Source organism: Gloeocapsopsis sp. IPPAS B-1203 (assembly GCF_002749975.1).
In the GTDB taxonomy this organism is placed as follows: domain Bacteria; phylum Cyanobacteriota; class Cyanobacteriia; order Cyanobacteriales; family Chroococcidiopsidaceae; genus Gloeocapsopsis.
In genome coordinates, this window is record NZ_PEIG01000004.1 from 288,358 (window position 1) to 346,028 (window position 57,671).

Annotated in this window: 48 protein-coding genes and 1 riboswitch (1 of these 49 running past the window's edge); of the genes, 23 read left to right on the plus strand and 25 right to left on the minus strand. The window is 42.3% G+C overall.

The genetic code is table 11. The features are described 5' to 3' along the window. The 3 genes from CSQ79_RS09410 to CSQ79_RS09420 all read right to left on the minus strand — a co-directional run. On the minus strand, window positions 1-383 hold the 5' portion of the coding sequence (locus tag CSQ79_RS09410; protein ID WP_099700929.1) for a hypothetical protein. Its footprint begins 220 nt before the window's first position; the window shows 383 of its 603 coding nt (coding positions 1-383); its start codon is at window positions 381-383; its stop codon lies off the left edge, out of view. 51 nt (window positions 384-434) lie between these two features. Continuing rightward, window positions 435-704 (minus strand): hypothetical protein, encoded by a 270-nt coding sequence (locus CSQ79_RS09415; RefSeq protein ID WP_099700930.1) that lies wholly within the window; start codon window positions 702-704, stop codon window positions 435-437. A gap of 246 nt (window positions 705-950) precedes the next feature. Next, entirely contained in the window at window positions 951-1,406 is a 456-nt protein-coding gene (locus CSQ79_RS09420; protein ID WP_099700931.1) for a hypothetical protein, read from the minus strand. A gap of 40 nt (window positions 1,407-1,446) precedes the next feature. Here CSQ79_RS09420 and CSQ79_RS09425 point away from each other — a divergent pair, with 40 nt between their 5' ends. Next, window positions 1,447-2,145 carry a hypothetical protein gene (locus CSQ79_RS09425; RefSeq protein WP_289500972.1) on the plus strand — a complete coding sequence of 233 codons (699 nt, stop codon included), beginning with the start codon at window positions 1,447-1,449 and terminating at the stop codon, window positions 2,143-2,145. Window positions 2,146-2,214: 69 nt separating this feature from the next. Here the strand turns inward: CSQ79_RS09425 and CSQ79_RS09430 are convergent, their stop codons facing one another. From CSQ79_RS09430 to CSQ79_RS09445, 4 genes are all read right to left on the minus strand, one after another. Then, complete coding sequence (locus CSQ79_RS09430) at window positions 2,215-2,733, minus strand: GNAT family N-acetyltransferase (protein WP_099700932.1); 519 nt, start codon at window positions 2,731-2,733, stop codon at window positions 2,215-2,217. A gap of 55 nt (window positions 2,734-2,788) precedes the next feature. Beyond that, window positions 2,789-2,992 (minus strand): type II toxin-antitoxin system TacA family antitoxin, encoded by a 204-nt coding sequence (locus tag CSQ79_RS09435; protein ID WP_289500973.1) that lies wholly within the window; start codon window positions 2,990-2,992, stop codon window positions 2,789-2,791. A gap of 221 nt (window positions 2,993-3,213) precedes the next feature. Next, on the minus strand, window positions 3,214-4,311 hold the full coding sequence (locus CSQ79_RS09440) for a glycoside hydrolase family 26 protein (RefSeq protein WP_099700933.1): 1,098 nt from the start codon (window positions 4,309-4,311) through the stop codon (window positions 3,214-3,216). 26 nt (window positions 4,312-4,337) lie between these two features. Continuing rightward, window positions 4,338-5,354 (minus strand): DUF3466 family protein, encoded by a 1,017-nt coding sequence (locus tag CSQ79_RS09445; RefSeq protein ID WP_099700934.1) that lies wholly within the window; start codon window positions 5,352-5,354, stop codon window positions 4,338-4,340. 492 nt (window positions 5,355-5,846) lie between these two features. Here CSQ79_RS09445 and CSQ79_RS09450 point away from each other — a divergent pair, with 492 nt between their 5' ends. From CSQ79_RS09450 to CSQ79_RS09470, 5 genes are all read left to right on the plus strand, one after another. Beyond that, entirely contained in the window at window positions 5,847-6,953 is a 1,107-nt protein-coding gene (locus CSQ79_RS09450; protein WP_289500974.1) for a glycoside hydrolase family 26 protein, read from the plus strand. Next, window positions 6,953-8,476, plus strand: a complete 1,524-nt coding sequence (locus tag CSQ79_RS09455; RefSeq protein WP_099700936.1) for a DUF3131 domain-containing protein — start codon at window positions 6,953-6,955, stop codon at window positions 8,474-8,476. Before CSQ79_RS09450 ends, CSQ79_RS09455 begins: the two co-directional genes overlap by 1 nt. A 20-nt stretch (window positions 8,477-8,496) precedes the next feature. Then, a complete protein-coding gene (locus tag CSQ79_RS09460) occupies window positions 8,497-10,479 on the plus strand; it encodes a glycosyltransferase (RefSeq protein ID WP_099700937.1) in 1,983 nt (660 codons plus the stop codon). Between the two features lie 232 nt (window positions 10,480-10,711). Beyond that, the gene (locus CSQ79_RS09465) at window positions 10,712-11,050 is read left to right on the plus strand and encodes an STAS domain-containing protein (RefSeq protein ID WP_289501001.1); all 339 of its coding nucleotides are present in this window, start codon (window positions 10,712-10,714) and stop codon (window positions 11,048-11,050) included. Window positions 11,051-11,105: 55 nt separating this feature from the next. Further along, on the plus strand, window positions 11,106-11,438 hold the full coding sequence (locus CSQ79_RS09470; protein ID WP_099700939.1) for an STAS domain-containing protein: 333 nt from the start codon (window positions 11,106-11,108) through the stop codon (window positions 11,436-11,438). On the opposite strand, the gene CSQ79_RS09475 is transcribed toward CSQ79_RS09470, so the two are convergent. Then, the gene (locus tag CSQ79_RS09475) at window positions 11,435-12,628 is read right to left on the minus strand and encodes a PP2C family protein-serine/threonine phosphatase (RefSeq protein ID WP_099700940.1); all 1,194 of its coding nucleotides are present in this window, start codon (window positions 12,626-12,628) and stop codon (window positions 11,435-11,437) included. The genes CSQ79_RS09470 and CSQ79_RS09475 overlap by 4 nt on opposite strands. Window positions 12,629-12,894: 266 nt before the next feature. Here CSQ79_RS09475 and CSQ79_RS09480 point away from each other — a divergent pair, with 266 nt between their 5' ends. After that, window positions 12,895-13,314, plus strand: coding sequence for an ATP-binding protein (locus CSQ79_RS09480; protein ID WP_099700941.1), 420 nt, complete (start codon window positions 12,895-12,897; stop codon window positions 13,312-13,314). Here CSQ79_RS09480 and CSQ79_RS09485 read toward each other — a convergent pair. Beyond that, a complete protein-coding gene (locus CSQ79_RS09485) occupies window positions 13,311-18,932 on the minus strand; it encodes a PAS domain S-box protein (protein WP_099700942.1) in 5,622 nt (1,873 codons plus the stop codon). The two genes, CSQ79_RS09480 and CSQ79_RS09485, sit on opposite strands and share 4 nt — an antisense overlap. Window positions 18,933-19,417: 485 nt before the next feature. Between CSQ79_RS09485 and fmdA the strand changes: the two genes are divergently transcribed. Together fmdA and CSQ79_RS09495 are read left to right on the plus strand one after the other, a co-directional pair. Further along, window positions 19,418-20,593, plus strand: coding sequence for a formamidase (gene fmdA, locus CSQ79_RS09490; protein ID WP_099701028.1), 1,176 nt, complete (start codon window positions 19,418-19,420; stop codon window positions 20,591-20,593). 51 nt (window positions 20,594-20,644) lie between these two features. Then, on the plus strand, window positions 20,645-20,911 hold the full coding sequence (locus tag CSQ79_RS09495) for an FmdB family zinc ribbon protein (RefSeq protein WP_099700943.1): 267 nt from the start codon (window positions 20,645-20,647) through the stop codon (window positions 20,909-20,911). Window position 20,912: 1 nt separating this feature from the next. On the opposite strand, the gene CSQ79_RS09500 is transcribed toward CSQ79_RS09495, so the two are convergent. From CSQ79_RS09500 to CSQ79_RS09525, 5 genes are all read right to left on the minus strand, one after another. Beyond that, on the minus strand, window positions 20,913-22,472 hold the full coding sequence (locus tag CSQ79_RS09500; protein ID WP_099700944.1) for a photosystem II assembly protein: 1,560 nt from the start codon (window positions 22,470-22,472) through the stop codon (window positions 20,913-20,915). Next, window positions 22,456-23,370: an SPL family radical SAM protein gene (locus CSQ79_RS09505; RefSeq protein ID WP_099700945.1), complete on the minus strand. Its 915-nt coding sequence runs from the start codon at window positions 23,368-23,370 to the stop codon at window positions 22,456-22,458. Before CSQ79_RS09505 ends, CSQ79_RS09500 begins: the two co-directional genes overlap by 17 nt. A 244-nt stretch (window positions 23,371-23,614) precedes the next feature. Next, window positions 23,615-24,472 (minus strand): class I SAM-dependent methyltransferase, encoded by an 858-nt coding sequence (locus CSQ79_RS09515; RefSeq protein ID WP_099700946.1) that lies wholly within the window; start codon window positions 24,470-24,472, stop codon window positions 23,615-23,617. Window positions 24,473-24,490: 18 nt separating this feature from the next. After that, window positions 24,491-24,928, minus strand: a complete 438-nt coding sequence (locus CSQ79_RS09520; protein WP_099700947.1) for a hypothetical protein — start codon at window positions 24,926-24,928, stop codon at window positions 24,491-24,493. A gap of 32 nt (window positions 24,929-24,960) precedes the next feature. Continuing rightward, on the minus strand, window positions 24,961-25,359 hold the full coding sequence (locus tag CSQ79_RS09525; RefSeq protein WP_289500978.1) for a DUF1636 family protein: 399 nt from the start codon (window positions 25,357-25,359) through the stop codon (window positions 24,961-24,963). Between the two features lie 453 nt (window positions 25,360-25,812). Next, window positions 25,813-25,953, minus strand: a riboswitch (cobalamin riboswitch). 149 nt (window positions 25,954-26,102) lie between these two features. On the opposite strand from CSQ79_RS09525, the gene crtD reads away from it, so the two are divergent. Continuing rightward, complete coding sequence (crtD, locus tag CSQ79_RS09530; protein WP_099700949.1) at window positions 26,103-27,608, plus strand: C-3',4' desaturase CrtD; 1,506 nt, start codon at window positions 26,103-26,105, stop codon at window positions 27,606-27,608. A gap of 81 nt (window positions 27,609-27,689) precedes the next feature. Here the strand turns inward: crtD and CSQ79_RS09535 are convergent, their stop codons facing one another. After that, window positions 27,690-29,432: an ABC transporter ATP-binding protein gene (locus CSQ79_RS09535; RefSeq protein ID WP_099700950.1), complete on the minus strand. Its 1,743-nt coding sequence runs from the start codon at window positions 29,430-29,432 to the stop codon at window positions 27,690-27,692. Window positions 29,433-29,661: 229 nt separating this feature from the next. On the opposite strand from CSQ79_RS09535, the gene CSQ79_RS09540 reads away from it, so the two are divergent. From CSQ79_RS09540 to CSQ79_RS09560, 5 genes are all read left to right on the plus strand, one after another. Beyond that, the gene (locus CSQ79_RS09540) at window positions 29,662-30,303 is read left to right on the plus strand and encodes a pentapeptide repeat-containing protein (RefSeq protein ID WP_099700951.1); all 642 of its coding nucleotides are present in this window, start codon (window positions 29,662-29,664) and stop codon (window positions 30,301-30,303) included. 28 nt (window positions 30,304-30,331) lie between these two features. Beyond that, a complete protein-coding gene (locus tag CSQ79_RS09545) occupies window positions 30,332-31,675 on the plus strand; it encodes a glutamine synthetase family protein (RefSeq protein ID WP_099700952.1) in 1,344 nt (447 codons plus the stop codon). A gap of 104 nt (window positions 31,676-31,779) precedes the next feature. Then, window positions 31,780-32,508: a RadC family protein gene (gene radC, locus CSQ79_RS09550; RefSeq protein WP_099700953.1), complete on the plus strand. Its 729-nt coding sequence runs from the start codon at window positions 31,780-31,782 to the stop codon at window positions 32,506-32,508. A 99-nt stretch (window positions 32,509-32,607) separates the two neighbouring features. Beyond that, entirely contained in the window at window positions 32,608-32,733 is a 126-nt protein-coding gene (locus tag CSQ79_RS09555; RefSeq protein ID WP_289500982.1) for a hypothetical protein, read from the plus strand. Next, window positions 32,717-32,923 (plus strand): type II toxin-antitoxin system HicB family antitoxin, encoded by a 207-nt coding sequence (locus CSQ79_RS09560; RefSeq protein WP_099700954.1) that lies wholly within the window; start codon window positions 32,717-32,719, stop codon window positions 32,921-32,923. Before CSQ79_RS09555 ends, CSQ79_RS09560 begins: the two co-directional genes overlap by 17 nt. Window positions 32,924-33,155: 232 nt before the next feature. Here the strand turns inward: CSQ79_RS09560 and CSQ79_RS09565 are convergent, their stop codons facing one another. Continuing rightward, window positions 33,156-33,887: a 2-phosphosulfolactate phosphatase family protein gene (locus CSQ79_RS09565; protein ID WP_099700955.1), complete on the minus strand. Its 732-nt coding sequence runs from the start codon at window positions 33,885-33,887 to the stop codon at window positions 33,156-33,158. Between the two features lie 231 nt (window positions 33,888-34,118). Here CSQ79_RS09565 and CSQ79_RS09570 point away from each other — a divergent pair, with 231 nt between their 5' ends. Beyond that, the gene (locus CSQ79_RS09570; protein ID WP_099700956.1) at window positions 34,119-34,466 is read left to right on the plus strand and encodes a BON domain-containing protein; all 348 of its coding nucleotides are present in this window, start codon (window positions 34,119-34,121) and stop codon (window positions 34,464-34,466) included. A 146-nt stretch (window positions 34,467-34,612) separates the two neighbouring features. On the opposite strand, the gene CSQ79_RS09575 is transcribed toward CSQ79_RS09570, so the two are convergent. After that, window positions 34,613-35,560: an alpha/beta fold hydrolase gene (locus CSQ79_RS09575; protein WP_099700957.1), complete on the minus strand. Its 948-nt coding sequence runs from the start codon at window positions 35,558-35,560 to the stop codon at window positions 34,613-34,615. Window positions 35,561-35,893: 333 nt separating this feature from the next. On the opposite strand from CSQ79_RS09575, the gene infC reads away from it, so the two are divergent. After that, window positions 35,894-36,421, plus strand: coding sequence for a translation initiation factor IF-3 (infC, locus tag CSQ79_RS09580; RefSeq protein ID WP_099700958.1), 528 nt, complete (start codon window positions 35,894-35,896; stop codon window positions 36,419-36,421). 118 nt (window positions 36,422-36,539) lie between these two features. Here infC and CSQ79_RS09585 read toward each other — a convergent pair whose 3' ends face one another. After that, on the minus strand, window positions 36,540-36,749 hold the full coding sequence (locus CSQ79_RS09585; protein WP_099701029.1) for a heavy-metal-associated domain-containing protein: 210 nt from the start codon (window positions 36,747-36,749) through the stop codon (window positions 36,540-36,542). Window positions 36,750-37,075: 326 nt separating this feature from the next. Between CSQ79_RS09585 and alaS the strand changes: the two genes are divergently transcribed. The 6 genes from alaS to CSQ79_RS09615 all read left to right on the plus strand — a co-directional run bounded on the left by alaS (window position 37,076) and on the right by CSQ79_RS09615 (window position 43,607). Next, a complete protein-coding gene (gene alaS, locus CSQ79_RS09590) occupies window positions 37,076-39,718 on the plus strand; it encodes an alanine--tRNA ligase (RefSeq protein WP_099700959.1) in 2,643 nt (880 codons plus the stop codon). A 176-nt stretch (window positions 39,719-39,894) separates the two neighbouring features. Next, entirely contained in the window at window positions 39,895-40,569 is a 675-nt protein-coding gene (locus tag CSQ79_RS09595; RefSeq protein WP_099700960.1) for a Uma2 family endonuclease, read from the plus strand. A 54-nt stretch (window positions 40,570-40,623) separates the two neighbouring features. Then, a complete protein-coding gene (locus CSQ79_RS09600) occupies window positions 40,624-40,884 on the plus strand; it encodes a hypothetical protein (protein WP_099700961.1) in 261 nt (86 codons plus the stop codon). Between the two features lie 58 nt (window positions 40,885-40,942). Then, a complete protein-coding gene (locus tag CSQ79_RS09605; protein ID WP_099700962.1) occupies window positions 40,943-41,326 on the plus strand; it encodes a PepSY domain-containing protein in 384 nt (127 codons plus the stop codon). 118 nt (window positions 41,327-41,444) lie between these two features. Continuing rightward, complete coding sequence (locus CSQ79_RS09610; protein WP_099700963.1) at window positions 41,445-43,061, plus strand: cyclic peptide export ABC transporter; 1,617 nt, start codon at window positions 41,445-41,447, stop codon at window positions 43,059-43,061. An 87-nt stretch (window positions 43,062-43,148) separates the two neighbouring features. Next, a complete protein-coding gene (locus CSQ79_RS09615; RefSeq protein ID WP_099700964.1) occupies window positions 43,149-43,607 on the plus strand; it encodes a protein tyrosine phosphatase family protein in 459 nt (152 codons plus the stop codon). A 52-nt stretch (window positions 43,608-43,659) separates the two neighbouring features. On the opposite strand, the gene CSQ79_RS09620 is transcribed toward CSQ79_RS09615, so the two are convergent. The 7 genes from CSQ79_RS09620 to CSQ79_RS09650 all read right to left on the minus strand — a co-directional run bounded on the left by CSQ79_RS09620 (window position 43,660) and on the right by CSQ79_RS09650 (window position 57,508). Next, window positions 43,660-44,394 (minus strand): glutathione peroxidase, encoded by a 735-nt coding sequence (locus CSQ79_RS09620; RefSeq protein WP_099701030.1) that lies wholly within the window; start codon window positions 44,392-44,394, stop codon window positions 43,660-43,662. A gap of 97 nt (window positions 44,395-44,491) precedes the next feature. After that, entirely contained in the window at window positions 44,492-51,040 is a 6,549-nt protein-coding gene (locus CSQ79_RS09625; protein WP_099700965.1) for an ATP-binding protein, read from the minus strand. A gap of 93 nt (window positions 51,041-51,133) precedes the next feature. After that, entirely contained in the window at window positions 51,134-51,460 is a 327-nt protein-coding gene (locus CSQ79_RS09630; protein WP_099700966.1) for a XisI protein, read from the minus strand. Beyond that, complete coding sequence (locus CSQ79_RS09635; RefSeq protein WP_099700967.1) at window positions 51,448-51,864, minus strand: element excision factor XisH family protein; 417 nt, start codon at window positions 51,862-51,864, stop codon at window positions 51,448-51,450. The genes CSQ79_RS09630 and CSQ79_RS09635 overlap by 13 nt, the downstream gene beginning before the upstream one ends. A 9-nt stretch (window positions 51,865-51,873) precedes the next feature. After that, window positions 51,874-54,960: a hybrid sensor histidine kinase/response regulator gene (locus CSQ79_RS09640; RefSeq protein ID WP_099700968.1), complete on the minus strand. Its 3,087-nt coding sequence runs from the start codon at window positions 54,958-54,960 to the stop codon at window positions 51,874-51,876. A 109-nt stretch (window positions 54,961-55,069) separates the two neighbouring features. Further along, window positions 55,070-56,107, minus strand: coding sequence for a response regulator (locus tag CSQ79_RS09645; RefSeq protein ID WP_099700969.1), 1,038 nt, complete (start codon window positions 56,105-56,107; stop codon window positions 55,070-55,072). 96 nt (window positions 56,108-56,203) lie between these two features. Continuing rightward, on the minus strand, window positions 56,204-57,508 hold the full coding sequence (locus tag CSQ79_RS09650; protein WP_099700970.1) for an RNA-guided endonuclease InsQ/TnpB family protein: 1,305 nt from the start codon (window positions 57,506-57,508) through the stop codon (window positions 56,204-56,206). Window positions 57,509-57,671: the final 163 nt, after the last annotated feature.

The window sequence follows — 57,671 nt, forward strand, 5'->3', positions numbered from 1 at the left end:
AGATTTTCAAAAGTCCACATCAATCCCCACTGACCACTAGGAGAGTAAACTACATTTTCAAGCTGGTAGGCAAAATTAAAAACATCAGTATTGCAAGATAGAAAAATCGAAACCTCATCAAAAGGTATCCACCAATGGTTTGCATTTACTGGGTCACTAGTTCGCATTAAATTAGAGAAGAAAAACCCATCATCTCCTAGTTCTGAGGCAACCTGAACAACAACAGGAGTGATTTGAGCATCAGGGACTCGGTATTCGTATAAAACTTTTCTTCTTTCTACAGCTTCCCCAAAAACTGGAAGTAGTGGATTGTCGTTCAAAAAAACTCTTCTTAATGCAGGTTCTGCATCAATAAGATATTCAGACTCAGTTAAAGCTTTCATTTGAAGCTACAGATTTGAGATTTTGGTTATGCTAATAAATCTAATGAAAAATTAGCAAGATGTAGTAGAAACAGGACAAGCACGAGGAGCGCGATATGGAAACTTGACCTCGTTAACTTGAGAAAAAGATTGACCATTCGAGGCAGGTGTATTGTGATTAAAAAGATCTATTGTCGGCATAATTGGTGTTGATCTGCCATACTCTCTAACATTGGATGTTCCACCACCAATCAGGTTTGCAGTGTAAATCCAACCGGCTGTAGTACTCCAGCGAGGTGCTGGCAACGAATTAGGAGGATAATATAGTTGAACTCCTGCCATGCAACATAGTACGCCGCATCGTAGCTTGGTGACTCAACAGTAAGTAACGCTCAATGCTGGTCACTCTATATGTCTTGTTGTACAGCAATTTATTAAGCTGAGTGCTTGCTGCCATTGCAGTATTTATAAACTCAGCTCCACTAAACAGCCCTACGGTTAGAGCAGTACCAAAAGGGAATGCAGCGCGAACAAAGAACTTAATATCCATCGTGTAAGGAAGATAGCGAGTTTTATGTAAAGAGGAAATTACTGAACAACAAATTCAATTTGATTAACCTTTTCATATCCAGGAATATTGTGATCGCGAATACGCAGCTCTCCAACAGATTTCGTGCTGTTATTTTCATTGACTCGCCTGATCTTCAACCTTATTGTTCCTCCGTTAGGTAGCGACGCTCTTACTCCTTGTTCACTCTCCAAGTCTGGTATCACGCCCATCGTGCTATCGGGAGCAACTGAGTTTCTGTCAGCTATCAAAAAGAATTCTCGAATTGCTGTTGTACCTGCTTGTCTAAGACGAATGGAGGCTGGCAAATTCTGAGGAACAGAAATAGCTACTCTTCTAATAGGAGGAGGAGGAGCGTTAGTAGGCTCAGAAGCTTCTAATACTGCTTTAAGTTCCTCTAATCCTCTTTTAGTTCCAATAGGAACTCTGGTAGTCGGTGCTCCTTGGGCATCTGTAATTTCTTCTGAGTTTTGCATTTGTGCTTGCGCTGCTTGATGAGAAATCCTTGGCAGTCATATGCCAATTAAAAAGCCTGAAATTCATACTGAACTTGACGATCGCAAACGCTTTCCGAATGAATCGCCTAGAGAAGCGCTAAAAGTTGCCTCTAGAGTACGCTTATTTTTGGCTAACCAAGCCTTGCAAGCAAGTCCAGAGTTAAATGCTGAATTAATGCTTAATGCAGATATTTCTATCCAAGGATGGGCTGTTGCTACAGCAACCGAAGCAAATCTGCTTTTAGAAATAGGTCAAAATCAAGCAGCTAAAGAATTACTTACCGAAGAAGTTCCTAAATTTAAACAAGTAGCAGAAAAATGGAGCGCTGAATTAATTAGCGATCGCAATCCTTACTTATCTACAGTTTATCGCTTGACTAGTTCTCGGTTTGATAACTATATCACTTCAGAACGCATAGAACGTATTGCTCAAATTTCTCCAAGCGATCGCACGTTATCTCCTGAGCAAATTCGGCGTCAGAAGACTAATATTGACGTAGAGTTTTCCATGTCTCATAGCGCACAACTCGATCAATCATGGACGCATCGTCAGATTGTTGTTGCTGAATACCTAGATACTTTGAGCGAACTTTCAGCAAGATTAGATAGTTTACAATCTTTTGCAACATTATGCGATCAAAATGCAAAGAGTAGTAGAGATCTGCTACCCGATGCTGAGGCTGAACCTGGTTTGTATCTTTTATCACCAGTTGAGTAGAAATATTCTCTTGTGGTTGCTATAAAAATCTAAAACGTCATTGAATTACACAGTAAAGTTGATCCCATTTTATGGTTGTCCACCAAGTGAAGCAATTGCATCCTTAACTTTGATCATGAGTGTCATTGAATCAAATGGAGAAGCAGTGAAACCACACTTTTCATAGAACTGCTTCGCATCCTGAGAGAGAGCGTGGACAAGAATTGCTCGTATTCCTGCAATTTCCGCAGCTTGTAGAGTACGAATAATTGCATCTCTCAACAGCGATCGCCCAATACCTTTACCTTGCCAGTGACAGTCAACAGCAAGTCGCCCAATTATCATAACTGGAATCGGATCAGGCATATTACGCCGAACTCGACCTGTCGCGCTAGTTTGTGCTACTGCTCCATTAGCAAGACAGTAATATCCAACGACAACTTCACCAGCGCACAAAACATAAGTACGTGAAGCCCCTTCTAACTCGTTTTTCAGTGCGCGGCGCTTGAACCACTCATCTAACTGAGTGTTACCCGAATCAAAATTTTCAATTTGATGTGACGAATTTAGCTTCTCAGGCGGGCGGAGCCTATCTTGATTTAATCCCACGGAGCTTTGGTTGTTAGCAGCTTATATAGCTTTTCATTTGACGTAGGTGGTGCATCTACAATTCTACAAATTGCTTGTACTTAAGTTCGTCTAAACCAAAAAAGCTCTGGTTAAGAAGAACATCTTGGGCTTGCTGATAAGCTGACTCCAACATAAACTCTGAGCGGCTCTTACCCTGCACTTCAGCTGCACGATCAATGAGATCGCGTTGATTCTGTTTAGCCCGAATATTTATTGTGACATCGCGGGTTTGGTTCACAGAACCCTCGGATGCTGCAGGGTACATAACAATTATTTTTACTAATTAAGAGACTCTTCTATTTTAAGAAATGTGTGTACACAATGTCAATACATTTTGTTAAACTTTGAATATTAGAAAATTTACAGGATATATGTTTTGCAGCACAATTTTACTAGAATTGGTTAAGTCCATGGAGGTGGACTTTATTTACGTAGCTGCAAATTCATTCGCTAAAATTTCTATTGACCAGTGAATTGGGCATCTGTTAGCAAACGGGGATTGTTGTGATTCGATGGCATAAATTGACTATCTGCAACTGATGAACTGTAGGCGGAGTTGGTGATATAAGTTTGAGAACCATACATAAATGTGCCATCACCTCGACTTCCACCAAATACTGCCCAGTCAGTTTCTTTGTCTTCATTAAACCAAAGCAACATCTTGATGTTTTGTGCAGTGGCATAGTTGAACACATCAGTAATCCACTGTTCTTTTGCTGTGACGCTGTTACCGGAACTTGTTGATGTAGTAGTAGCAAACTCGGTAATTGTCAGCGGTCGATTTGAAATAGCGCGTAAACGATTAATCATCGGTCCGAAAACTTGCTGTGGTGTTTGCCAATTTGACCATGATTGACTTGTACCCCAGTTGTAGCCATCGATCGCTATCCAATCAACATAAGCATCACCAGGGTAATATGACTCGGCACTATAACCACCAACATCATCGTTGTTGACTGTCCAAACCCACTGTACATGGTTCGCACCCAGTCCTTTGCTATCCAAAATTCCCTTAACGCGCTTCCACATATTCACGTAGTCACTGGGTGAATTATTGCCCATTGCTGCACCCCAAGGATACCAAGAACCATTCATCTCATGACCTAAGCGGATATAGACGCGGCGATCGTCACTGGTATTGTAAACGCCATCAGGACCACTGAGAAAGGTTTTCAATCTGTTGGTCCAGTTGTTGATGTACTTGTCGTATTTACCTTGTGCTATTTGGACTTCAATATTGTTGGGAGTTGATGAAGCTGAACACAAATAAGGTTCCCAAGTAATCATTGGTACATTTTGATTGTTCCAAATGTAGGGAAGTTGGTGGTTAAACAAGTTATCTTGGGTTGAGGTTTGGTTACACCAATTTGTGAAGAGGTTAGTTATCGCATTTTTCTTGACTTGCCAGGTTTCTAATGCCTGGACGTTACCCATTTCCCAACCTTGATTGCCGTAGTAAGCACCAAGCAATGTATCAGCAGATGCAGGTTGAGTAAAAGAGGTAAAAGGAAGTGTACAAGCAAACAAACTACTAATAATTTTGCACAAGCGTTTCATATTATTACTCCAAGGCAGTTGTCAATTTAAGGACGTGTAGTAGGATTCATTAAAAAGGCACGATTTTGACCGTTGATGATGCCAATACCTGTAATCTGCCCGCGATTATTGATGTCACGCGCCTCAGTCAGCAACCAGCCAGAGTTTTTTGGTAGCAAGCTATTTAAGTCGATCATTTTACCGTTGCTGTAGAGAAAGGCAACACTTGGTCCGCGACTATTTCCTGAACTACCAACAATTTGACCTGAATCATTAATTCCATAAGCAACACTATTGATGTTGTTATCAAGAGTGCCAAGATCGATCGTCCGACCTTCTTTATAAAGAAAGGCACGATTTCCCTCTGCTGTACTGGAATAACCGACAATGTAACCAGAGTTGTTGATGCCGTTTGCTTCGCTGCGATCGCCACCTGCAAGCGTCCCTATGTCAACCATTTGACCATCGCGATAAACAAAAGCATGATAGTTACCACTTGCTGTTTCGGCATAGCCTACAATGTCTCCAGAGTCATTAATTGCTTGTGCATAACTATCTGCACCACCTGGAAACGTACCTAAATTGCTCATCTGACCGTTACTGTAGACAAACGCACGATGACCATCAGTGGTTGTCATGTAGCCTGCGATCGCACCTAAGTTATTGATACTTTGAGCATAAGTGTCTTTACCTAAATTGGTAATTTTCTGATTGCTGTAAATGAAACCGCGCGAGTTTTCGCTAGGAGTCGTCCAATAACCGACAATGTCACCCGAATCGTTAATACTTTGCGCATAGCTATAGATACTTTTTCCAGGGATACCAAGAGCGGTAATTTGTCCGTCATTGTAAACAAAGGCACGGTTATTGTAATAACGTTGCGCAGAAGTTGCAGTACCTACGATTTGACCTGTGTTATTGATATCAGTGGCTCGACCATAGCCGCTTTGAGTTAAACTGCCAACATCAGCTATCGAGTAGCTTTGGCTATCAGCACGTGTAGACTGAGCAGCAACCAAGATGGCAAGGCTTGCTAAAGCAAGGCTAACCTTGAAAAGTTTCATAATAACTATTGAATAGAGAATTGTATTAAAAAGCAACTTAGCTAATATTTATGTTTTGCTTAATTGCTATTCATAAATAAATATTGGCACTATTAACTAATAATTGAGTAGGTATTTTTAGAGATTTTCTAAAAAAAAAAGAACCAGATCAATTATCCAAGAATCTACTGAAAATGAATTTATCTCAGTTATTATACGGAGTTTAATTGAGCATAATTTTAATAAAAAAGTTAAGCAAGTATGCAAGTAATTTTTGGAGTTTTACAAACAAAAGAACTAAGCTTATAAAACTTGATGATTTTTTTAGCTATAAATTTCTACAGACGCGCGTAGATTTGTCTGCCTCGAATACTTACTTTTATCACCAGATAAATAACAACGAAAGATACACAGATTGTTAGTTCTGCATTTGATGTGGGCATTCTTAAAGAATGACAAGGCTGATAACAATGCCAGATGATGTTGCGACTAATCAACTTAAGAGTAAGGAATATGAGTTACCCTACTACCGATCGCATTTGGCGCTGCGCTACGCGCAATCGCATCTTTAGTCAGTGGCAATGGCGACTGGTAATCCTACTGATCTTGCTAGGAATTTTTGGTATTAAACATTTACCATCTGTAGCCAAATCTTACCAAAGTCCAAGCTCTCCTCAAGCAACACAAAAGAATTCCCACCCAGTATTATTAGGGCTTTACACTCCAAACTATCTAGGTTCGCAGCGTACTATCGATCGAGAGTTGCGCCAGTTGGACGATTGGGCAGGTAAGCGTCATTCACTGGCTGGATTTTTTATGGATATCGAAGACTCGAATCCTGCATACAATATCACAAACCGCTTAGAACTCCTACGTAGTAATGGTTACACTGCTTTTATTAATCTAGATTCGACGCGCTCAGCAGCACAAATTGCTAGAGGAGATGTTGATAAATTATTACGAAAACTAGCCCAAGCCTACGCTGTCTGGACAAAGCAAGGATCGGGACGGATGGCATTTATTGCGCCATTCCAAGAAATGAACATTCCTGGAGAAACTTATAGTAAAGATCCTCAAAATTTTAAGCTGGCGTACCAACGTCTCCAAAAAATCTTTGCCGAAGCTGGTGTTGCTCCTCACACAGTGCGATGGGTGTTTGCACCGAATGGTTGGAGTGAAAATGCACAGCATCGATTTGAAAATTATTATCCAGGCTCAGAGCGAGTCGATATTGTGGCGTTTAGTGCCTACAACTGGGGACATTGCCACAATGCAAGTTGGAAAAAGTGGAGTGAACCACAGGAAGTTTTTGAATCTTATATTCAGCGAATGCGAGTGATGGCTCCTGGTAAGCCAATTTTTATTGCACAAACTGGTAGTACGAGTCATACACAAAGTGGTGCCAAAAGTAGTGCAAAAGATCAATGGTTGCGTAACTCATACACGCAGTTAGTTGCTATGGGAGTGCGAGGTATTATCTATTTCAATATTGATAAAGAATGTGATTGGGCATTCTACAACGATCGCAATCGTAATTCAGTTGGTTATCGCGATGCGATCGCAAACTCCGCATTTAGTTACGTAGCACCTGCGGATCTAGCACGAATGGAGTCGCGGTAATGGCTGGGATGTGGGTGGCAATAACTGGGGTAAGTATCATTGTGCCGTCGCTTGTCACAACACAGCATTTGGTTTGTTCTCGTACAGATGCAGAATGCTGGCGTAGTATTTCTCATTCTTGGCGATCGCCATCATTTTTGCTTGCTGCTCCTGATAATTTTAATCCTGATTTGCAACCGCAACCTTCCGCACCAGCACCAACAGAAACTCCTGTTGAAAAGCCACAAGTTCCTAGCGTTCCTTCACCAACACCTAGCTCTCAACCAACTATTTCAGTACCAAAACCAATTCCTGTTGAAAAGCCACAAGTTCCTAGCGTTCCTTCACCAACACCTAGCTCTCAACCAACTCCTATAACAAATGCTGCACCTCGATTAACACAGGAAGCAGATCAGATTGCTGCCAAACGTGCTTGGAAGTATTTTGAGCGCAACTGGAATCCAAAAACAGGTTTAGTGAATGCTGTCGATAATTTTCCGTGGACAACATTATGGGATCAAGGTAGTGCAATACTCGGAATTCATGCAGCACGACAGTTGGGGTTACTACCTGCAGGTGTCTTTCACAAGCGGATCGATACACTATTACAAACATTAGAAAGATTACCGCTACCAGCAACAGGCTTACCTAATAAAGCCTATAGTACGCACACTGCTCAGATGCGGCAACTTGATAATACTCCCGATCCTCAAGGTAAAAGTGGTTGGTCAGCATTAGATATGGCGCGTTTTTTGGTAGGGCTACACGTATTACGCGAACATTATCCCGAATATAGCGATCGCATTCATCGCATTACCAAACGTTGGGAGTTAGCGAATCTTGTCAAACATGGTTGGTTAAATGGTGGTATTTCAACTGCTAACGGAAAAATTCTGCAAGTCCAAGAAGGACGCTTAGGTTATGAGCAATACGCCGCACACAGCTTGAAACTTTGGAATCTTGAAGCAGATAAGGCTTTATCTCAACCACCTATTAAAACAGTCTCAGTCGATGGAATTATGTTGGAAGTCGATCAACGTAACTTCAAAAACTCTGGGGCTACTAACTATCTCACCAACGATCCTTATCTGCTGTGGGGCTTGGAATTGGGATGGTCAGATGCTGTTAAACCACAAGTTAACAAACTTTTGCAACTGCAAGCTCAACGTTTTCAACGTACTGGTATTTTAACTGCGGTGAATGAAGATTCACTTGATCGCCCGCCTTATTTTCTTTATTACAGTGTTTACGCGGACGATCAACCTTGGCACGTTACGGATACTAGAGGACGTGCTTATCCTCAATTACGGTTTCTCAGTACTAAAGCAGCTTTTGTTTGGTTTGCACTGATGCCGGACAATCCTTATACCAAGAAGTTACGTAACTTTGTCCAAAACCTTGCCGATCCTCATCGCGGTTATCTTTCGGGGCGGTATGAACAACGTCATCTTGGTGTCAATCGCTCGATTGATATTAATACTAATGCAATTGTTTTAGAAAGTCTGCTTTATCAAGCTAGAGGTCAACGTCCACTTGTTTTTTAATACTTGTTATCGGTATCTTTATGAACTCAGTTGCTCAAACAAAAAATTTATCAAGCCTTGTCGGTAGTCATACTCGTTCTCGGTTAAAAGAACGCACTTTACTGTTTCGCTACCTAGCAGAAATTAATCTCATTTTTGGTGCTTGGTACTTGTCTTGGCGTGTGACACATTCAATTAACTATGATGCGCTGTGGATTGCAATTCCTCTACTGCTAGCAGAGATTTATAGCTATTTTGGCGGCGTGATGTTTGTTGTGGGGTTATGGCGTCCAATAGTGCGACAAGTTAAGTCATTGGACAAATTGTCACCACCCATGTCGCGTGCTGATTTACCTACAGTTGATGTTTTTATTACATGTTACAACGAGCCACCGGAAATGGTCGAACAAACAGCCAAGGCTGCTTTGGCAATTGACTATCCACCAACAAAATTGCGGGTTTATGTGCTTGATGATGGTAACTCGCCAGCAATGCGCGCTATGGCGGAGAAATTAAGTATTGAAGATTTACAGAAACCTTTACTTCAACAGGAAGTTACGCAAATTGATGCTGAACGTTCTTTGTTGATAGAACGCCTTCAAGAACTCGAAGAATTAACACCGGATACACAAGCGGCTGAGAAATGGCTACAAACGATCGCTCCGACTCGCGATCAAATTGAAACTAAGTTTTTGCAGCGCTTACAGCAATTAATTTTATTGTTGCATCCAACACATCACAGTATCAGCGATCGCCTTTCAACTGAACGCCAATTTTTAGAAGATGCAATTTATCAAAAAGAAATTGAACTGATAGAACTCAACCGATTGCGTTATGTTGCGCGTCCTAAACCTCCTGGTGTTCCCCATCATGCCAAAGCTGGAAATATTAATTACGCACTGTTTTATGGAGATACTGCGGGCGATTTTATTTTGACGCTTGATGCAGATCATATTCCTAAACCACAATTTCTCAAGCGCGTTCTACCATATTTCTTTACATACAATGTTTTCATAGGAAAATACGAACGTAATCGAGTTGCGTTTGTGCAGACTCCTCAAGATTTCTATAACTTACCTGCTGACGATCCCTTTGGACATCAAGCCCATTTATTTTATGGACCACTCCAGCAAGGTAAAGATGGCATGAATGCTGCTTTTTATACTGGAACAAATGCAGTGATTCGACGCGATGCTTTAATTGGTGTTGGACTTCAATATTTTTCGGATGAGTTTGCCAAAAATGAAAAACGACTTGATGAGTTTGAGTTAGTTGGTGGTGTTTCGAGTAATAGCATTACTGAGGATATGAATACCGCAATGCGGTTGCACGCTGCAGGCTGGAAATCAGTTTATCACAACGAACTTTTGGCAGAAGGTTTAGCACCTGACGATCTCAGTTCTACACTTAAGCAACGACTGCGTTGGGCACAAGGTACTATTCAAGTTTTCCTGCGCGAAAATCCTTTAACAAAACCAGGGTTGACGTTTTGGCAACGGCTGCATTATTTCAAGACAATGTATAGCTATTTTTCGGGTTTTGCCACAGTTGTTTTTATTGCGTGTCCTATTATCTATTTCTTTACTGGGGTGATTCCTGTAAAAACTTATGGTTCTGATTTCGCTTTACACTTTTTTCCAGCATTTATCCTTAACCGTCTCACTCTCATGGCAGCAACGTGGGGTATTCCTGCAAGAGAAGTTTGGCGTTCTGAACAATATGCGATCGCGTTATTTCCTTTATTAATTCAAGCTGTATGGAGTGTATTTACAGGACAACCCATCAAATTTCAAGTGACACCCAAACAAAGACAATCAGGAATTTATCTACGTTTAATTATGCCACAACTAGTTGTTTTTACACTTACTGTTCTTGGTATTTTTTGGAGTCTTTATCGTTTTACTGTAGGGACTCTTGATTATCCTTTGGTTTACTTACTCAATGGTGCATGGGCAGTTTATAACTTATTACTACTCTGGGCAGTTATCCGTGCAGCTACCTGGCAACCAGGTTTAAATAAATAATCATACTCCTAATGGCTACCGCTGATAACTTGATTTTTACTCTCTTCATATTTGAAAACTCTAAGCATGAGATAGCAATTAGTCTTTTACCTATCAATATTTCAGTCATCTTTAAGTAATAATCTCATTTTCTTAATGTCTCATTTTTAACTTTAAAATTAAGTAATAACATTGACTTTTATGACTTGTCAATGATTAAAATAAATGCCAAAATAACAGAGTAGAAACAGTAATTAAGATAAGAAATATGAGTTCTGTTAAAATTGTCCAACCTTCAGGAATGTTAGACGGTATTAAAGGTAATCAATTTCGACGCGAAGTTAGTGATATTGTTGCTACTGGTGCTGATATTGTATTAATTGATCTTCAGAATGTAAGCTTTATTGATAGTTCTGGTTTAGGAGCTTTAGTTTCAGCAATGAAAACAGTACGTAGTGCTGGCGGAAAGCTATTTATTTGCTCAGTTAACGATCAAGTCAGGATGCTATTTGAACTCACTAAGATGGATCGCGTTTTTGAAATTTTTGCTAATCAAGATGAATTTAGCCAAAAAGTTTTAGCTGCAAAATAGCCATCGTAATATCATCGCTTTTAGCGTAACTAAAGTAAAAACGAAATAACTTAGAATGAGTTCTTTTATCAAAATTATTCAACCATCAGACTTTCTTAATGGAGTTCAAGTTAAACAACTCCGGCATCAAATTAGTGACCTTGTAGCATCTGGAGTTGATATAATACTTATTAACTTTGAAAATGTTAAGCAAATAGACAGTTCAGGGCTAGGTGGATTAATTGCAATTCAGAGAGTTGTACGTACAGCTAATAGTAAAGTTTTTCTTTGCTCAATTCACGGTCAGGTTAAAATGTTATTCGATTTGACAAAGATGAATGAAATGTTTCAAGTTTTTGCTAATCAACAAGAATTTCAAGAAGAAGTTCTCAACCAACAAAAAAATTAGATTTCCGATTTTGACGTTGTTAAGTTAAAACAAATTTTTAGTAAGGACAAGTCATCTTCAAAGCTACTAGTTTGACCTAAATTTTGAAGATAATTTAATAGTTGTTCCAAACGTTTATTTTGTTTGTGTGAGTCAACTAGCAACTGCACAAAAGATTCTTTTCCCCAAATACTACCATTGGGTTGAGATATCTCGTATGCGCCATCACTAAAAATATACAAAGTACTGGTTTCTTGTATATATATAGATTCATTTTCAAAATCAGCATCAGGTAAAAAGCCGATTGGCAAACCTGGAGAACCTAAGTGTTGCACTTGAAGTGTAGTTTCATCAGTCAATAATGTAGCTGGTGGATGACCAGCACTAGCATAATTAAGTTGATGTTGACGGCGATTGTAAACTCCGTACCAAATAGTAAAATATTTATCGTCGTGATCGCTCATCTGAAAAGCATGATTGAGCGATCTCAGAACTTCGCTTGGTTGGCAAAAGTTCGTGTTGGGTAGAGATTGCGATCGCAACAGATTAAGTACTGATACTGATAGTAATGCTGAACCGACTCCGTGTCCTGATACATCGAGTAAATAAAGCACTAAATGATCGTCGTCTATCCAATAGTAGTCAAAGCTATCGCCTCCGAGTTGAGCTGAAGGGATAAATAAATTTTCTGTTGTTACTGTTCCTGTGAGTGGTGCAGGAAGTAGCGATCGCACATAGCTACCTGCATCGGCTAATTCTGTTTCCAAAAGTTGTTTTTGGTGTTGTAAATCTTGATTCAGAGCTTCTAGTGCTTGTTTTTGATGCTGTAAATCTTGATTTAGTTGGTACAAGCGTAATCCTGCTCTTACTCTTGCTTTTAATTCATTGATATCAATTGGTTTAGCAAGAAAATCATCAGCGCCAGCATCAAGCCCAATGACTCGATCTTCAACTTCTCCGCGTGCAGTTAGTAATATAAAGAAAGTTGTTGATAATTCTGGATTAGCTTTCAAGTGGCGACATACATCAAGCCCATTGAGAGGAGACATCATCCAGTCACACACAATTAATGCTGGTCGTATTTGCTGTGCTTGGGTAATTCCTTCCTCACCACTACTAGCCACTGTTACAGTGTAACCTTGGTTTTGTAATGCTCTTTTTAGCACCATCCGAATAGTAGGATCGTCATCAATAATAAGGATTTTAAACATTTAAAACTTAGGAAATACTACTTACATAAATTTTGAGCTTTAGGACGCGAGTGTAATGTCAGATAATATGTTTACTTAGAAGATAATAGACAATGGGCAATGGGTGTTTCTTGTATTTGCTAATACACTAATTTTAAGCTTGTCTTGCACTCACTCACTTGACTGTTTTAACTTATTGTTATTTTAGTTTGAGTATAGTAAATTTTACAAAATAATAATTAGTCCGCTATAATCTATATACTAATTAAAATTAACGTATTTGACAATTGATTCACAAAATAAATTTTCAAGTTAAAACTGATTTAACTGCTTCATCTCAAGTAATGGAGTGGTTTAAACAGCTCAATGAGCCTCCACTAGACAAGGTAGTTTGGTGGCAATATCAAACATTACTACAAGAAGCCTTTATCAATATTGTTGAACATGCTCATAAAGGACTACCACAGGAGACTCCGGTAGAACTAGAAGCTACAAGAAGCAACGAATTTATAGAAATCTTGATTTGGTCATACGGTTTAGCTTTTGACTTAGAGCAGAAGCTACAAGAAACCCCTGAAATTGAAGAAATTGAGGGTGAAAGAGGGCGTGGACTAAAAATTATGTCACTACTTGCAGATGAACTCAGCTATAAACGAGTAGAAGGCGATCGCTATTGTTTATATATAAAAAAATACTATACAAATTAAGTTAATAGTTCATTTAAGAAAGCTTGAATATGCATATGAGATGCGGTAATCTCTGCTAATAACTCATCCGTTCCTGTCAAATTTTGGGCGCGAGCTTTTTGTTCAAGTATGACAGTGGATGCGTACATTGTTTTTGCTCCAATGTTAGCACTTGCACCTTTAAGATGATGTGCTTGTTGCTCTACTTGCAGAAAGTCAGTAGATGCGATCGCGAGTTTTAATACTTCTAAACGAGCTTGAGTATCTTCAACAAACATCTGCAATAATTCAATTTCAAATTCTTTGCTACCTTCTGAAAGTTGATGCAGTTGTTCCCAATCAATCAAATCAAAAGAATCAGTTTTTGATGGTTGTACAGTTATTTCTGAGTCTAAATGACAACTCCAGTACTCTAAGATCGCGGCTAACTTTTCTTTTATGACTGGCTTGCTAAGATAATCATTCATCCCAGCATCAAGACACATTTGTTTGTCTTCTTTCATCGCATTAGCAGTCATGGCGACAATGATGGGCTGACGCTGATTAGCAAAACCTGTGTACTGACGACGAATTACTTGCGTTGCTGCAATACCATCGAGAATGGGCATTTGGCAATCCATTAAAATTAAGTCATAGGGAATTTTTTCGAGGAGTGCCAAAACTTCTTGCCCATTGGCAGCAACATCAGCGGTATATCCCAAAGATTGAAGTTGTTTGAGAGCAACTTTCTGATTAACTAAATTGTCTTCGGCAAGTAAAATTTTGAGTTTAGATGTACCATTTGATAATTCACGCTGAGGTAACTGCGAACTTACGATGAGATTATGATTTAGACTACTTGAACTTGGCTCAACGTAGTTTTCTAAGCAAGATATTACTTTATTGAGTAATTTATAAGGAATTTTTTCGAGGAGAGCTAAAACTTCTCTGCCATTTGTAGCGATATCTGCGGTGTAACTCAAGCTGCGGAGTTGCTGGAGAAATTGCTGCGAGTTACGTTCAACTGAAGGATAATTCTGATGACTAGCAGTTGTAGCAAGATGAGAGTTGAAAGAATTTGCAATATTGGTTATATCAAGTCTTTTGTTTAAAATGTTCATCATTGTGTCAAGCAACCGTGATGGTTTGACAGGTTTAACCAAGTAAGCTGCAAATCCAATTTTTTTTGCCTGCTGTACTTCATCATGTTGATTTGTAGAAGTGAGCATAATCAACGGTAAATCTGCCAGTAGGGAATTTCCTTTAATTTGTTCGCCTAACATCAAGCCATCGATTTCGGGCATTTGCATATCAACCAAAGCAAAATCATAGGGGATGTTTTGCTCACAAGCCTGTTGTATGAATTCCAAGGCAACCGCAGCACTATCAGCCTCATCAACATGTATACCCCAACGCGTCGCTTGATGGTAAACTACTTTGCGATTGGTTGCGTTATCATCGACAACTAGCAAGCGCAGATTGTGTAAATTACTCAGTCGTCCTGGTTGGGAAGGGTTGAGTTGTTTGACAAAAGGAATTTCAAACCAGAACTTTGAACCTATTCCCAATTGACTTTCTATACCAATCTCTCCGCCCATGAGAGTGATGAGTTGCTTGCAGATGGCAAGTCCTAAACCAGTACCACCATATTTGCGAGTCGTCGAAGCATCAACTTGAGTAAATGGTGCAAAAAGCTTGTGTTGATCTTCAGAACTGATACCAATTCCTGTATCTGCAACAGTAAAGCGAATGATTGCTGTAGTGTTGGTTTCTGATTGCAATTCTGCCCGTACTACGACTTCTCCATTGCTAGTAAACTTGATGGCGTTGTTAATTAAGTTAGTCAAGACTTGACGCAGCCTTCCTGCATCTCCTTGGAGGTAGGTAGGAACATTGCTGTAGATAAGTCCTGCAATTTCTAAGTTCTTGGTGTGGGCTTGGGGAGCAAGTAATTCTAATACTTCGTCGATACAGGTTGATAAATCAAAATTGAGAGTTTCTAACTCCATCTCTCCAGCTTCGAGTTTTGAGAGATCCAAAATCTCGTTGATTAAGCATAAAAGTGCATCTCCACTTGTGCGAATAATATTCAGAAAATCTCGCTGTTCGGGCGTGAGAGAAGTATCTAATAGTAAACCTGTCATTCCTAACACTGCATTCATCGGAGTGCGGATTTCATGACTCATATTCGCCAGGAAGGAACTTTTTGCTTGCGATGCTAACTCAGCTTGGTGATGTGCAACTTCGAGTTCTTGACGTTGAAGAGTTTCAGCTTCAAGCAGCTGGGCTTGAACTAAGGCAATACCTACTTGATCGGCAAGTTGACGGAGGAGATCAATTTCAAAGCGGTTCCATTGCCTGAAATTGGAACATTGATGAACAATAAGTAAGCCACACAATTCTTCTTTTAAGAGAATCGGAACGACTAAATTTGCTTTAACGCCGAATTGTTCGAGTATTTCAATGTGTTGCGGTTGAACGTCTAAGATTTCGATGTCTGCAATGTCTTGTGTTTTTAATTGACGGTATTGCTGGAGGCGATACTGCTGGTGATATTCTTCTTGGAAGTAGGAATCAGTGAGGTGTTGCCCGCGAATTGTTGGTAATCCAGGAACAACAGCTTCAGCAACAATGCTGCCAATACTATCAGGTGTGACGTGGTAGATCAAAACGCGGTCAGTTTGAAGAATATTTTGGACTTCAGTAACGGTAGTTTGAAGAATGTCTTCAATTTGTAGCGACTGACGAATTTTGAGCGTGATTTCAGTGAAGAGTTGCGATCGCTGTGTTTGCAGTTGCAGTTCTTCTTCTGTTTGTTTTTGTTCAGTAATATCAATTGCTACCCCACCAAGTAAGAGTTGTCCAGATGCATCTTTGATCGGAAACTTAAAGGATAGCCAATAACGTTCGCGTCCATCGGGGGTGGGAACACACTCGATTAACTCTATGGTTTGACCTGTTGCTAGAACTGCCAGATCGTTGTCACGCAACTGTTTTGCTGTTTCTGCTGGTAGCCAAGCAGCATCATCCTTACCTTGTAAATCAGCAAATTTTACACCAAACATCTGCTCCATTGGTTCATTGATGTAAATGTGACGTCCTTTAGCATCCTTAATAAACGCCATGACTGGGCTATTGTTCATAAAAGTTTTGAAGCGATTTTCACTTTCACGCAGTGCGGATAAAGCTTGTTCGCGTTCAGTAATATCGCTAGCAATTGTTAAAAACCCAGTGATATTTTTTTGAGAGTCGCGTAATGGTGTAACTGACAAAAGAACGGGAAAACGACTGCCATCTTTGCGAATGTAAGATAATTTATGTTCTTCAGTTTCGCCGTGGCGTGCCCTTGTCACCAATTCATCAAACAGCAAACTCATGACATTGCTTGACTCAGGAGGTTCGCCCACTATTTGGGCAATTTCATAAATATCGTGAAGTATGATGGGTGTTGTTTGACCAATAACTTCGGCTGGAGCGTACTTTAACCATTTTCGCGCGCACTGATTGAAAGTTGTTATCGTACCATCTAAAGCAGTGGAAATGATTGCGTAGTTGGCACTGTCTAAAATTGCGCGTTGCAGCGTCATTGTTTTTTGCAAAGTTTCCTCTGCCAGCTTACGCTTGATAAACTGACCGATTTGGCTACCAATCGCTGCCATCATTTGCAGCAAGTCTGCGTCGGGTTCTTGACTTTTGCGATTAAAGAACACCATGACACCCAGTTTCTCATCACCGCTGTGAATGGGAAAACCTAAAGCGCTGCGTAATCCAACTTTAGTGGCAATTGCTGTGCGGTGAAAATCAGGATCTTGGGTAATATCAGCAATCCAGAGTGGTTCTCTACTTGCCCAAACACGCCCAGGTAGCCCAACTCCAGGAGTAAATGTGGTCTGTTGTGCGATCGCTTCAAATTCTTCAGCAGCAGCAAATGGTAAATGCCAAGTGTGTACGCAATGTAATACATTTTGCGGATCAATACTCCACAGTTCGCTAAACTCCCACTCTAAGCTTTCGCAAACGGCTTGCAAAATTTTGGGAGTAGCAATACTCAGTGTTGCTGATTCTGCTAATACTTTTGTGATTGCGTGTTGTGTGACTAATCGCTGTTCGGCTCGTTTACGTGTAGTAATATCTATACCAGTGTTGACAACATACTCAATCTCATTTTGGTCATCCACAAGCATATTTCTTGACCAAGCAATCCAACGGTAACTACCATCCTTTGTTCTCCAGCAGCTTTCTTCCTCTTGGGGAAATTGATCGGCTTTCAGTTCGGTAAAGCTAGTTTTGACGACTTCTGCTTCTTCTGGTAGTAGAAATAAATTCCAGAAATACCTATCTCTGACTTCATCAAAGGAATAACCTGTGACTTGTTCGCAGGAAGTATTAAATCGCACAATTTGTCCTTGAGAATTAAGAACAAAAACCAGCGCGCTAGCCATATCAACTACCGCAGAAATGAAATTACGCTCTTTCTCAAGAGATGCTTCGATCTGCTTGCGTTGAGTAAATTCGGAATAGATTAAATAGTAGACATATGCCAGAATGACAAAAATGATTAAAATAGCGATCGCTAGTGTTACTAGTGTTTTACGTACACTTACTTGTTCTTGAGTAGATAATTGCTGTAGTAGTGCCTTTTCATTTTTCTCGATCTCGTTAATATGCTTACGGATATCATCCATAAGATATTTGCCGTGATGTGATGAAATTACTTCCAAAGCAGACGCAAATCCTTGTTTCCGTCGCAAATTAATGATTTTTTGGATCAGATCCAATCTCGTTTTGATGAGAGCTTCAACCGTCTTAATTTGTCTATAATTATTTAATCCTTGTAGTTCCTTTAACTGCTTTATTTTTAACGGAACATTTGTCAATGCTGTTTGATACGGTTCTAAATAAGATTTGTCTCCTGTAAGGACGTACCCTCGTTGTGCAGTTTCAGCGTCTTTGACGTATGAAAATAACTCTTCCCATGTGGTAATTTTCTTTTGGGCTATTGTGACCTGATTGCTATTATCAATTAGTTCTTTAATACTTTGGTATGAAACTGTACCAATTAAAACTAGAATTAGTGAGGCTAAGCCAAATCCTCCAGCAACCTTTTTAACAAATTGCTGACGCGTTTTCTGCGAACGAGTTTTTTGTGTATGAACCAGTAGTAAATTAGCTAAGTTACGTCGTAATTCAAGTTGCTTGATCACTTGGCGACCGAGAAGTCTAAGTGCTTCTATTTGTTCAGGGCTAAGATTTCGTGGTACTTGATCGACTACGCAGAGTGTTCCTAAGGCATAACCTTCAGGATTAACTAATGGTACACCAGCATAAAACCGGACAGGAGGTTCTGATGTGACAAATGGATTTGTTGCAAACCGTTCATCGGCTAGCGCATCCGGTACGATCATCACATCAGGTTCTAAAATTGCATGAGCACAAAAAGCAATGTCTCGTGGTGTTTCTAGCGCCTCTATCCCAACCTTGGACTTGAACCACTGCCGATTAGTATCAACTAGGCTGACTAAGGCGATCGGAGTTCCACAAATATATGCAGCTAAACGGGTAAGTTCATCAAAAGCAGCTTCATTAGGCGTGTCAAGAATTTTGTACTGTAGAAGTGCTTCAATTCTTTGGGCTTCGTTATTAGGTAGTGGTGCTTTCATGAACCTTTACTCGCGATCGTCAAACTCATTCTTTTGTCACATCGAAATAAATGAAAGAAGTTTGAGTATCGATTCTCAATCTGCAAGATTGAATGACAGCATCGAACGTAGCAATGCATGGGTACTGCAAAGCCAGCAGATATAGTTGAATTTAAACAAGTCAGCACCACAGTTGGCATGCAAAAACAAGAACTTAGATTTATAGTTCCCTAAAAAAAATCATTTCTCACACCCAAATTCAAAATTTGATTGGACTGTTGGATCGCTTGGCGACTGAAGTCGCAGCTAATTAAACTAAGACCACCTCCGTGGTCTAATCACTAAATATACTTATGCAGTGTGCGTAGGTAGGCTTTGTTTCTCTAGCCCTATTTAGTCTGTGGGAAGCAGGATTCATATTTGGTAACTAACGCTACGGTTTACAAGTGTCAATTGCTGCAGGATTATCTCCATCACGTTTTCATCGGTATGTGGTGGAGGATGCTATGCCAGAAGTTCTCTTCAAAGTTGACCTAAATAAACCATTTACTGAACAAGACTTAGTAGGTCATAATCGCTGGCATCCTGACATTCCTGCCATTGTGTCTGTTAATCCAGGAGCGGTATTTCGCATCGAATGTAAAGATTGGACAGATGGACAGATTAGTAACAACGATAGCCCCAATGATGTGCGTGATGTTGATTTAAGTATGGTTCACGTTTTGAGTGGACCTATTTGGGTAAATGGTGCGGAACCTGGAGATATCCTCGTCGTTGACTTGCTTGATGTGGGAACATTACCTGATTATGAATGGGGTTTTACAGGAATCTTCGCTAGAGAAAATGGCGGTGGTTTCTTAACAGAACACTTTCCTACCGCCCAAAAAGCAATTTGGGATATTCAAGGAATTTATACGCGATCGCGCCACATCCCCGATGTCAAATTTGCAGGAATTCCTCATCCTGGTTTAATCGGATGCGCCCCTTCAGCAGAATTACTGGCACAGTGGAATAAACGCGAAGCTGATTTAGTGGCAACAAATCCTAATCGAGTTCCACCGTTAGCAAATCTACCCAATCCGAAAAATGCAATTTTAGGTTCCCTCACAGGCGCAGAATACGATCGCGTCGCTCAAGAAGCCGCAAGAACTGTACCGCCCCGCGAACATGGCGGTAACTGCGATATCAAGAATTTATCAAAAGGTTCGCGGATTTATTTCCCTGTATACGTCGAGGGTGCAAAACTCTCAATGGGAGATATTCACTTTTCGCAAGGAGACGGAGAAATTACCTTCTGTGGTGCAATTGAAATGGCAGGGTATCTCGATCTTCATGTCGATTTAATCAAAGGTGGTGTTGCCAAATATGGACTCACAAATCCTATATTCAAACCAGGTCCAGTTGAACCAAGGTATTCTGAGTATCTAGTATTTGAAGGGATTTCTGTTGATGAATTTTCTGGCGAACAGTATTATCTTGATGCCCATGTTGCCTATCGTCGTGCTTGTTTAAATGCGATCGAGTATTTTAAGAAATTTGGCTACACAGGCGAACAAATTTATCTACTGTTAGGTTCTGCGCCTGTTGAAGGAAGAATTAGCGGAATTGTAGATATTCCTAATGCTTGTTGTACGATCGCCATTCCTACTGCAATTTTTGAGAGAAATGTTTTGCCATCATAACTGTTAGCGATTGGCAATTAGCTGTTAGCGATTAGCAAAAGAGAAGTATTTATGCCTTTATACGAGTTTCGTTGTGATACCTGTGGATCTTTTGAAACCTGGCGTAATATGGCACAAGCTAGCGAACCGATGCTGTGTCCGAGTTGTGATACATTAGCCACAAGAATTTACTCGGTAGCTGGTTTGATTCTGACACCTTCAGCTTTAAGTCGCCGAATTGACCAAAGTGCAGAACCAAAAGTTCAGCAGCGTCATTCACACTCACACTCCCATAGTCACAACCATCACAACGGGCGTCCTTGGATGATTGGTCATTAATTTACACTTTTTTGGCTAAAATTACATAGTCATCAACTGCATAATTTTTAAAATATGGAATTTTTAAATATTGGTTATGGAGAGGTTGCATAAACTTTTGGTTAGGTAAATTCTCTCTAGCAAATTCAGAGAAATTCTCTGTATATCCTCTTTTTCCAGTCGAAGTAATGTATTTGTACCACTCTAGAGTCAATTGTAGTTCATCTAAAAATAGTTTTATAACCTGTTGCTCTTTACTAATATCTTCGCAATGATAAGTGTCATATGCTCTATATAGTTTAGTTCCTTGTACAATTAATAAAATATAACCTTCAGATGCTAAACTTGTTGATATTATCTTTTTGTACGCTTTTAGAGCTTTATATCTTTGCACTTTTTCGTTAAAGAAACAGTGGCAAATTACTATAAAATTAAAGAAATTTTGTGGTAATTTATTTAGCTTTTCATAGCTCAAAATATCACTAGTATCAAACCTAAAATAAGTATTAGTATCTAGATGTTGTTCTACATATTGTTGCCAAAATTGCCTTCCATGCTGCTGTAGACTAGATTGCTTTTCTAAAGAATAGTAGCAAAAGGGTACTTGTGATGTTTGTAAAAAGTTTTTACTACTCTGCAAAAATAAAGCTAACCCATAAGCAACTGTACTAGGTCCAGCAGCAATATCTAATACAGTTAGCTGACTTGATAATAATCCAGATTTATAAATTAAGAACCAAGCAATGTATGTACAGTATACATTATCTAAAAAATACTGTAGAAAATAAACATGAGGAGTTAATTCTAAATTATATTGCGGATCTCTTCTGTTCCGTACTTCACTAATATCTGTACGTGCTTTGTTTATTGCGGTAGTTAAATGGAGTTCAGGTATTTTTTTGAACTCTTCTACCAAATAATTAGTTAAACTAGATTCAAACTCATCAAAAACAATCTGATCTATTCCAGTACAATGCAATTTATATTGATCTAAATCAGTTATTTTTAGTACGTTTGATATGTGTGCTATCAATTCTAACTTTGGTTTAAGTAAGCAGGTATTATAAGTTGACTGCTGTTGTTGTAATTCTTTGAGTAACTGCTCTTGAATAACGATTTGCTCGTAACTTAGATTCAATGCTGCTTCTTTTTGATCTATTTGTTGCTCTAAATCTTTAATTAAATATTCATCTGATTGAATTTGCAGTTCTACTAAACTGATTTTTTTCTCTCGGTGATTTAGTTGATGTTGTAAATTTTTAATTGTTCTTTCACTAGTAGATACTTGTTCTAATAAATCATGGTATTCCTGTTTATGAATAATAGTTACAATTTCTTGATTTTGCCTAGCTTCTATTAATTGTTGTCGTAAACTTAAAACTTCGCTTTCAGATACTACTAAACGTTCTTCTAACTCTAATTTTTCTTTAAAGGTTTTTTGAAGAGGAGAATATCTATTCTCTGCTTTTTGGGTTTTGTTTAGTATTTTCTTTGCTAAACCAGTATCTCCTTTGCCTAGAGCTTTATGGAATCGAAATCGTTGCCACCATGCTACGATTATTTTACTAATAAGTGAAGCCATCCTTACCTTCAATAATCTCTATATCTTTGAGAGAAGTTAATTTATCTTTGAATACTAAATAATTTACTTTCTCATTTTCATACCACCAAGCGTATTTTTGCTTAATTGTCAAAGCTTCCTGACGAGTTGTTGCTACAAGTAGGCGATTTTGACTAGAATGAAATTCTTGAATGACAATGCGATCGCCTATTTGAAGTTGATTGATAAAATTTGTGACGTCAGCTGGTAAAGTAGGAAGTAGTGGTGTAACAGTAATCGAAATTTTGGGGACGTAACCTTTTAAGGGATCAATATTTTTTTTAATTTTTGTTAAAGCATTAAAACGAGCTTTAATACTAGGCGATCGCGGTTCAAAATCTTTTCTGACTACTTCACTACCAGTAGGAATACTCATATTAATTCGTAAGTGCTTGAATCGCTGTAAAATATCAATATCTCTAGTAATGATTGGACTACGAGTTTGAATAACTAAAATTGGGCGATACTCTAGCATAACCTCTAGTAGTCGGCGAGTCAGTTGCTTTTTAGACTCTATCGGTTGGTAAGGATCAGTAACGCTACTCATGTAAATTTTAGGGAATTTTCCTGGATTTTTTTGACACCAGCGATTCAATTCTTTTTCTAAAACTTCTACAGCATTTTGCTTAATAATGACCCAGTTACCCCAATCTTGACGCATTTTTGGATTAGGACTAAATGCTACTGCATAACAATAGCTACATCCATACTGACAACCTCGATATGGATTCAGTGTAAAATCGTAAGCTGCGATAAATCCAGTTGCTTTTGTTAGTAGAGACTGAGTATTTTGTGAGTAAATATTGGCGTTACCGAATGTTTCTTTGACTAAAATGGTGGGGGTACTTTCGCAATATTTTTCATACTGAGGCTTAGTCATATTTATTTTAAATTAGATACCGTTGCAGCAACAGTTTTTTGCTGTTTGCTAGTTTAATTTTATACCTCCAACTTTGAGTCGTCGAATTGAACAAAGTGCAGAACCAAAAGTTAAGCAGCGCGATTCACATTCGCAGAATCACAATTATTACCACGGGCGTCCCTGGATGATTGGTCATTAAAATGAGATCGTATTTTCTCCGTTTTTAATCTTGATATTCGTCTGTACGATCATTTTGGTCAACCTAAGGACTCGATAACTGCCAGAGTTGGATGTCATAACACAGATGGTTATCGAAAATGGTGCGTGCTGCTAACCCTTCAACAATCGGCTTTTCTAGCCAACGATTAAATGCCCAACGCCCCAGTGAATGTAACGGTGGAAGTGCGATCGCCACTACATCAGCAATGTATTTAACAGTAGTCAGTCCAAAAGTACGGAAGTTATCAACACATAAATCAATTGTTGGCGCAACTTGAGTTGAGATGTCCTCAGACTTGATTAACTTAAAGCCAGCTTGGATCAAAGCCGCGTGAAGTTCGCTAGCGACATGACAATTAGAAAAAATGCCCTCTCGATATTCCGCATTAGAACGCATCATATCTGCAAGCAACAGGTAGCCACCATTACTTAATAAACGAACCGCACCTTGAGCTAAATCTTCAACGGCGATATATTGGCTACTTTCACTGAACAGAACTAGATCGTAGAAGTGTGAGGTGTGAAAATCTTCAAATCTTGTTAAATAGAAAGGTACTTGATTGTTAGTGTTTTTGATAAACCTTTCTTGTTGAAGTGCATCTGGTGCTAACCCCTCGACAATAAAACCGCGATCGCACAAATACGCGGCATTACCACCGATACCACAACCTACGTCAAGCACAGTTTTTATACCTTCTGGGATAAAACTGATTAACTTCGCTGCATAGGCTTCCTGCGCTGCACGCAAGCGAGTTAGAGTCAATTCCTCGCCTTTTTCAGGGAGTGGTTCCCAATACCCATAATGAAGATAGGAGGAATTTGTGAGTCCTATGTAATAGTCTATCGCTGCATTTTGGTAGCGAGTTGGTTTAGGAATATTAGTTGCTTTTGGCTTAGTCATTCAGGCATAAAGTAAGTTTTAGGTGATTAGGCTTGGCTGAAATTCTTCCCATCGTTTGCACACTTGTTCGTAACAGTTGAGTGGAGTAATCTTGAGCTGATGTAAGAAATTGACTTCAATTTGAGGATGAGCTTTTAGCATTAAAATAATGTCTTGATCAGGATTGTATGTTGCAACTGCGGGAAGAATGGCAGAGATTATTGATGAGCTAGTAGATTGCGATCGCAAGTAAAACTCAATCAGATTAGAAGGCATATATTGAAGTGCGAAGGGAGTTGTATCAAGATTTGTCATTGTATAAGTAACAGAGGTATCCACATCACAAATGACAACTCCTCGCCCAAATGACTGAAACCCTTGCCATGCTGTATAGCCTATTACTAGCAAATTATTATGAATAAAGTTATTTTGCCAGTAGCCAAAATTTCCTTGCCAGACACTATCAGATAATCGCACTCGCTTCCTCACTGTAGAGTGATAATCGTTTGTTAATTTTTATTAGAACTAGCAGCAATATTTAGGGGTGGAATCTTTGCTAAGATACTCTTTTTTAAGGGTTCTGGTCGTTCCGACCAAGGCAGAGAACCATCAGATTTAGTGTAGTATTGAGTTGCACATTCGAGGATCGCTGGCGCACTGCCCTCTTTTGGTAAATCTCCAAAAAGATAAGTTAACTTTCCTTCCCCAGCAAAGGCAATAACACAAGCACGATTGCAAGCACTCATACATTCTACGGCTTGAATGGAAAATTTATGCTGCAACTCCCAAGTTTGTGCTAATTCCTGAAGTTGTTGTAATAATTGTTGTCCCCCACTCTCACCAATGCGATTGCCATTTTGCCACACGCTGGCACAGGTCGTGCAGATAAATAAAGTATGTTTGTTCATTAATTTTGAAATATATAGAATGAAGTCTGAAGCGCAGACATGGCAACTTATCGTAGTTGTGCTGCGACTGTTTGATGCGATCGCAAGCCAGCAGAAATTCCGGCTGCATTAGAAAAATACGCGTTTCAGCTAAACCCCACTATTAAAATAGTGCTGTGCATTCAAGATCCGCACTTTGATTCAGTCACTTTAGTTCAATTGAATGATTCGACACTGGCAATTAATTAAGTAGGTGGGTATAACTATTTATCACACGTTCCGTTTTGTTGGGAGACGGGGGAACTGAATGACAGGGTAAATCGATATTCTTTGTCCTTCCTGAATTTCCCATTACCAATTACCTTTTACCAGCCTCTATGTTACGTTTTGGTCGGTAATTTGTAGCTTCTTGATAATATATTCTCAAGCAGACTGGATAAATTCTTATGCTAAAAATTATCTGTACCTCGCAGATAGATAGAGTTTTTTTCGGCGGGCATTCTGACTTTGAGACATAAATCTCATCACAGCTGCGGGACAATGCCGGATTTACACCGAGCTTTCCCCGTTACCTCTGATGGCTGACCCCCATCAGAACCGAATGATTGATTTCCTCATAATAGCATGATTTATAGTTCACAGTTTGGGCAATCTCACTAAGAAATAATGCATTCTAGTCTGCAGCGAACTTTATGAGCGAAAAACTAAGCTTATTAACATAACTTAATATTAGAATAATGTAAGTTACTACTTTTGCTTAACTTATGCCAAGCCGTCAGAAAGGCAGTAGCAATCGCATCGTTGTCATTGGTGCAGGAATTGGTGGACTTACCGCAGGTGCATTATTAGCACATCGAGGCTATCAAGTGTTAGTTGTCGATCAGGCATTAGTTCCAGGGGGTTGTGCTTCTACATTCAAGCGCAAAGGATTTACCTTTGATGTGGGCGCAACACAAGTAGCAGGACTCGAACCTGGAGGCATTCATCAGCGCATCTTTTCTGAATTAGAAATTGATCCACCACGCGCAACTCCTTGCGATCCAGCGTGCGCGGTGTATCTTCCTGGTGAAACACAACCAATTAATGTGTGGCGCGACGCCCAAAAGTGGCAAACAGAACGTCAACGACAATTTCCTGGTAGCGAACCGTTTTGGCAATTAATTGCAACTTTATTCAAAGCAAGCTGGGCATTTCAAGGACGCGATCCTGTTCTACCACCGCGCAACCTTTGGGATTTGTGGCAACTGACAACGGCGGTACGTCCTGGAACTTTAGTGACTTTGCCATTTACCTTGATGACAGTAGGCGATGCGTTGCGGGCATATGGACTAGGAAACGATCAACGATTAAGAACATTTTTAGACTTGCAATTAAAGCTTTATTCTCAGGTAGATGCAGAAGAAACCGCGTTACTTTATGCCGCGACTGCGTTGAGTGTCTCGCAGCTACCACAGGGTTTGTATCATTTGGAAGGTAGTATGCAGGTGTTGAGCGATCGCTTAGTAACTGCCTTAGAAAGAGATGGTGGCAAACTCCTGATGCGTCATACTGTAGAACATATTCAAGTACAAAATAACAAAGCAACAGGTGTTATTATTAGCGATCAAAAAGGTGAATCTTGGCTAGAACCAACTGATTGTGTAGTTGCTAACGCCACTGTCCAAAACTTAGTACAGTTATTGGGTGAGAATGCTCCAAATGGTTACAAAAAACGAGTAGATAAATTACCACAAGCATCAGGTGCATTTGTCATTTACTTGGGTGTAGAAGAGAGTGCAATTCCTACTGAGTGTCCTCCACATCTACAATTTATGTATGATGCTGATGGTCTGATTGGAGATAATAATTCACTGTTTGTGTCTGTCAGTCGTCTAGGTGATGGTCGCGCCCCAGTAGGTAAAAGAACAATTATCGCTTCTTCGTTTGTCGAGCCGTTACCTTGGTGGCGTTGTCATGATTATGAGGCAATGAAAGCAAAGTATACCCAAGAGGCAATTACTAAACTTGGTCAATTCTTTCATTTAACACCAGAAACGATTATTCATGTAGAAGCCGCAACACCGCGCACCTTTGCCCGATATACAGCAAGAGATCAAGGTATCGTTGGTGGTATTGGTCAACGAATACCAACTTTTGGTCCTTTTGGCTTTGCAAATCGAACTCCCATCAAGCATTTGTGGTTAGTTGGTGATTCAACACATCCAGGGGAGGGAACTGCAGGTGTCAGTTACTCGGCATTAACAGTCGTTAGGCAAATTGAGAGCTTTTGAACAACACTAGTCACTAGATACTCTTTCACTCGCTCCGGACTTCGTCCCGCTGCGCTAACGCCCCTCACTCCTCGCTCCTTATTAGGCTGCTGTCGGTTGCTTCATTTGCGATTCTAGAATTGAGCCGTAAAGGTTACTGTTACGCATCAACTCTTCATGAGTTCCCTGGGCGACTAAGTGGCCTTTATCCATAAGTAAAATGCGGTCTGCGTTGCGGATCGTGCTGATTCTTTGGGCAATGACAAACGACGTGCAAGTCTTGCCTCGCATTAAGTCATCTAAAGCATCTTGAATATCAGCAGCAGTTTTCGCATCAACTGCGGAGGTACTGTCATCGAGAATTAAAATCCGGTAATTAGTTAAAAGAGTGCGCGCGATCGCAATTCTTTGTTTTTGTCCTCCTGATAGCCCCACACCTCGTTCGCCGACAATTGTGTCGTAACCGTCGGGTAAACTAGCAATAAAGTCGTGAATTTGGGCAGTTTTAGCAACATTGATGACTTTTTCTAGAGGAGCATCAGGTGCAGCATAGGCAATATTATCGCGGAGCGTACCAGAAAAGAGTGTTGTTTCTTGAAAGACAATGCCGATGTGCGATCGCAAGCTTTCTAAAGAAAAATCGCGGACGTCACGTCCATCAATTCTGACTGCACCTGCGGTGACATCATAGAAGCGAGGAATCAAATTCATGATCGTACTTTTACCCGAACCAGTCATGCCAAGGATGGCAATTAATTCTTGAGGTTTGGTTTCAAAAGAAATGCCTTTAAGAGCTTCTGTCGTCGCCCCAGGATAGCGGAAATGGACATTTTCAAAGGTAATACGACCGCCGCATTTTTCAAACGGTACAGCACCAGGGCGATCGCGAATTTCAATTTCTGCATCGACAACTTCATAAACTCGTTCAGCAGAAGCAGCAGCTTGGGCGATCGCTGGAGCAGCAAAACCAATTAGTAAAATAGGTTGGAGAATAAATAATAGGTAGGAGTTAAACGCGACTAATTCCCCAATCGAGAATGTACCGCCAATGACTTGAATGCCACCGACACCAACAACAACAACTGTAATCAGGTTACTGAGTAGAAAGATCCACGGAAACGCATTGCGAATTGCTGCGATCGTCCGCATACTTACTTTGATCAATTCGTTGTTTAACTGTGTGTAGCGTGTCATTTCTACAGGTTCGCGGACAAAGGCTTTGACAACACGAACACCGAAGATATTTTCTTGTAAGATTGCGTTAAGGTCTCCCAGTCGTTCTTGCACTTGACCAAACAGCTTTTGATTTTTTCTGAGAAACTGTGCCAGGATCAGTGCAGCGATTGGAACTAAGCCCAAGGTAATCAACGCTAGTTGCCAATTCATTAAAATGAGAATTGTTGCGATGGTCACTAAAGTTACAATAGCACCAACGACCTGAATTAAGCTTGTCCCGACAAACGTGCGAATTTGTTCAACATCACTCGTGATGCGCGTTAATAACTGCGAAGTTTGTGCTTGATCGTGATAACTAAAACTGAGATTTTGAATCTTTCTAAAAATTCTGTTGCGTAAGTCGTAGGCGACGCCTTGAGACACCTTTTCTGCCAAAAAAGTCTGTCCAAAATTAAACAAACCTCGACCGATCGCCACTAAAACCATTGCGCCAGCAACTTTAAAAATCACTTGATAGTCAAAGCGGGCAATACCGTCATCAATACCCCAGCGGAATAATTGTGGAGTAATCGCATTCGCAGCTGTTAGTAGTAACAAGCTAACTAATGCTCCAGTAGCAATCAGCCAGTAAGATTTGAGACTTCCTAGAACGCGGTTAAGAGATTGCATAAAATATTGTGTACTACATCTTTATTTATAATTAAATGCGAACGCTTTGGTGTACTAGAGATGAGGAGGAGCCGCTTTTTTCGTGCGGAGGTGTCCTCCGTTGTAGCAAGTGGCGTCAAACTGGCGTTGAGGGGCTAGCAAACTCAGGACAATTTTTCTGAGTTTTTCCCTGAGATCAAATCAGGGCTTTTAACTGTTTAATAGTAACCATGCAGGGTAAAGAACGCAGATGAGTGCCAACGAGCAATACTACAGAGTTCTAGGACTAGAACCAGGAGCAACACTCGAAGAAATTAACCAAGCTTATAAAGATTTGGCATTTATTTGGCATCCGGATCGGATTCCTAAAGATAATCCGCGACTGCAACAAAAAGCAAACGAGTTCCTCAAAGAAATCAATACAGCACGCGATCGCCTGCGAGCCTATTTACAACAAAAACCCAAAGCAACTCCACCAAACGCCTCACCATCACCGTCATATCGCCCTCCTCGCCCACAATCAAGTGAGACTCGATATTGGGGTGCAGATTTTAAACGAGCCAACTTGAAAGAAAGAGATCTCTCAGGGCGAGATTTTCGCAACGCTAATTTTACAGGTGCGAATCTGAGCGATGCATTTATGCATAAAGTTAATCTCAGTGGCGCAATTTTGTTTCAAGCAAACTTGTTTCGTGCCAATCTTTTGCAAGCTAACCTGAGTCATGCTAACCTCCGAGAAGCCAATTTAGTCGGTGCAGATTTAAGTGGTGCAGATTTAAGTGGTGCAGATTTGCGCGGGGCGCGTGTTGGAGTTGGCGATCGCATTTTTGTCAAACTCACAGGTGCTCGTCTCACAGGTGCAATTATGCCTGATGGTACAGTTCATCAGTAGATGGTAATGGGTAATTGGTAATTGGTAAATGCCTCAAAGCAATACAAGTCGCGAATTGATCTCATCACTGGAAACTGACGGTGTTCGGTTTGTGCGGATTTTGTGGTGTGACAATGCTAATATCATTCGTGGCAAGGCTGTACACATAGGAATGCTATCACATTACATCGAACACGGTGTCGGTATTTCAGCAGGGCAGCAAGGTGTACCCGTGATGTACGATGCAGTCATGCCAGATAGTGGGTTAAGTCCTGTTGGGGAAATTCGCTTAGTTCCCGATTGGTCTAACTTAATACTTTTACCCTATGCAAATGGTCATGCTCAAGTCATGGGAGACATGATCTACAATAGACAACCTTGGGCATTGTGTCCTCGAAATTTTCTCAAGCGCATGATTGATATAGCTGCTAGTGAGGGAATAGAAATTCAAGCAGCGTTTGAAAATGAATTTTATCTCCTCCAGCAAACCGATAATCTTGTTCCGGTAGATGAAACACTGTTTGCTGCTGCTGTGGCGATGGATATTAACCGCGAGGTAATTGATGACATTGCGGAAGCATTAATTGCCCAAAAAATTCCTGTCGAACAGTATTATCCTGAATCAGGTTTTGGACAACAAGAAATTTCTATACGCTACGGTTCAGCATTGATTGCTGCTGATCGACAAATCGTCTTTAGAAATACAGTGCGGGCGATCGCCTTCAAACACCGTCTTAAAGCATCGTTCTTACCTAAAATCTTTCCTGATGCTGCGGGTAGTGGTTGTCATCTCCACTTAAGCTTATGGCGTGACGGCAAAAATTTAGTTCCATCAGAAGGTATAGAAGGACTATCTTCTGTCGCCAGGGCATTCATTGCCGGAATCTTACATCATCTTCCCGCACTGATGGCAATAACAACTCCTAGCCCTAATTCTTATCGTCGCTTGCGTCCTCATTATTGGAGTGGTGCTTTTCGTTGTTGGGGAATTGATAATCGCGAAGCTGCAATTAGAGTCCCCAGCGATCCAGAAGATCAGTATCCCACTCAGTTTGAATTTAAAACTGTAGATGCTACCTCTAATCCTTACTTGGCTTTAGGTGCTGTCATTGCTGCTGGAATTGATGGAATCCGCCACAATTTGACGCTTGGAGAATCAATCAATGTCGATCCAGGACTCTTATCACCAACAGAATTACAAAAACGTGGTATTGACCGATTACCAAAAAATTTAGCAGAAGCGATCGCTCACCTCAAACAAAATACTACTCTTCTAAGTGCCTTAAATCCACACCTAGCTCAAGCCTTCTTAGCAGTGCGACAAGCTGAATGGGAAGCGATGCAGAATTTCGATTTAGCAGCAGAAGTCAAACTCTTGTTAGAGCGATACTAGTGGCAAGGTGCCTACTTATATTTATACTATTGGATGTAACTTTTTAGACAAAAGAGGGCATAAATAAAGGTAGTCTCACTGTAAGTATTGATTGCCTAATTGCTATGACCTATTGTTTGAGAATTGCAGATATACCAACAACTGAAAGACCACGCGAGCGATTGTTAGCTCATGGTGCTAACAATTTAGCAACAGCAGAACTAATTGCCATTTTACTAGGTACAGGTCAAGGACAGGGAAAGCTTTCAGCAGTAGGTTTAGGGCAATATATCTTACAAGAACTAAGTAAAAATCAACGCGATCCGCTGGCTGTTCTCAGGGAAATAACTCCTCAAGAACTTATGCAAATTCACGGAATTAAGTCAGCTAAAGCTGCAACAATTGTAGCTGCGGTTGAACTGGGTAAACGAGCGTTTCAATCTCGTCCTCTAGAACGCACTGTCATTGATAGTCCAGCTGCTGCAGCAGCGACTTTAAGTCAAGATTTAATGTGGCAAGCACAAGAACGTTTTGCTGTGTTGCTTCTAGATGTTAAAAACCGACTCATTGGTACTCAGGTGATTACAATCGGTACAGCAACCGAAACCTTAGCCTCTCCCAGAGAAATTTTTCGAGAAGTCATTCGTCAGGGTGCAACAAGAGTGATTGTTGCTCATAATCATCCTTCAGGAAATGTAGAACCGAGTCCTCAAGACATTGAATTGACAAGACAACTATTAGCTGGAGCGCAGTTTTTAGACGTTCCTTTGTTAGATCATCTCATTTTAGGTGACGGTAATCATCAAAGTCTCCGCGAAATTACAACTTTATGGGATGAGTATCCACAGGAATAAATCTAAACTTCTTTTCCTATCTTGTACTTTAGAATATATGCCCAAAAAAATTAAAATTAGAGAACTTAAGGCAATGTTGAGGAAGTCAGGCTTTATCTGTTGCTGCCATACAACATTACCTTAGCTGGTAATGACGGAGACGATGCACAGCGTTATCAAGAAAAAGATGTTCGTAATGTGCAAGAAGTGAAACAGCCTGGAGGGGAAGATGACACCACACTATAGTATCCTTATTCAGTGGAGTGACGAAGACCAAGTATATATCGCTTCGTTACCTGAGTTTAGTCCATACGTTCGTACTCATGGCAATACTTATCAAGATGCCTTAGAAAGTGCGGAGGAACTTTTAGAAACAATGTGCTTGCATTATCAAGACCAAGGTAAAGCACTACCACAACCAGCACTTGCAGGATAATTTATGTACTATTGGTACACAAATGATGAAACAAGGTTACACCGGATAACCATCAGTAATGTCCAAAAGACTTCCCCAACCTCGAATCATCCGCCAGAGCAATCGAAACGTGTCTAGAGGATGAATACCCACAGGGAAATTGAAAATATACGTACTTGTTAATCACTCTCTATTATATTAATTTATACCGCTACGGATGATTAGCGCAGTGGTAGCGCGCAGGATATCCTATTTACACTTTTAAAACTCCTGGCTCTTGTTGTAAAGGCAGCACATCGACTATATCTGTTTGAGCGCAGTATTTTAGATCTTCGTAACACTCCAAGCGGAGTAAGCGCTTACCATGACTGGCATGATGAAACAATCCTAAGAGATTATTTTGCCATTGGGTATAAAGCGCGATCGCTCCCATAACTTCATCGTTTCCGGCTAACTCTTCTAAAGGTAATTCGGTTTGCTGCCAAATACTATGGGCGATCGCGCCAGCACATGCTGTATCTTCCAGTGAAAAACTTCCTTCCCAACCAGAACCCACAATCCATAATATTTCTGGTTGCTGAGCCATAATGTACTTGACAACAGCCGCACGGTTAATAAAAGCAGCAGCTGTTACAGCAGCAGCATGTTGTACTCGTTGTAGTGCGCGGGTTCCGTTCGTTGTACTGATAAACAATCGGCGTCCTTGGACGCGCTCTGGTGTACAATCAAGAGGAGAGTTGCCCATATCAAAGCCTGCTACTTTAGCGCCGCCACGTTCTCCTGCTCGCAGTCTTTTTTCGGCTGACCAAGCTTCACTTACCTGTATCAACTGATCTAAATCGCTAAACACTTGCACTGCTTCAGCGCCAGCTGCCAATACAGTAGCAATTGTCGTTGTTGCACGTAGTACATCGACTGCGATCGCACAGTCTGGTACTTTATCCTCTGGAGTCAGTTCGGGAGTGTGGTAAATGAATAGTTTCACAACCTAACAATCACTGCAATCAAAACTTTGGTCATCTTACCAAATCATATGGCTATTCTGACACCTAAAATTTCTAACTTTTTTCAGCAACATTCTTATTTCGTATATTTATTAACATATATCTCCTGGGTTATTCAATACTTACCATAAGATCTTTTCGTAGGTAGATGCTACAAATGCCAAAACTTGGTTTAATAAAAATTGTTGAATAGTTTATTTACACAAAAGATTATGAGTTGGCTAAAAAGACTTTTTGGACTTGATAGACCAAAGAACGCACCGTCTTTTAGTACAAAACCGCAACCGCAAGCAGGAGCTACTACCCAACAAGTTCCTCCTGAGCGCATGGGCTTAAATGGAGAATACGATCAAAGCGGTTTAGCAAAACGAGTCGCTTTAGCATTTGATCAAGATTCAACTATTGATGATATTGATACTCTGTATGTAGCACAAACAGGTAGCACAGTTGTCTTAAAAGGTAGAGTTCCCAATCAAGAAATTCTTAACAAGATGGTTTCAGTCGCACGAGGAGTTCACGGTGCAACCTCTGTAGAAACTAACCAAGTAACAATTGGCTAAATTGTTTGAAATTTATTGGATTGGATAGTTCAGTGATGTAAATACCAAACTGTGTGGCAATAAATCTTCCACTTTATATAACTCTCTATAATAATCACTATAGAGAGTTGTTTCATAAATTAGTTACTATTAGTTAGCAGTGATTTTTATGTAATAGAAGCAAAAGAATTCTTTGAGTCGCTTGCTGTCTGTAAAAAACTATTTATCCAATTTAAGATTGCTAGGTTGACTTCCTCAGGGCATTCGTCGTGCGGGCAGTGTCCTGCATTCTTTAGCTGTAAAAGCTGCACCTGCGGATTGTATGCTATGAACTTTTGTGCTAATTTTGGGGGAACCATCCGGTCTTGTTCTCCCCATATTAGTAACATTGGTACTTCAACAGAAGGTAGTAATTTTTTGACGCTAATGCCGTTAGCACTTGATATTGCTTTAATAGTTGCATAAAATGCTTGCGCCGAACCTCGGTCTTGTGCTGGACCTATTAGTATATCTACCAATTCATCAGTGACTGCAGTAGGGTTAGCATAGGCAATTGATGCCCATCGCCGGACGATTGATGGTCTGTTGATTAAGCGAAATGCAGTTTTTAGGATTAGTGGTGAAGCAACCAGCGATTTGATTGTTTGCACAACCGGTCTTAAAGCAGCAGGAATCACTTCTTCTTCCAAAGATGGATCGGGTAAACTTAACATCACAATTCCTTGTACCATCTCTGGATGACTTGCAGCAGCAGCCAGCGACACGAGTGAACCAATTGAATTACCGACTAGAACAACCGGATGGCGAATAAACGTTCGCCAAAAGTCGTAAACCTGCTCAACCCAAAGCGTAATCTGATAATTTGCTGCAGCTTTCTCAGAAGCGCCAAAACCTAGCATGTCAATTGCATAAACAGTATGCGATTCCCCAAGTACGTTAAGATTTTGCCTCCAGTGCCCAATTGAAGTGCCAAAACCATGAAGTAAAAGAAGTGGTTTTGTTTCGGGGAGTTGCTTTTTTGGTCGAATATAGGTATATCGAGTTTGCCATCCCCGCCAAACCCAGTCTCTTTGACTGCCAATTCTTTGTTGCCAACAATCACCGATCGCACTCATTCTGTTTAAAATAAATTTACAAAAATCTCTTAAGATTTTATTTAAATTTTAGCGAAAGGCAAGCAAACATTGCATCTATTTTAGCTAATACTGTCTGCCCGTCCTAAAATGTAGGATTTACCCTACCCCCACTCAGCTTAAAAATTTGCTAAAGTGTTGTTCGAGTACCAAACATAGTCTTCTGTTTGCTAAAGATTAATGACACTCAATACCACTTCTTACTGAGTTTAGCTAAACTTTAATTGATATAGTGCCACAAGCATTATTCTGCGCTTATTTAAGCTAAAAGTAAGGCTGGTTTTTCCAAACAGTTGCTCTTGATTATTAACGCCTGTGATTGACAAAAGAAAAAATCGCGATCTCACCTTAACTAACGAACAAATTCGCTTTCCCAAAATTCGGGTCATAGACACCGATGGAGCGCAACTTGGACTTCTATCGCCACGAGAAGCTTTGCAAATAGCAGAAGAGAAAGAGCTTGATCTCGTCCTCCTCAGCGACAAAGCCGATCCCCCTGTTTGTCGAATTATGGACTACGGCAAGTATAAATTCGAGCAAGAGAAAAAAGCACGGGAAGCTCGAAAAAAGCAGCATACTGCTGACGTCAAAGAAGTTAAGATGCGCTACAAGATTGAGGAACACGACTACAAAGTACGGGTTAACCAAGCACAGCGCTTTCTCAAAGATGGCGATAAAGTGAAAGCTACTGTGATGTTCCGAGGTCGTGAAATCCAACACAGCGACCTAGCGGAAACTTTGCTAAAACGGATGGCAACGGATTTAGAGCAAGTAGGAGAAGTCCAGCAAGCGCCGAAAAAAGAAGGTAAAAACATGATGATGCTAATAGCTCCGAAGAAGTAATGTTGTCATAAATCTATACAACTTAGTGCTATTAATTGTGATGAGTGATTTGCCACTCATCACTTATTTTTAGTTTGTTTTGGCTTGTTGCGTGGTCAGCCAGTTACATCATTAAATCTTAACCTGCTTGATAACCTTCAACTGTGTGACCAGCAGCAACGATCGCTTGTTTGATGGTTTCTTCAGAAGCTTCAGATTCTACTGTCACTGTCTTTGCGTTGACATCGACATTGACTTGCGCGTCGGGTTCCATTGTATTGATAGATTCTCTAATTGTTTGCGCACAACCATCACAGACAATACTTGGAACGTTGAGTTTAAGAGCCATAACTAAATAAATTCGATCAAATTCAGAATTTTCCAAATGAATATTTTACAGTCCTGAGCACGTTGAGTTCATGAACCCTTAGCTAGATTATTTGAGATACATCCACTACGGGTGGCTACAATCACAACCAAAATGCAAAAATATATGAATTAAGACTGACGCCGAAAGGAACCGAAAGAATTGTTTCGGTTGGTAATTGGTCAATGGTAATGGGTAATTACCGTTAATTGTCTACTACGTACGTCTTAATAAAATAAATCAAATCAACTCATACGCTAGACTGCCATTATCTCTAGCCATTAGTCACTAGCCACTCCAAAAAACTCATGTTTTCTCCCCAGTATCTCAGCGGTAACGACATTCGGCAAAAATTCCTCGATTTTTATGCACAACGAGGACATACCGTTTTGCCTAGTGCTTCTCTAGTACCTGAAGATCCTACTGTGCTGCTGACGATCGCGGGAATGCTACCATTTAAACCGATATTTCTCGGACAGCGATCGCCTGAATTTAAAAGAGCAACAACGTCTCAGAAGTGTATTCGTACCAATGATATCGAAAATGTTGGGCGGACTAAACGGCATCACACATTTTTTGAGATGCTGGGGAATTTTAGCTTTGGCGATTATTTTAAAGAACAAGCGATCGCCTGGGGTTGGGAAATCTCTACGGAAGTCTTTGGCTTACCTGCTGAACGTCTCGTTGTCAGTGTGTTTGAAGATGACGACGAGGCTTATGCGATTTGGCGCGATAAAATTGGCGTTCGGGAAACTCACATCAAACGCATGGGAGAGGATGATAACTTCTGGGCGTCAGGTCCTACAGGTCCGTGTGGTCCATGTTCAGAAATATACTATGATTTTCATCCAGAACGCGGGGATGACATTGATTTAGAAGATGACACGCGGTTTATCGAGTTTTACAACTTGGTGTTCATGCAGTACAACCGCGATGCTGATGGTAACTTAACACCACTCCAAAACAAAAATATTGATACAGGATTGGGTTTGGAACGCATGGCGCAGATTTTGCAACAGGTTCCAAATAACTATGAAACTGACTTGATCTTCCCGATTATTAAAACCGCAGCAGAAATTGCTGGAATTAACTACGCCAAGAGTGATGAAAAAACACAAGTATCTCTCAAAGTAATTGGAGATCACATTCGTGCAGTTGTCCACATGATCTCTGATGAAATTCATGCTTCTAATGTAGGACGCGGTTATGTCTTACGACGCTTGATTCGGCGAATTGTGCGTCACGGAAGATTAATTGGTATTGAAGGGGAATTTACAACACAAGTTGCAGAAAGTGCGATCGCGCTTGCTGAATCGGCTTACCCCGAAGTGCGTCAACAAGAAGATGCAATTCAAGCAGAACTACAACGAGAAGAATCGCGCTTCTTGAAAACTTTGGCGCGGGGTGAAGATTTACTAGCAGAAATCATCGAAAAAGTCAAGAAGGAAGGGAAAACTCAAATCGATGGGCGCGATGCGTTTACTTTATATGATACCTACGGCTTTCCACTCGAACTGACGCAAGAAATTGCAGCAGAACAAGATCTCACAGTGGATGAAGCTGGATACAACCAAGCGATGGAAGAACAACAAACGCGATCGCAAGAAGCCCACGAAACAATTGATTTAACGGTTCAAGGTTCGCTGGATAAACTAGCAGAAGAGATCAAGGTTACGGAGTTTGTTGGTTATACGCAGTTTTCTAGCCAAGGAGTTGTAGAAGCGATTTTACTCAATGGTGAAACTGTAGAGTCAGCTGAAGCTGGAACAGATGTCCAAGTCGTTCTTGATACAACACCATTTTATGCTGAATCAGGCGGACAAATTGGCGATCGCGGGTATATCAGTAGCGAGGATGCATTAGTAGAAGTGACAGACGTACAGCGCGAATCTGACTTTTATATCCATATTGGGCGGATTGTGCGGGGAACGTTACGTGCGGGAGATAAAGTCAACGCCCAAATTGATAGTGGATGTCGCCGTCGCGTACAAGCACATCATACAGCAACGCATTTATTGCAAGCAGCTTTAAAGAAAATTGTTGATGATTCGATTTCACAAGCAGGTTCTTTAGTAGCCTTTGATCGCCTGCGATTCGATTTTAACTGTCCGCGAGCGCTGACACCAGAGGAAGTACAAAAAGTTGAAGAACAAGTAAATTCGTGGATTACATGGGCGGTTCAAGCCGATGTTGCGATTATGTCATTAGCCGAAGCCAAAGCAAAAGGTGCGACCGCTATGTTTGGGGAAAAATACGGCGAACAAGTGCGTGTTTTAGATTTCCCTGGTGTATCGATGGAGTTATGTGGGGGAACACACGTCAGCAATACTGCAGAAATTGGCGTTTTTAAAATTATTTCTGAATCAGGCGTTGCTTCTGGAGTACGACGCATCGAAGCTGTAGCAGGTGCAGCAGTGTTGGATTACTTAAATGTCCGTGATAAAGTTGTGCGGGAACTAGGCGATCGCTTTAAAGCAAAACCCGAAGAACTCGGCGATCGCATCACTGGATTACAGAATGAACTGAAAAACACCCAAAAGCAACTTGAAAACCTCAAAGCAGAACTCGCGATCGCTAAATCTGATACGCTGTTATCGTCAGCCGAAGCGGTAGGCGAATCCAAAATCTTGGTTGCACAATTAGAAGGAGTCGATGCTGAAGCACTCAAAACCGCAGCCGAACGTTTATTGCAAAAACTCGGTAATGGTGCAGTTATTTTAGGTTCAGTTCCCGAAGCTGGAAAAGTCAGTTTAGTCGCTGCATTTAGTAAGCAAGTGAATAATCAAGGCTTACAAGCAGGGAAGTTTATCGGGGCGATCGCCAAAATCTGTGGTGGTGGTGGTGGTGGGCGTCCAAACCTCGCTCAAGCTGGTGGGCGCGATCCGAGTAAACTTCCTGAAGCATTAGAAAACGCCCGCGAACAACTGCGATCGTCTTTGAGTTCAATATAACAACTAGCTTGGCGAATGAATTCGCTGCTAGACAGACAAAGTCCACCTCCGTTGACTTACTCACCACAAATTCCTCTTAGTGTGCGGAGGGAGACACACTTTGTTTGAGTAGTCCCGACTTCAGTCGAAGGGTATCTAGATAATTCAGTTAGCCAATCACTTTATGTGGAGAACCGCTGATGTCACAAGTACAATCCACACTGTCAGAGGTCATTTATCCTGATAGTGACGGTCAACCAATGGCAGATAATACTAAACAATTCCGTTGGATTGTCACTATTAAAGAAGGGTTAGAGTGGTTATTTAAAGACGATCCTAATGTATTTGTTGCGGGTGACTTACTGTGGTATCCCATTGAAGGAAACAACGTAACTCGCGCTGCGCCAGATGCCATGATAGTCTTTGGTAGACCTAAAGGGGATAGAGGTTCTTATCAACAATGGAAAGAAGATAATATCGCACCACAAGTGGTGTTTGAAGTGCGATCGCCTGGTAATACCCAAACAGAGATGGATAAAAAGCTGGTATTTTATGACCGTCATGGTGTAGAAGAATATTACTTGTACGATCCTGATAAAGGCGATCTGAGTGGTTGGTTGCGTCGAGAAAATCGGCTAGATGTCATTGAACCGATCTTAGGTTGGGTGAGTCCGCGACTTGGTATTCGATTTGAGATGGCGGACACTGATCTTGTGCTGTATCGCCCCGATGGAGAAAGATTTGCGACTTATGTTGAGTTAGCAACTTCGCGGGAACAAGTTATGCAACAGTTAGAACAAGAAAAAGCCCGTTCTCAACAACTCGCAGCCAAACTCAGAGAATTAGGAATTAATCCTGAAGAATTAGAGTAGTAGGTAGTAATTTTTCATTACCCATTACCACTTACCAAAAACCAAGAGGAAAATATGGGACGCTTAAATCCATACACCCTACAAATGCAGATTACTCGAATGTTCGAGCAAGGGCAATCATTTTTTGCCACAACAAAAGTGCAGGATTGGTTAAAAGAACGCAATCAAAATCCAGCCGACTATGACATTATTTTTCATCAAAAACCTGCGCCTCCTGGTTCTCAAGAAGTCATTGCGATTGAAATCGAGTTGCGGCGTAAAGATGGACAACCTGTAGACCCTTGGTTGCAAGAACAAGCAAATTTACACGCTTAATTTCAAGTTGTTAGCTTTTAGCAATTAGCTCTTATAAATACAGCCATCTTACTAGAACATGAGAAATTTACTAGTAATTACTTTACTTACTGTACTCGGTGTTAGTGAATTAGTGTTCAGCACCCAAGCTGCATTATCTCAGATTAACATCCAAGTAGCCCAAGCCTCTCGTTGGCGATCGCTTGCCAAAATCTCATTAGCCCAAGCTAGGAAAACAGCAGAATCCGCAATAGGGGGTACTGCTAGCAGTGTGAATCTTGCTGATAGAAATGGTGGTTTAGTATATGAGGTGATTGTTGGTGATACAAGAGTGATCGTCGATGCTGGCAATGGTTTTGTTCTCTACTCAGAAAATATAACATTGGATAGCGAAAACAACGAAGGTGATGAAGATTCTTTTCGCCCGCGTAGTAGTGTGCAGATTCCTGATAGCTATGAATGAAATTCAGTCAGGATTAGGGTAATTGGTAATTGGTAATTGGTAATTGGTAATTGGAAGAGATTCACTTTAATAAAATCATTTTATGAGTTAGATGCAATTCAATTCAAAAGCGTAAGCGATGAACCTAATTTGGTTACTACTGCAAGCTTCTTGGGTAAATGTTGCGATCGCTGTGTTAACAGGTTTGATTAGCGGTGGTTGTAGCGCCCGTCTGATTGCACTCATCAATAGTGCTGTAAATGAGCAATCAACGAATAATCTCTTATGGTACTTTGTTGGGCTTGCAGTTGTTGCATTGTTAACTAGCGTTATTTCACAAGTTTTACTCATCAGCCTTGCTCAGGAAGCAGTTTATCATTTGCGGTTGCGTTTGAGTCGGGGAATTTTATCTTCTCCATTGCGACATTTAGAAGAACTTGGTGCGAGTCGTTTATTAGCAACTCTGACAGAAGATGTCCAAACACTATCTAATACAATATTTGTGATTCCCTTTGTATGCATAGATGTTGCGATCATTGCAGGATGCTTGATTTATCTCGGTTGGCTTTCGGGCGTCGTCTTTTTAATTGTCATTGTATTTTTGGGAATAGCGATCGCCAGTACGCAATTTCTGCTGACTCGTGCGCGGAAGTTTCTCTCGTTAGCGCGTGAAGAACAAGACAGGTTATTTAAACACTTTCGCGCCATCACGGACGGAGTCAAAGAACTCAAACTTCATGCTTTACGTCGTCAAGCATTTTTGTCAGATGAATTACAAATCAGTGCGGCGACATCTCGCGATCATAATTTGACAGCGTTTAAGACATTTGCGATCGCTACTGGTTGGGGAAATCTGCTTTTCTTTACCATTGTTGGTTTACTAATCTTTGCTCTTCCGCAATTAACTACTGTTTCTCCTGCGATACTCTCCGCCTATATTCTCACAATTACCTACTTACTCGTTCCCTTTCAGAACATTTTAGAAAGACTTCCAGCTTTGTTTCGTGCTAATGTTGCCTTACAGAAAGTTGAAAGAATGAAATTAGCTTTAGCAAGCCAGAAAGAAACAAACAACACAACAGAAATATCTACTACTAACTGGAATAAGCTAGAACTCGATCAAGTCACTCACACATACCGAGGTGAACAGGAAGATAGCAATTTTGTGTTAGGGGAACTCAGCTTAACATTGTATCCTGGTCAACTTGTGTTTATTGTTGGTGGTAATGGTAGTGGTAAATCAACGCTAGCCAAAATCATCACTGGGTTATATGTTCCAGAATCAGGCAAAATTCGTTTAGATAACAAACTCATCAACGAGGAAAATTTAGAGTGGTATCGGCAGCATTTTTCGGCAATTTTCTCTGATTTCTTTTTATTTGAGCGCTTATTGGGTATAGAAAATGCTTCCCTCGATCAACAAGCACAAGAGTATCTACAAAAACTTCATTTGAACACAAAAGTTCAAGTAAAAGATGGTTTACTTTCTACTACAGCACTATCACAAGGTCAGCGTAAACGCTTAGCATTACTGACAGTATTTTTAGAAGATCGTCCTATATATCTCTTTGATGAATGGGCGTCAGATCAAGATCCTTACTTTCGAGATATCTTCTACAAAGAACTATTATTAAACCTCAAAAAGCGCAATAAAACGATACTAGTTATTAGTCATGACGATCGCTATTTTCACTTAGCAGATCGGGTAATTAAGTTAGATTACGGTAAGGTAGAGTATGACAGTAGCTATGCCTAGTAAAATCTGTAAGCTAAACTAGCTACAATTAATTGCATCAATTCTAATATTAAATTTAGTCCTAATCTCTAGTTATGAATTAGTATTATGTCAAAACAACTTGAAGATATCTACAATTTTCTACCATTATCTGATTCTATTGCCACCGCAGGACAACCTACTACACAGCAATTTTCTGATATTAAAGCAGCAGGTTACGATGTTGTGATTAACCTTGCTTTACCAACCTCAACCAATGCTATAACCAATGAGCAACAAATAGTAGAAAATTTAGGAATAAAATATGTACACATTCCAGTCATTTGGGAGAAACCTACTTTAGAAGATATTGAGCGATTCTTTGCAGTGATGGAAGAAAACGCAGATAAAAATGTCTTTGTTCATTGTGCAATGAATATGCGAGTTTCAGCATTTGTGTACTTGTATCGCATTATTCACGAACAAACAAATATAGAAGAAGCCAAAAAAAGTTTATATCAAATTTGGCAACCGAATGAAACTTGGCAGCAATTTATTGAAAAGGTAATTGCATATTATCAAAAATAAATTCGTAATTCGAGTTAAATTGTGCGAACTACGAATTTATACATTCATATCCTTACAAAGCAGCAAAGTAAGCTTCTAAAGCTTCTGAACCACCAATCAATTTGCCATCAATAAATACTTGTGGTACTGTAGTTGCGCCTGCTACTGCCTGTAACGAGCGAGTTGTTACGTCTTGACCAAGGACAATCTCTTCATAGTCTAATCCGCGTTCTTGTAGCATTGATTTAGCACGAGAGCAGAAAGGACAACCAACTTTGGCAAATAGCGAGACTAATTGCGGTTTAGCAGCTTCTGGATTAATGTAAGTAAGCATCGTCTCAGAATCAGAGACTTTAAAAGGATCGCCAGGCTCTTCTGGTTCGATAAACATTTTTTCAATAACGGCATCCTTTACTAACATCGAATAGCGCCAGGAACGTTTACCAAAGCCTAAATCTGTTTTATCAACTAGCATTCCCATTCCTTCGGTAAATATTCCATTACCATCGGGAATCATTTTGATATTCTCTGCTTCTTGATGCTTTGCCCATTCGTTCATTACAAAAGCATCATTGACAGAAACACAAACTATGTCATCTACACCATTTTCGTAAAAAGCTTTTGCCATTTGGTTGTAGCCAGGAAGATGAGTTGACGAACAAGTGGGAGTAAATGCACCTGGTAAGGCAAATACAACAACTGTCTTACCATTAAACAAATCATCAGTTGTGATATCAACCCACTCACTATTCTGACGAGTACGAAAAGTGCAACTAGGAACCCTTTGTCCTTCTCGGTTTGACAACATCAATAAAAATTCCTTTACAAATTGCAACAATTGCAGCGTACTCATCACGAGTATGGTTTGTCAAGAGGACATTGAGGAAGTGTTCTCTATTAGTCATTTAGTCATTATCTTCTAACTTTCTTGAATCATCTAACAGTGGGAGCCTAATGACAAAAGTTGAGCCTTGCCCTTCTCCTGCACTGTAGGCATGGATAGTACCATTGTGGAGTTCGACGAGATGTTGCGCGATCGCAAGTCCTAAACCTAATCCACCAGCTAAACCAGATTCGGCTTGATGAAAGCGATCAAAAATATGGGGAAGGAACTCAGCCGAGATGCCAATACCTGTATCAGTGATGGTGATTTGGGCGATTTGGGTAATTGGTAATTGGTAATTGGTAATTGGTAATTGGTTGGTATCACTACATATTACTTCTAACTTCACTGCTATCTGTCCTTGTTCTGGGGTAAATTTAATCGCATTGGTGAGGAGATTGCAGATGACTTGTTGCAGGCGATCGGCATCAGCTAGAACAGAGACGCTTGTAAGTGCTGGTTCAGTAAGTTTTGCAAATTCTACATGAATGTTTTTCGCGATCGCCGCAGTCAAGACTGCGGCGATCGCTGTTTCAATGACCGCTGCGAGTTCGACTGGCTGAGGATGCAAACGTAGTTTACCTGCACTGATGCGGGAAATATCGAGCAAGTCTTGCACCAATTTAGCTTGCAGCGTGGCGTTACGTTCGATCGTATCCAATGCTTTGGTCAACATCGACAAATTGGGGGGATTGCTGCGTAGCAAGCGCGTCCAACCGAGAATTGACACCAAGGGAGTATTCAGTTCGTGCGAAATCGTTGATAGCAGTTCATCCTTTTGGCGGAGCGTAGTTCTTGCCTCATGAAGTGCAACAGATCGCTGTTTTGCCGTTTGGAGATGGGCATTGACGCGAGACACGAGTTCCTGTGCTGAGAAGGGTTTGATTAAGTAGTCGTCTGCACCCGCTTCTAGTCCTGCGACGATCGCTTCTTCTCCTGCACGCGCAGATAGCAAAATAATCGGAATTTCTCTAGTACGCGGATCAGATCGCAAGGCTTGCAGCAATTCAAAGCCGTCTAAGTTTGGCATCATCACATCGCTGAGAATCAAATCTGGAAGTTGTGCTTGCACCGATGACAGCGCTGCAGCTCCGTCTGCAACGGCTGTGACTTGAGCGTGTTTGCTCAAGATGCGAGTGAGGTAATCGCGTATATCTGGATTGTCATCCACTAAAAGGATGCGAGCCGTTTGAGAATTTTGAGTTAAAGAGTTTTTTTCTAACTCAGAACTCAATACCGAAAACTCAACACTCGCCGCTTCAGTGGGAAGCCAAAGTTCTGCCTCTTGCACGTAAGCAGTTGCCCCGACTGAGGTTGACGTGAGCGTGCGCGATGCTTTGATTTGCTCCTGCGGCAAGTGTTCTACTCCAAAAGGCAGCGTAATTGTAAAACAACTTCCTTGTCCAAGCGTACTGCTGACGTTAATGATTCCACCTTGTAATTGCACCAGTTCATGCACGAGCGCTAAGCCGATGCCAGAGCCTTCGTGCGATCGCGCTGCGTGGGCTTTGCTCAATCGCGCTTGATAGAATCGCTCAAACAAATGCGGCAATTCTTCCGGCGCAATTCCTGTACCAGTATCTTGAACCTCAAAAATAACGTGATGATCGACGGGATGGAGGCTAACTCTGATTTCACCGTTTAGCGTGAACTTAAACGCATTCGAGATCAGATTCAGAACAATCTTTTCCCACATTTCGCGATCAACATACACAGGTTCAGGCAATGGTAGACAATCCACAATTAGCCGTAAACCTGCTTGCTCGATCGCCGAACGAAATACTGAAGCTAACTCACTTGTGAACGCTGCTAAATCCGTCGGTTCGTAAACCGCTTCTATTCGCCCAGATTCAATTCGAGAGAAGTCAAGCAAGGTATTGACCAGCTTTAGTAAGCGCAGGCTGTTGCGGTGAGTAAGTTCTAGGCGTTCTCGATGAATAGGTGGCAAAGTGCGATCGCTTAACGCATCTTCCAAGGGAGCTAATAGCAGCGTCAGCGGTGTACGAAATTCGTGAGAGACGTTGCTGAAAAATGTAGTTTTAGCGCGAGCGAGTTCTGCCAGCGATTCAGCCCGTTGGCGTTCTTGTTCGCGCTCAGATTGTTCTCGCACTCGCTGAAGTTCCGATTCGCGTAACGCTGCTTCAGCGCGGGCGCGTTCAATGGCAGCCCAGATACGTTCGCTGGCTTGCTCCAGCAGCACCCGCTCGGACTCGTTCCAGTAACGGGGTGTGGCTACGGCGCACACCAGCGCCCAGATGACTTGGTGTTGCCCCTTTCGCAGCGACACAACCAGCAGCGATCGTATGTGTAACTGGTCCAGCAGTGCCTTCTCGGAGTCTGAGAAGTCGGGGTCGCTGGCTACATCGTGGATGACCATCGGCTGGGTTGCAAGCTGTCGCATCGTTTCGGGGTAGTCCGACAGCCGATAGATGCCCGACATCGGCGGTAGATCCGGACGGTGATATTCCGGACCGACTGTGGAGATGCCCTGCTGCTCGAATACTTCGCTGAGCCAGACGCGATCGAGGTGCAGATGTTCAGCGAGCATCCGGACTGCTCGGTTCGCGACGGAGTCCGCATCGGGTTCTGCACGCAGCGCGTCGCTAAATTTCAGCAGAAATGCCTGCTGCTCTTCGGTTCGTTTGCGATCGCTGATATCGTTGAACACCACGGCAACTTGACGGTTCCCTTCACCGCCGATCCGCGAGGCATAGACGGTATACCAACGGTCAACGGATGCCGTATAGTATTCGGTACGCCTTCCTCTGCCGGAAATCACGACATCAATGTAGAAGTCAAGCAACTGCTGTTCAAAATTGGGAACGACTTCCAACAGCGTCCTGCCGACTGCATCGGTTAGACCAGTTTGTTGCTCCCAAACTGGATTCGTTTCCACAATCCGAAAATCAGCGGGATGACCTGACTCGTCAGGAATCATTTCTAGCAGGGTAAAGCCTTCGTCGATCGAGGTGAATAGCGTTCGATATTTAGCTTCCGACGTGCGTAAACTCTGTTCGGCTTTCACACGTTCGACCGCTGCCCAGGTGCGATCAGCGGTTTCCTCTAGCAGCGTGATTTCGTCGGGCACTGGCTTGTGAGGACGGTCAAAGTGTACCAGGAAGTAGGCAACCATCCGACCAGACTTCACCAGCGGCGTGATCATGAAGGCGCAGAATCCAGAGGCGGCGAAAGTGGCTTTCTGCTCAGGTGTGAGATCGTCATCAATCCGCACGTCTTCACGGCTGATGGTCTGACCCTCGCGGACTCGATCGAGTCCTGATGGATCGAAGTCGAGCCAATTGAAGGTGATTCCGAAAAGTGAGTAAGTTTCCTCAGATTTATCCTCCGCCATGACGGTGCAAGTCACATCGTCCTCGTGCTTCTCCAGATAGGCAACCCGAATCGCACCCAGATGCGTTCTCAGAATCCGGCTGGCTTCGCGCTGGATCGCCAAGGGGTCAGCGATCGGTCGCAGCGCATCGCTCAACTTGAGTAGAAACGCCTGCCGCTCCTGGTTCTTCCGCTCCGCCTCCTCAGCGAGGTGCAGTTCGGTCACTCTGGTAACTTGGTGAATGATAGCGGTGATCTGACCAGAGGCGTTGAGCAACGGCGCGTTGATCGCCAGCCACCAATGCGGCTCGAACCCGCCGTCAGGAGTCACAATGTCATATCGCGTCCGCTCCATCGCGTCCGGTCGTCGTGAGGTCAGAACGCGATCAAGGGAGAGTGCAAGCGCCTCCGACCCATGATCGCCTGGGCGGTTCGGATCGTCGGTGAAGACATCAAACAGCCTGCGTCCGATCAGTCCTTCGGGCGTGGTCAGGGTGGCGGCGAAATAGGCTTCGTTCGCGGCGGTAATCGTAAAATCGGGTGGGTTCGCTTCCAGCACCATGAACGGAACTGGCGATGCCGCGAACAGTGCGGCGAATTTCTCCTCGCTCTCGCGCAGGGCTGCTTCGGCGCGGGCGCGTTCGATACGCGGGAAGATGCGCGTGGAAATTTCTTGTAAAAGTTCGATTTCGTCCGCCTGCCAATCACGCGGTTCGATGGTTGTAACGGCGATATAACCCTTCCAACGTCCGTCGCGTAGGAATGGAACGGCAACTACGCCGCCGATGTTCAATTGGGCGTAATTTTCCGCGTTCACCCGCTCGTCCGTCGCCGTATCGCAGACAATGAAATTTTCTCCGGCACGACCGAGGCGGCTGAGTTCTTCGTCCACATACTCTTCAAACCGGAAAGTTTGTTTCAGACTCGGAACTGCCGATACTGTCCAGCCGTGATTCCCAGTTATTTCGCCTTTGGCTTCGTCCACATCCGCAAAAACGCAGCCCGAAAGCCCAAGAAATTCGCTGAGGCGTTTGCCAACTGCCTGAAAAATCTCTTCCGGTGCGGACAGACGCGCCAAATCTTTGCCGACCACATTGAGAAAAGCAAGGTTCGCTTCGCGGCGTTTGCGATCGGTGATGTCAAGCGTGGAGAGCAGAAAACCGTCTTCCACTTTGGCGGCGGTCTGTAAAAACCAGCCGTCGAATTGTTCGTGGGCGTAGTGATGTTCCTGCATCTCAGCAACGCCAGTCTCCGTTACTTGTTTGAACTTTTCAAACAGCCCAGTTTCGATGACCGCCGGGTTTTCCGTGAGCATTCGCTTGCCCGCCATCTCGCCCCAACAGTCGTTCCACTGCTTGTTGGTCAGCAGCCACTCGAAATCAACGATGTCGCCGCGCTCGTCGCGCACGGCTTTGAATAACTGGATGAATTGCAGCGAATTGTCGAACATCGTCCGCCAGAGTCGGTTCGCTCTTTTTATTTCTTGTTCCGATTGTCTGCGATCGCTGATGTCGTTGAACACGACGGCGACCTGACGACTGTCCGCACCACCGAACCGCGAGATGTAAGCCGAATACCACCGTCGTGTATCTTCGTTGTAGTTTTCGATGCGGGTTGGTTCGCCCGTCTGCACCACGCTGTGATAAGCTTCGAGCCAGTGAGGTTCTGTGTTCGAGGCAATCTCGCTACCCAACTTGCCCACCACATTTTTGAGTCCCGACTGCCGCTCGAAGACTTGATTGACTTCCAGAAAGCGGTAATCAATCACATTGTCCGCCTCGTCGTAAATCGTTTCGAGCAGGCAGAAGCCTTCGTCGATTGAATCAAACAGCGATCGATATTTCGCTTCCGACTCGCGTAGAGCAATTTCGGCTTCAATGGTGTCCGTATTGTCGATCGTCACGCCCACATGACCGAGATAAACGCCATCGGCATTAAAGAGCGGTTGGGCATAATTGTCGTGCCATCGCCACACCCCGTCATGCCGCCGAATGCGGTTGCGGTTGTGCCAGGGTCGCTGTTCGCGGACTGCTGCCAAATAATCAGCAATGTAAAGTTCAGCATCGTCTGGATGAATTAAATCATGCCAACCCTCCCCGCGAATCTGCTCTGCATTCTTGCCCGTGAAATCCAGGAAATATTGATTGAGGAAACGATTATTACCCTGCGCATCGTTATACCAAATCAGAGCAGGTGCCGTGTTCGCCAGCGTGCGAAATCGTTCCTCAGACTCACGCAATGCTTCTTCACTACGTTTGCGATCGGTGATGTCGTAGGAAACTGCAAGCACCGCATAAATCTCGCCATTTTCAGCCCGCAGCGGCGTTCCGCGTGAGATGTAGGTGCGAGCGTGGGCATAGTGTTCTTGCTCAAACGGCTCGCCTGCAAGAGCTTTACGGTACAGCACCTCATAATTCGCGGCTAATTCGGGTGGCAGTACTTCAAAAATCGTCTGCCCGACGAAATCTTCCGGTTTGAATCCGGCGATCGCCAATGCTTCTCCTTGGGCTAGCAAATAGCGCAAATCGCGATCGACAACAAAAGCTGCCCCACCAGGCAGATTCTCAATCATTGCCCGCAAGCGTGTTTCCCTCTCCCGCGCAAACTCTTCAGCACGTTTACGTTCAATAACCTCAACTTCTAGTTGGGCATTCTTCGCCAACAATTCTTGAGTTTGTTGCTGTTTCAAAAACAGGGCAGCCGCTGTAAAATCTGCCAGACTCGTCATCACTCGCACATCTTCCGAGTCAAAGTGTCGCGCTTGATCGTGCGACATAATCCAGATTGTGCCGAGCGCATGGTTATCCGCAATCAGCGGCAATACTAAGCCTTCGACAATTGGGGTATTAGCTGCTTGAAAGTAGGTGAAATACCGTTCGGGATGGGCAAAAAGTACAGGTGTGCCGCGATCAAGACAAACTCCACAAGGGCTAAAGTTACGGGAGCTAGTACCACCGACGTATTGTGCTAATGTTCCGGCTAATACAGTCCAGCGAAATTCTTTGCCATCAGCCGTGGTTTCCAGCAAGCTGACGCCTGCAGTTTCGGCAGTGCATAAATCGAGCGCCATGTCAACTAAACTTTGGAGCATTGTTTCCGGCTGATTGACTAGCTGCCGTGCTAAGGTATGCATTGCCTGATTTTCCGCCTGCCAGTTGGGGGGACGGGGCGAACGCCTTGACAACTCCTCGGTAATCAAAACATCGTCTAATGTGACAGTTTCAGGTTGTGGTCGTTGCATAGCACTTGTCGCTCCGGCTGGCAAGAATTTTATTCACTAGCGATTGAAATAATCAAAGATTCGCGTCAATATGCGAGTACCCTCAATTTGACTCTATTTCCCTTGTTGTAAAGCAGCAAGGCGTTCTCTAACGCTGGGCGATCGAAATCCTAAGACAATATCTTGAGGCGCAATGCCAAGCTCAATCAATTCTCGGTCGATAAAAATTTCGGTGCTGTTGTGTTGAATCCAGACTTTGCCGTCAATCAGGTCGAGGTGCATAGCACAACCGTATATGCGGTAATCGCCACGCCAGCCATTATGCATTACCAGATAGCGATCGCGCTTTTCGTCAAAAATCAACTGGGCTTCCGAATCGTCAGCAGCAAAATCTTGTAGGAAACCACGCACAATTTGGCGATATTGGTTCACTCGATCCATTGCTCAATCACCTCCCTATCTGGATTGTAAATAATCAAGCGAACGTCATAGCGGTCTATCGCTGTTTTTGCTAGCTCGAAACGCAAAAAAGTTTGATGTACATCTTTAGGAACTGCTAGATAAAGAATGCGATTTGGCTCTTCTGACGCTTCCAAGGCAATGCGATAGTTCAAGAATTGACCGAGGGCGGTATGAAATTCAGAAATGGCAGAACTATTAGTAAAACTTTTCACTTCAACTGCAATTTTACGTTCTGCTTTTTCGGCAGCAATCGCTTCTTCGGCGGCAAGATCAATATAAATATCAGCAATGCCATAGCGTAGGCGATAGGGGTCGTGAGTGATTATCCAACCATCTTTTTGCAACGCCAGCTTAACAGTATCGTGAAAAACGTCTTTTGCCATCTTGCTGGCTCAAACTAATGGCAGCGTGACGGTAAAAGTTGCCCCGCATCCTTCGCCTTCACTCGCTACCTCGATTGTACCGTGGTGCAATTCGACTAAGTAACGCGCGATCGCAAGTCCAATGCCGACACCTCCTGGTGAATGACGACTGGGGACTTCGGCTTGACAAAAGCAATCAAAGACATAAGGGAGAAAGTTAGGGGAAATGCCAATGCCAGTATCTTTGACTTGGATTTGAGCGTAATGGGTAATGGGTAATGGGTAATGGGTAATTGGTAATGGGTAATTGGTAATGGGTAATTGGTAATGGGTAATTGGTGATTGGTGATTTCTCTTAGCCCTTATTATTGATAAACTAATCTCTACTTGTTCTCCTGAAGGCGTAAATTTGATGGCATTAGACAACAAATTGGTGATGATTTGGTTGAGGCGATCGCCATCTCCTAAAACTGTTACTTGTGTAGTATCAGGGATCTTCTCAACCAGTTGAATTTGCTTTACCTGAGCAGTTTGACGCAGCGTTGTCACAACTTCTTTGATCAGAGGGACAAGACTGACTGGTTGAGGCTGTAATTTTAACTTTCCAGCGAGAATGCTAGAAACATCCAACAAATCTTGCACCAATTTTGCCTCAATTGTGGCATTGCGCTCGATCGATGTTAATGCGCGAGTCATTGTGTTTTGGTCAAAAGGTTTGGCAAGTAACAAACGTGCCCAAGCAAGAATCGCTGCTAGAGGAGCGTGCAGTTCATGCGTCACAGTCATGAGAAACTGATCTTTAAAGCGGTTAGTAGATTGCGCTTGGCGCAGTCGTGACATTTGTAGTTGCGCTTCTACACGGGCAAGGAGTTCGCAAGCTGAGAAGGGCTTGATTAGGTAATCATCTGCACCTGCTGCTAATCCTTCTATGGTCGCTTTTTCTCCTGCTCTTGCTGACAAAAGAATTATTGGAATACTTTTTGTTTGCGGGTCAGCCCGCAGCGTTTGCAGCAATTGAAATCCGTCTTTCTCCGGCATCATTACATCACTGAGAATGAGGTCGGGCGGTTGTTGTTGAATTTGTGCGAGGGCGATCGCACCATTTGCTGCTGTATCCACCTGCCATCGTTGACTCAATAACCGCTGCACATATTCGCGCATATCTGCATTGTCATCGACTAATAGAACGCGAGCCGTTTGAGAGTTTTGAGCTTTGAATTTTGAGTTTTGAGTTAAAGAGTTTGCTTCTAACTCAGAACTCAACACTGAGAACTCAACACTTGCGTCTTCAATGGGGAGCCAAAATTCTGCCTCTTGCACATAAGGTGTAGCACTGATCGCCGTTGCATTTATGGTACGAGTTGCTTTAATTTGTTCAGGAGGAAGATGGGCATATCCGGTCGGAATCGACACTCGAAAGCAACTGCCTTCTCCCTCTACACTGCTGACCTGAACTTTGCCACCATGCAGTTTCACCAATTCCTGCACTAGCGATAAGCCAATTCCCGATCCTTCAAATGTGCGTCCCTGTGCCCCTTTCACTCGGTGGAACCGCTCAAACAAATGGGGAATTTCTGCTGCTGGAATACCAATACCCGTGTCTTTTACCGCTAGCTCAACCTGATGATCGACTTGAGCAAGGCGAACGGTAATCTCACCTGTAAATGTGAACTTGAAAGCGTTTGAAAGCAGATTAAAGACAATCTTTTCCCACATCTGGCGATCGACATAGATTGGCTCAGTTAAAGGAGGACAATCGACCACCAAGCGCAATTTCGCCTTCTCGATCGCTGAGCGAAACACCGAAGCTAGTTCAGCCGTAAACGTTGCCAGATCGGTCGGTTCGTAAACTGCGGATAAGCGATCGCTCTCAATCCGTGAGAAATCTAACAGCGTGTTCACGAGCTTGAGTAGACGCAAACCATTGCGCTGCATGATTTCGAGCCGTTGCTGTTGAGGAGGGGGTAATGGATTATCTTGATCTGCCAAAGCATCCTCAGCAGGACCCAGCATTAAGGTGAGTGGTGTGCGAAATTCATGGCTAACGTTGCTAAAGAAAGCTGTTTTGGCGCGATCGAGTTCTGCTAATGCCTCCGCCCGTTTACGCTCCTCCTCGTAGCTGCGAACCGTTGCAATGGAACTTTCAACTTGTTGAGCCACCAGTTCGAGAAATGAGCGGTATTCGGAATTGAACGGCAGGCGGGGGCTGATTCCGGCAACCAGCAGACATTCCACCTGTTCCTTGTTGCCCGATAGGATCGGGAGAATGAAAGCAGAATGAGGATTTTCTGCCCACGGTCCTCCTGGTAATGCACAGACGCGATCGACTACATCGGTCATCAGTTGTGGTTCACGGCTCTGGAACACCTCAGCCAGCCGCCACTTTGAATCATTCGAGGACAGCGCAATCGTTGGGGGTGCAGCGGCACTGTCTGGGGTTAGCCCACTTGCAGCCACCAGTTCTGCTAAATTGCCCTGGAAATTGACCTGATAGAACAAGGCAAAGGGAATATCGTAGGGGTTGAGCGTATCAGCGGCGGCGAGACAGGCGGACTGTAGTGTTTTTGCCCCACTAACCGCCGTGGCTAACTCTCGCAGCATTGTCAAGCGACGTTGACTAATTACTTGCTGGGTGGTTTCAGTTATGGTAGCGAATATCCCCCTGCTCTTGCCCGTCTCATCGCGCGCAGAGCTATAGCAGTAGGTGAAATAGGCTTCCTCCAGGTAGCTAAAGCGCAAGACGAGCTGAGGTTGATCTTTCACAAAGAAGGCTTCACCCGTGTTTCTGACACCCTCACACATCGACGAAAACTGGTCATCCCACACTTCTGTCCACGTCTCGCGGAGGGGTTGTCCCAGGGCATGAGGGTGATATGCCCCATAGATGGGAATTAGGGCATCGTTGTAAAACTGGATGTAGTCCTCTCCCCAGTAAATGGCTTGGGGAAAGCGCGATGCTAGTATTGTGCTTACGAGAGTCTTCAGGGTTGGCGACCAGTTCTCGACTGGACCTAGGGAAGTGTTCGACCAATCGTGCGATCGCATCAATGCTGCCATCTCGCTACCACCTGCAAAAATCGTTTCAGTGGATCGACTGGTTCCGAGTTCAGGCATCATCGTTATACCTCGTCCTCAACAATGGAGAAATAGAGAGTTTTGAATTTTGAATTGAAGAAAATAACTCATAACTCAAAACTCATAACTCACCCCTCACAGCAAAACGGTATCAGAACTTTCTGCCTGCTAGTTGAGCTACCATTTCAATTAACTCACTAGGTTGAGCTAGCTTGTGTAAATGCGATTCAAATCCTGCTGCCAGTGCTTTGTCGCGATCTTCTCCAAGATAAGCCGTTAGTGCTGCTGCCGGAATATGCCATCCTTGAAGAGCCTCCATTTCTCTTACTTTACGAATCAAGCTGTATCCATCTTCATCCGGCATCCGAATGTCGCTCACTAAAACATCTGGATGAAATTGTTCTAGTACCTCCAATGCTGCTGCTGTGCTGGCAACTGCTGTCACACAAATTCCATGCGACTCCAGAACAGCGCTGATAAATTCCCGTGCATCAGCTTCGTCCTCTACCACAAGAACCTGTAATCCGTCAAGTAATTTTGGGACTACCATTGGAGGAGTCTGTATGACTATTTGTAGTTCCTCATTAAGTTGATTAACTTGTTTGTACTCACTAATGTCATGCACGCTGATATGTAATGCTGCGATTACACCAAAACGATCGCGAGTGCTTGCTACTTTTAATTGAGCTAAGAATGGTTCGCCATATCTTGGGCAGAGGTTTGTTTCCCAACTTTGTATATTACTTTGAGACAAATGGTTGAGAAAAGTACGAAACGCAGGGCGATCGCTTGGGGCGACAAACACAGCCAATGGTTTACGGATCAGATATGCTTGTGGGACATTGAGTAAAGAGGCGATCGCTGAATTGGCTTCTAAAATTAATCCAGTAGCATCGGTGACTAAATAAGCGTCTGGGCAAAACTGGAACAAATTGTAATAATGCTTACGTTCTGCATAAACTTGTTGATTTTGTTGAAGCAACTGATCTTCAACTACATCTAATGCTTCCAAACTCGTTCGCATTTCCTCTTGTAGCAACTGAAGATTTGCTATAGCAGCAGACATATTCTCCAAAACTTCCAGAACTTGTTGCTGTTGCGGTGAGGATAACTGCATGACATAATCAAGCAGCACTGCCATCTGCTGATGAAATTCTTGCACGTACTGTCTAAACTGCTCGTCACTCATATGATGTCTGATGCTGCCTATCCACTGGCTGCTATAATTTCTAGTTTATTGACACTCCCCCGACTCCACTGTCGTTAAAGTCAGGGGATTCTTCATTCATCCAGTCCACTTATCTGCTAGATTCTCACCTAGCAAACAGAGGTTGGTCTGTCCTGAAGCGTTAATTCCCGTTTGCCCAACGGTACTCGAATTCAAAACAATGCCTGCTATGTTCAATCCTTTAACCAAGATGTTCACAGCAGCGTTTTCGTCTCTGTCAATAACTAGCTGGCACTTAGAATTAGGGCAAATATGGGTACGCACAGATAAAGTCTTCTTTACCCTCGTACCGCAGCCCGAACAATCTTGACTAGTATATTGTGGTGGTACTGCTACGACAGGACGTTTATATAGCATCCCGTAGCGTTCTATCCAACCAGTAAACTGAGTCCAAGCGGCATCTGATATTGACTTTGACAGTTTGCGGTTTTTGACTAATTTTTTGACATTCAACTTCTCATACGCAATGAAATTGCTAGATTCCAATAACGCCTTTGCCGTCTTTACTACAAAGTCTTTACGCCTGCGTTGTACCGTTAAATGTTTTTTACCCAACCGCTTACACGCTTTTTTGTAATTATTTGACTGTTTGACCTTTTCTCCTTTCTTTTTGGGTTTGCGAAACTTGCTTGAAACACGACGTTGTACTCTTTTTAAAGCTCTCTCGGCTTTCCTTAAATATCTTGGGTTCTCTATCGAAGAGCCGTCACTAGCTGTATAAAACTTGGACAAGCCGACATCAATCCCTAAGCACTTTCCCGTCGTCGGGTTAATACTTATATTTCGCTCTACAGCTACGCAAAATTGACAATAATAACCATCGCTGCGACGAACAATCCTGACTCGCTTAATTGCCTTTAAATGGTAAAAGTTCAAATCGTAGCTTCCTACTAACTTGAACGTCCCTGCTTTGAATTTATCGGTAAAAGTAATTCGTTTTCTATCAGGACTTAGTTTCCAACCAGCAACTTTATATTCGACTGAGCGATTATTCTTTTGAAACTTAGGGAAACCAATATTTCCAGGTATTTTAGCTTTGCAATTCTCATAGTAACGACGAATTGCAGACATCGCTCTTTCTGACGCTGCTTGTGCGCTTGATGATTCTAACTTTCCTGCCCATTCCCATTCTGGATTATGTCTAACTCTAGTTGCTTCGGCGTTGACTTCGGATAGTTTAACCGCTCGACCCTGTCCGAATGCATTCGGGCAGGAACGCGTGCGGTCGCCTTCCGCGACTTTATATCCATCCATCCAAAACCCAAGGCATTTATTCCGCACAAACTGAAAAGTCCGAATCATCTCATCGACGATTCGGTATTGAATTTCTTTTCCTTTCAATTTGAATTCTAGAGTTATCATATATTTTATGATACCCTAGTTCTCACAGGTGGTTGATCTGTGTGACGGCGGTTAAAACTGCTGCGTTGCGTTTCCTCCCCCAATTGAAAGATGAGGGCGTATCATAGCTTCCGTCCCATTCGGTGAAATATTTGATAAACGATTCGTAATTTGTCATTAATTT

What these genes read in the sequence shown, in the direction of transcription:
- CSQ79_RS09415 (WP_099700930.1), bottom strand. Translation starts at nt 704, where the DNA reads ATGGCAGGAGTTCAACTATATTATCCTCCTAATTCGTTGCCAGCACCT.
- CSQ79_RS09420 (WP_099700931.1), bottom strand. Translation starts at nt 1,406, where the DNA reads ATGCAAAACTCAGAAGAAATTACAGATGCCCAAGGAGCACCGACTACC.
- CSQ79_RS09425 (WP_289500972.1), top strand. Translation starts at nt 1,447, where the DNA reads ATGCCAATTAAAAAGCCTGAAATTCATACTGAACTTGACGATCGCAAA.
- CSQ79_RS09440 (WP_099700933.1), bottom strand. Translation starts at nt 4,311, where the DNA reads ATGAAACGCTTGTGCAAAATTATTAGTAGTTTGTTTGCTTGTACACTT.
- CSQ79_RS09445 (WP_099700934.1), bottom strand. Translation starts at nt 5,354, where the DNA reads ATGAAACTTTTCAAGGTTAGCCTTGCTTTAGCAAGCCTTGCCATCTTG.
- CSQ79_RS09450 (WP_289500974.1), top strand. Translation starts at nt 5,847, where the DNA reads ATGAGTTACCCTACTACCGATCGCATTTGGCGCTGCGCTACGCGCAAT.
- CSQ79_RS09455 (WP_099700936.1), top strand. Translation starts at nt 6,953, where the DNA reads ATGGCTGGGATGTGGGTGGCAATAACTGGGGTAAGTATCATTGTGCCG.
- CSQ79_RS09460 (WP_099700937.1), top strand. Translation starts at nt 8,497, where the DNA reads ATGAACTCAGTTGCTCAAACAAAAAATTTATCAAGCCTTGTCGGTAGT.
- CSQ79_RS09470 (WP_099700939.1), top strand. Translation starts at nt 11,106, where the DNA reads ATGAGTTCTTTTATCAAAATTATTCAACCATCAGACTTTCTTAATGGA.
- CSQ79_RS09475 (WP_099700940.1), bottom strand. Translation starts at nt 12,628, where the DNA reads ATGTTTAAAATCCTTATTATTGATGACGATCCTACTATTCGGATGGTG.
- CSQ79_RS09485 (WP_099700942.1), bottom strand. Translation starts at nt 18,932, where the DNA reads ATGAAAGCACCACTACCTAATAACGAAGCCCAAAGAATTGAAGCACTT.
- fmdA (WP_099701028.1), top strand. Translation starts at nt 19,418, where the DNA reads ATGCCAGAAGTTCTCTTCAAAGTTGACCTAAATAAACCATTTACTGAA.
- CSQ79_RS09495 (WP_099700943.1), top strand. Translation starts at nt 20,645, where the DNA reads ATGCCTTTATACGAGTTTCGTTGTGATACCTGTGGATCTTTTGAAACC.
- CSQ79_RS09500 (WP_099700944.1), bottom strand. Translation starts at nt 22,472, where the DNA reads ATGGCTTCACTTATTAGTAAAATAATCGTAGCATGGTGGCAACGATTT.
- CSQ79_RS09505 (WP_099700945.1), bottom strand. Translation starts at nt 23,370, where the DNA reads ATGACTAAGCCTCAGTATGAAAAATATTGCGAAAGTACCCCCACCATT.
- CSQ79_RS09515 (WP_099700946.1), bottom strand. Translation starts at nt 24,472, where the DNA reads ATGACTAAGCCAAAAGCAACTAATATTCCTAAACCAACTCGCTACCAA.
- CSQ79_RS09525 (WP_289500978.1), bottom strand. Translation starts at nt 25,359, where the DNA reads ATGAACAAACATACTTTATTTATCTGCACGACCTGTGCCAGCGTGTGG.
- crtD (WP_099700949.1), top strand. Translation starts at nt 26,103, where the DNA reads ATGCCAAGCCGTCAGAAAGGCAGTAGCAATCGCATCGTTGTCATTGGT.
- CSQ79_RS09535 (WP_099700950.1), bottom strand. Translation starts at nt 29,432, where the DNA reads ATGCAATCTCTTAACCGCGTTCTAGGAAGTCTCAAATCTTACTGGCTG.
- CSQ79_RS09540 (WP_099700951.1), top strand. Translation starts at nt 29,662, where the DNA reads ATGAGTGCCAACGAGCAATACTACAGAGTTCTAGGACTAGAACCAGGA.
- CSQ79_RS09545 (WP_099700952.1), top strand. Translation starts at nt 30,332, where the DNA reads ATGCCTCAAAGCAATACAAGTCGCGAATTGATCTCATCACTGGAAACT.
- radC (WP_099700953.1), top strand. Translation starts at nt 31,780, where the DNA reads ATGACCTATTGTTTGAGAATTGCAGATATACCAACAACTGAAAGACCA.
- CSQ79_RS09560 (WP_099700954.1), top strand. Translation starts at nt 32,717, where the DNA reads ATGACACCACACTATAGTATCCTTATTCAGTGGAGTGACGAAGACCAA.
- CSQ79_RS09570 (WP_099700956.1), top strand. Translation starts at nt 34,119, where the DNA reads ATGAGTTGGCTAAAAAGACTTTTTGGACTTGATAGACCAAAGAACGCA.
- CSQ79_RS09575 (WP_099700957.1), bottom strand. Translation starts at nt 35,560, where the DNA reads ATGAGTGCGATCGGTGATTGTTGGCAACAAAGAATTGGCAGTCAAAGA.
- CSQ79_RS09585 (WP_099701029.1), bottom strand. Translation starts at nt 36,749, where the DNA reads ATGGCTCTTAAACTCAACGTTCCAAGTATTGTCTGTGATGGTTGTGCG.
- alaS (WP_099700959.1), top strand. Translation starts at nt 37,076, where the DNA reads ATGTTTTCTCCCCAGTATCTCAGCGGTAACGACATTCGGCAAAAATTC.
- CSQ79_RS09600 (WP_099700961.1), top strand. Translation starts at nt 40,624, where the DNA reads ATGGGACGCTTAAATCCATACACCCTACAAATGCAGATTACTCGAATG.
- CSQ79_RS09605 (WP_099700962.1), top strand. Translation starts at nt 40,943, where the DNA reads ATGAGAAATTTACTAGTAATTACTTTACTTACTGTACTCGGTGTTAGT.
- CSQ79_RS09610 (WP_099700963.1), top strand. Translation starts at nt 41,445, where the DNA reads ATGAACCTAATTTGGTTACTACTGCAAGCTTCTTGGGTAAATGTTGCG.
- CSQ79_RS09615 (WP_099700964.1), top strand. Translation starts at nt 43,149, where the DNA reads ATGTCAAAACAACTTGAAGATATCTACAATTTTCTACCATTATCTGAT.
- CSQ79_RS09620 (WP_099701030.1), bottom strand. Translation starts at nt 44,394, where the DNA reads ATGTTGTCAAACCGAGAAGGACAAAGGGTTCCTAGTTGCACTTTTCGT.
- CSQ79_RS09625 (WP_099700965.1), bottom strand. Translation starts at nt 51,040, where the DNA reads ATGCAACGACCACAACCTGAAACTGTCACATTAGACGATGTTTTGATT.
- CSQ79_RS09630 (WP_099700966.1), bottom strand. Translation starts at nt 51,460, where the DNA reads ATGGATCGAGTGAACCAATATCGCCAAATTGTGCGTGGTTTCCTACAA.
- CSQ79_RS09635 (WP_099700967.1), bottom strand. Translation starts at nt 51,864, where the DNA reads ATGGCAAAAGACGTTTTTCACGATACTGTTAAGCTGGCGTTGCAAAAA.
- CSQ79_RS09640 (WP_099700968.1), bottom strand. Translation starts at nt 54,960, where the DNA reads ATGATGCCTGAACTCGGAACCAGTCGATCCACTGAAACGATTTTTGCA.
- CSQ79_RS09645 (WP_099700969.1), bottom strand. Translation starts at nt 56,107, where the DNA reads ATGAGTGACGAGCAGTTTAGACAGTACGTGCAAGAATTTCATCAGCAG.
- CSQ79_RS09650 (WP_099700970.1), bottom strand. Translation starts at nt 57,508, where the DNA reads ATGATAACTCTAGAATTCAAATTGAAAGGAAAAGAAATTCAATACCGA.